Source organism: Pseudomonas fluorescens (genome assembly GCF_005938625.1).
Taxonomy (GTDB): Bacteria; Pseudomonadota; Gammaproteobacteria; order Pseudomonadales; family Pseudomonadaceae; genus Aquipseudomonas; species Aquipseudomonas fluorescens_BD.
In genome coordinates this window covers 1-57483 of record NZ_VCNJ01000019.1, presented here as the reverse complement: position 1 = coordinate 57483, position 57483 = coordinate 1, and the positions used below count along the sequence as shown (strand labels likewise).

The 57483-nt window shown below is 59.5% G+C and carries 55 protein-coding genes (1 of these 55 only partly in view); 32 read left to right on the top strand and 23 right to left on the bottom strand.

What is annotated here, in order from left to right; genetic code table 11:
* The 3 genes from FGA82_RS13190 to FGA82_RS13180 all read right to left on the bottom strand — a co-directional run.
* Window positions 1-464, bottom strand: partial view of a GNAT family N-acetyltransferase gene (locus tag FGA82_RS13190; protein ID WP_141127400.1) — the 5' portion only. Its footprint begins 550 nt before the window's first position; only the first 464 of its 1014 coding nucleotides appear in the window; its start codon is at window positions 462-464; its stop codon lies off the left edge, out of view.
* A gap of 87 nt (window positions 465-551) precedes the next feature.
* Complete coding sequence (locus FGA82_RS13185) at window positions 552-1349, bottom strand: substrate-binding periplasmic protein (RefSeq protein ID WP_141127399.1); 798 nt, start codon at window positions 1347-1349, stop codon at window positions 552-554.
* A gap of 92 nt (window positions 1350-1441) precedes the next feature.
* Entirely contained in the window at window positions 1442-2065 is a 624-nt protein-coding gene (locus tag FGA82_RS13180; protein WP_141127398.1) for a TetR/AcrR family transcriptional regulator, read from the bottom strand.
* A gap of 184 nt (window positions 2066-2249) precedes the next feature.
* Here FGA82_RS13180 and FGA82_RS13175 point away from each other — a divergent pair, with 184 nt between their 5' ends.
* The 8 genes from FGA82_RS13175 to FGA82_RS13140 all read left to right on the top strand — a co-directional run bounded on the left by FGA82_RS13175 (window position 2250) and on the right by FGA82_RS13140 (window position 11593).
* The gene (locus tag FGA82_RS13175) at window positions 2250-4034 is read left to right on the top strand and encodes an acyclic terpene utilization AtuA family protein (protein WP_141127397.1); all 1785 of its coding nucleotides are present in this window, start codon (window positions 2250-2252) and stop codon (window positions 4032-4034) included.
* A gap of 12 nt (window positions 4035-4046) precedes the next feature.
* Window positions 4047-4916, top strand: coding sequence for an SDR family oxidoreductase (locus tag FGA82_RS13170; protein WP_141127396.1), 870 nt, complete (start codon window positions 4047-4049; stop codon window positions 4914-4916).
* 3 nt (window positions 4917-4919) lie between these two features.
* A complete protein-coding gene (gene atuC / locus FGA82_RS13165) occupies window positions 4920-6536 on the top strand; it encodes a geranyl-CoA carboxylase subunit beta (protein ID WP_141127395.1) in 1617 nt (538 codons plus the stop codon).
* 30 nt (window positions 6537-6566) lie between these two features.
* Complete coding sequence (gene atuD / locus FGA82_RS13160) at window positions 6567-7724, top strand: citronellyl-CoA dehydrogenase (RefSeq protein ID WP_141127394.1); 1158 nt, start codon at window positions 6567-6569, stop codon at window positions 7722-7724.
* Window positions 7721-8518 (top strand): enoyl-CoA hydratase/isomerase family protein, encoded by a 798-nt coding sequence (locus tag FGA82_RS13155; RefSeq protein ID WP_141127393.1) that lies wholly within the window; start codon window positions 7721-7723, stop codon window positions 8516-8518. The genes atuD and FGA82_RS13155 overlap by 4 nt, the downstream gene beginning before the upstream one ends.
* Before the next feature lie 110 nt (window positions 8519-8628).
* Window positions 8629-10590, top strand: a complete 1962-nt coding sequence (locus tag FGA82_RS13150; RefSeq protein ID WP_141127392.1) for an acetyl/propionyl/methylcrotonyl-CoA carboxylase subunit alpha — start codon at window positions 8629-8631, stop codon at window positions 10588-10590.
* A 70-nt stretch (window positions 10591-10660) separates the two neighbouring features.
* Window positions 10661-11203 carry an exonuclease domain-containing protein gene (locus FGA82_RS13145; protein WP_141127391.1) on the top strand — a complete coding sequence of 181 codons (543 nt, stop codon included), beginning with the start codon at window positions 10661-10663 and terminating at the stop codon, window positions 11201-11203.
* Window positions 11204-11308: 105 nt separating this feature from the next.
* Window positions 11309-11593 (top strand): pyrimidine/purine nucleoside phosphorylase, encoded by a 285-nt coding sequence (locus FGA82_RS13140; protein ID WP_007940055.1) that lies wholly within the window; start codon window positions 11309-11311, stop codon window positions 11591-11593.
* Window positions 11594-11664: 71 nt separating this feature from the next.
* On the opposite strand, the gene FGA82_RS13135 is transcribed toward FGA82_RS13140, so the two are convergent.
* Together FGA82_RS13135 and FGA82_RS13130 are read right to left on the bottom strand one after the other, a co-directional pair.
* Window positions 11665-12471: an MOSC domain-containing protein gene (locus tag FGA82_RS13135; protein ID WP_141127390.1), complete on the bottom strand. Its 807-nt coding sequence runs from the start codon at window positions 12469-12471 to the stop codon at window positions 11665-11667.
* Window positions 12472-12638: 167 nt separating this feature from the next.
* A complete protein-coding gene (locus tag FGA82_RS13130; protein ID WP_038364198.1) occupies window positions 12639-13574 on the bottom strand; it encodes a chemotaxis protein CheV in 936 nt (311 codons plus the stop codon).
* Window positions 13575-14028: 454 nt separating this feature from the next.
* Here FGA82_RS13130 and FGA82_RS13125 point away from each other — a divergent pair, with 454 nt between their 5' ends.
* The 3 genes from FGA82_RS13125 to FGA82_RS13115 all read left to right on the top strand — a co-directional run bounded on the left by FGA82_RS13125 (window position 14029) and on the right by FGA82_RS13115 (window position 16531).
* Window positions 14029-14496 (top strand): hypothetical protein, encoded by a 468-nt coding sequence (locus tag FGA82_RS13125; RefSeq protein ID WP_141127389.1) that lies wholly within the window; start codon window positions 14029-14031, stop codon window positions 14494-14496.
* Between the two features lie 485 nt (window positions 14497-14981).
* Window positions 14982-15875 carry a sensor histidine kinase gene (locus tag FGA82_RS13120; RefSeq protein WP_141127439.1) on the top strand — a complete coding sequence of 298 codons (894 nt, stop codon included), beginning with the start codon at window positions 14982-14984 and terminating at the stop codon, window positions 15873-15875.
* Complete coding sequence (locus FGA82_RS13115; protein ID WP_141127388.1) at window positions 15872-16531, top strand: response regulator; 660 nt, start codon at window positions 15872-15874, stop codon at window positions 16529-16531. The genes FGA82_RS13120 and FGA82_RS13115 overlap by 4 nt, the downstream gene beginning before the upstream one ends.
* On the opposite strand, the gene yegS is transcribed toward FGA82_RS13115, so the two are convergent.
* On the bottom strand, window positions 16515-17432 hold the full coding sequence (gene yegS, locus FGA82_RS13110; RefSeq protein WP_141127387.1) for a lipid kinase YegS: 918 nt from the start codon (window positions 17430-17432) through the stop codon (window positions 16515-16517). The two genes, FGA82_RS13115 and yegS, sit on opposite strands and share 17 nt — an antisense overlap.
* Before the next feature lie 313 nt (window positions 17433-17745).
* Between yegS and FGA82_RS32095 the strand changes: the two genes are divergently transcribed.
* Window positions 17746-18054, top strand: coding sequence for a hypothetical protein (locus tag FGA82_RS32095; RefSeq protein ID WP_171057279.1), 309 nt, complete (start codon window positions 17746-17748; stop codon window positions 18052-18054).
* Between the two features lie 55 nt (window positions 18055-18109).
* Here FGA82_RS32095 and FGA82_RS13100 read toward each other — a convergent pair whose 3' ends face one another.
* Window positions 18110-19336 (bottom strand): molybdopterin molybdotransferase MoeA, encoded by a 1227-nt coding sequence (locus FGA82_RS13100; RefSeq protein WP_141127386.1) that lies wholly within the window; start codon window positions 19334-19336, stop codon window positions 18110-18112.
* On the bottom strand, window positions 19320-19859 hold the full coding sequence (moaB, locus tag FGA82_RS13095) for a molybdenum cofactor biosynthesis protein B (RefSeq protein WP_141127385.1): 540 nt from the start codon (window positions 19857-19859) through the stop codon (window positions 19320-19322). Before moaB ends, FGA82_RS13100 begins: the two co-directional genes overlap by 17 nt.
* An 81-nt stretch (window positions 19860-19940) precedes the next feature.
* Between moaB and mobA the strand changes: the two genes are divergently transcribed.
* Together mobA and FGA82_RS13085 are read left to right on the top strand one after the other, a co-directional pair.
* A complete protein-coding gene (gene mobA / locus FGA82_RS13090) occupies window positions 19941-20543 on the top strand; it encodes a molybdenum cofactor guanylyltransferase MobA (protein WP_141127384.1) in 603 nt (200 codons plus the stop codon).
* Between the two features lie 77 nt (window positions 20544-20620).
* Window positions 20621-20842, top strand: a complete 222-nt coding sequence (locus tag FGA82_RS13085) for a YgdI/YgdR family lipoprotein (RefSeq protein WP_007908660.1) — start codon at window positions 20621-20623, stop codon at window positions 20840-20842.
* A 79-nt stretch (window positions 20843-20921) separates the two neighbouring features.
* Here FGA82_RS13085 and FGA82_RS13080 read toward each other — a convergent pair whose 3' ends face one another.
* The 3 genes from FGA82_RS13080 to FGA82_RS13070 form a co-directional block, all read right to left on the bottom strand.
* A complete protein-coding gene (locus FGA82_RS13080; RefSeq protein ID WP_141127383.1) occupies window positions 20922-21812 on the bottom strand; it encodes a pseudouridine synthase in 891 nt (296 codons plus the stop codon).
* Between the two features lie 70 nt (window positions 21813-21882).
* Complete coding sequence (locus tag FGA82_RS13075; protein WP_123466484.1) at window positions 21883-22200, bottom strand: transcriptional regulator; 318 nt, start codon at window positions 22198-22200, stop codon at window positions 21883-21885.
* Between the two features lie 112 nt (window positions 22201-22312).
* Window positions 22313-22549: a glutaredoxin family protein gene (locus tag FGA82_RS13070; RefSeq protein ID WP_141127382.1), complete on the bottom strand. Its 237-nt coding sequence runs from the start codon at window positions 22547-22549 to the stop codon at window positions 22313-22315.
* Window positions 22550-22757: 208 nt separating this feature from the next.
* Here FGA82_RS13070 and FGA82_RS13065 point away from each other — a divergent pair, with 208 nt between their 5' ends.
* Complete coding sequence (locus FGA82_RS13065; protein WP_141127381.1) at window positions 22758-24470, top strand: cation:proton antiporter; 1713 nt, start codon at window positions 22758-22760, stop codon at window positions 24468-24470.
* On the opposite strand, the gene FGA82_RS13060 is transcribed toward FGA82_RS13065, so the two are convergent.
* A complete protein-coding gene (locus FGA82_RS13060; RefSeq protein ID WP_141127380.1) occupies window positions 24467-25675 on the bottom strand; it encodes an ammonium transporter in 1209 nt (402 codons plus the stop codon). The genes FGA82_RS13065 and FGA82_RS13060 overlap by 4 nt on opposite strands.
* A gap of 305 nt (window positions 25676-25980) precedes the next feature.
* Here FGA82_RS13060 and FGA82_RS13055 point away from each other — a divergent pair, with 305 nt between their 5' ends.
* The 8 genes from FGA82_RS13055 to FGA82_RS13020 all read left to right on the top strand — a co-directional run bounded on the left by FGA82_RS13055 (window position 25981) and on the right by FGA82_RS13020 (window position 37350).
* Window positions 25981-26295, top strand: a complete 315-nt coding sequence (locus FGA82_RS13055; protein WP_025113166.1) for a DUF883 family protein — start codon at window positions 25981-25983, stop codon at window positions 26293-26295.
* A 2-nt stretch (window positions 26296-26297) separates the two neighbouring features.
* Window positions 26298-26684, top strand: a complete 387-nt coding sequence (locus FGA82_RS13050) for a phage holin family protein (RefSeq protein ID WP_007908652.1) — start codon at window positions 26298-26300, stop codon at window positions 26682-26684.
* Window positions 26681-27019: a hypothetical protein gene (locus FGA82_RS13045; protein WP_141127379.1), complete on the top strand. Its 339-nt coding sequence runs from the start codon at window positions 26681-26683 to the stop codon at window positions 27017-27019. Before FGA82_RS13050 ends, FGA82_RS13045 begins: the two co-directional genes overlap by 4 nt.
* Window positions 27020-27142: 123 nt before the next feature.
* Window positions 27143-28306, top strand: coding sequence for an EAL domain-containing protein (locus FGA82_RS13040; RefSeq protein ID WP_141127378.1), 1164 nt, complete (start codon window positions 27143-27145; stop codon window positions 28304-28306).
* Window positions 28307-28381: 75 nt separating this feature from the next.
* Window positions 28382-29710 carry a deoxyguanosinetriphosphate triphosphohydrolase gene (locus tag FGA82_RS13035; protein WP_141127377.1) on the top strand — a complete coding sequence of 443 codons (1329 nt, stop codon included), beginning with the start codon at window positions 28382-28384 and terminating at the stop codon, window positions 29708-29710.
* Between the two features lie 367 nt (window positions 29711-30077).
* Window positions 30078-30704: a response regulator transcription factor gene (locus FGA82_RS13030; protein WP_007908640.1), complete on the top strand. Its 627-nt coding sequence runs from the start codon at window positions 30078-30080 to the stop codon at window positions 30702-30704.
* 8 nt (window positions 30705-30712) lie between these two features.
* Window positions 30713-34357 (top strand): transporter substrate-binding domain-containing protein, encoded by a 3645-nt coding sequence (locus tag FGA82_RS13025; RefSeq protein ID WP_141127376.1) that lies wholly within the window; start codon window positions 30713-30715, stop codon window positions 34355-34357.
* A gap of 47 nt (window positions 34358-34404) precedes the next feature.
* A complete protein-coding gene (locus tag FGA82_RS13020; protein ID WP_141127375.1) occupies window positions 34405-37350 on the top strand; it encodes an HD domain-containing phosphohydrolase in 2946 nt (981 codons plus the stop codon).
* Here the strand turns inward: FGA82_RS13020 and FGA82_RS13015 are convergent, their stop codons facing one another.
* Together FGA82_RS13015 and FGA82_RS13010 are read right to left on the bottom strand one after the other, a co-directional pair.
* On the bottom strand, window positions 37351-37833 hold the full coding sequence (locus FGA82_RS13015; protein WP_141127374.1) for a GAF domain-containing protein: 483 nt from the start codon (window positions 37831-37833) through the stop codon (window positions 37351-37353).
* The gene (locus tag FGA82_RS13010; protein ID WP_141127373.1) at window positions 37830-38720 is read right to left on the bottom strand and encodes an ATP-binding protein; all 891 of its coding nucleotides are present in this window, start codon (window positions 38718-38720) and stop codon (window positions 37830-37832) included. The genes FGA82_RS13015 and FGA82_RS13010 overlap by 4 nt, the downstream gene beginning before the upstream one ends.
* Window positions 38721-38887: 167 nt before the next feature.
* Between FGA82_RS13010 and FGA82_RS13005 the strand changes: the two genes are divergently transcribed.
* Window positions 38888-41209: a hybrid sensor histidine kinase/response regulator gene (locus FGA82_RS13005; RefSeq protein WP_141127372.1), complete on the top strand. Its 2322-nt coding sequence runs from the start codon at window positions 38888-38890 to the stop codon at window positions 41207-41209.
* On the opposite strand, the gene FGA82_RS13000 is transcribed toward FGA82_RS13005, so the two are convergent.
* The 3 genes from FGA82_RS13000 to msrB all read right to left on the bottom strand — a co-directional run bounded on the left by FGA82_RS13000 (window position 41193) and on the right by msrB (window position 42641).
* Window positions 41193-41654, bottom strand: coding sequence for a MarR family winged helix-turn-helix transcriptional regulator (locus FGA82_RS13000; protein ID WP_141127370.1), 462 nt, complete (start codon window positions 41652-41654; stop codon window positions 41193-41195). The two genes, FGA82_RS13005 and FGA82_RS13000, sit on opposite strands and share 17 nt — an antisense overlap.
* Complete coding sequence (locus tag FGA82_RS12995) at window positions 41651-42136, bottom strand: glutathione peroxidase (RefSeq protein ID WP_034155230.1); 486 nt, start codon at window positions 42134-42136, stop codon at window positions 41651-41653. The genes FGA82_RS13000 and FGA82_RS12995 overlap by 4 nt, the downstream gene beginning before the upstream one ends.
* Before the next feature lie 109 nt (window positions 42137-42245).
* Entirely contained in the window at window positions 42246-42641 is a 396-nt protein-coding gene (gene msrB, locus FGA82_RS12990; RefSeq protein ID WP_141127368.1) for a peptide-methionine (R)-S-oxide reductase MsrB, read from the bottom strand.
* A 224-nt stretch (window positions 42642-42865) separates the two neighbouring features.
* Between msrB and FGA82_RS12985 the strand changes: the two genes are divergently transcribed.
* Both FGA82_RS12985 and htpX read left to right on the top strand, forming a co-directional pair.
* A complete protein-coding gene (locus FGA82_RS12985) occupies window positions 42866-44077 on the top strand; it encodes a pyridoxal phosphate-dependent aminotransferase (protein ID WP_007908620.1) in 1212 nt (403 codons plus the stop codon).
* 303 nt (window positions 44078-44380) lie between these two features.
* A complete protein-coding gene (gene htpX / locus FGA82_RS12980) occupies window positions 44381-45268 on the top strand; it encodes a protease HtpX (protein WP_007908619.1) in 888 nt (295 codons plus the stop codon).
* A 198-nt stretch (window positions 45269-45466) separates the two neighbouring features.
* Here htpX and FGA82_RS12975 read toward each other — a convergent pair whose 3' ends face one another.
* A complete protein-coding gene (locus tag FGA82_RS12975; protein ID WP_141127367.1) occupies window positions 45467-46114 on the bottom strand; it encodes a thiopurine S-methyltransferase in 648 nt (215 codons plus the stop codon).
* Window positions 46115-46217: 103 nt separating this feature from the next.
* Between FGA82_RS12975 and FGA82_RS12970 the strand changes: the two genes are divergently transcribed.
* Window positions 46218-46985 (top strand): DODA-type extradiol aromatic ring-opening family dioxygenase, encoded by a 768-nt coding sequence (locus tag FGA82_RS12970; protein WP_141127365.1) that lies wholly within the window; start codon window positions 46218-46220, stop codon window positions 46983-46985.
* Between the two features lie 159 nt (window positions 46986-47144).
* Here FGA82_RS12970 and FGA82_RS12965 read toward each other — a convergent pair whose 3' ends face one another.
* Window positions 47145-48818, bottom strand: a complete 1674-nt coding sequence (locus FGA82_RS12965) for a DEAD/DEAH box helicase (RefSeq protein WP_008088238.1) — start codon at window positions 48816-48818, stop codon at window positions 47145-47147.
* 423 nt (window positions 48819-49241) lie between these two features.
* Here FGA82_RS12965 and FGA82_RS12955 point away from each other — a divergent pair, with 423 nt between their 5' ends.
* Entirely contained in the window at window positions 49242-50033 is a 792-nt protein-coding gene (locus FGA82_RS12955) for a crotonase/enoyl-CoA hydratase family protein (RefSeq protein WP_141127363.1), read from the top strand.
* Between the two features lie 132 nt (window positions 50034-50165).
* Here FGA82_RS12955 and FGA82_RS12950 read toward each other — a convergent pair whose 3' ends face one another.
* A complete protein-coding gene (locus FGA82_RS12950; RefSeq protein WP_141127361.1) occupies window positions 50166-50921 on the bottom strand; it encodes a spermidine synthase in 756 nt (251 codons plus the stop codon).
* A gap of 153 nt (window positions 50922-51074) precedes the next feature.
* Between FGA82_RS12950 and FGA82_RS12945 the strand changes: the two genes are divergently transcribed.
* On the top strand, window positions 51075-52421 hold the full coding sequence (locus FGA82_RS12945) for a class II 3-deoxy-7-phosphoheptulonate synthase (RefSeq protein ID WP_141127359.1): 1347 nt from the start codon (window positions 51075-51077) through the stop codon (window positions 52419-52421).
* A 98-nt stretch (window positions 52422-52519) separates the two neighbouring features.
* On the opposite strand, the gene FGA82_RS12940 is transcribed toward FGA82_RS12945, so the two are convergent.
* Both FGA82_RS12940 and FGA82_RS12935 read right to left on the bottom strand, forming a co-directional pair.
* Window positions 52520-53746, bottom strand: a complete 1227-nt coding sequence (locus tag FGA82_RS12940; RefSeq protein ID WP_141127358.1) for a winged helix-turn-helix domain-containing protein — start codon at window positions 53744-53746, stop codon at window positions 52520-52522.
* A gap of 80 nt (window positions 53747-53826) precedes the next feature.
* Complete coding sequence (locus FGA82_RS12935; RefSeq protein WP_007908607.1) at window positions 53827-54048, bottom strand: DUF1127 domain-containing protein; 222 nt, start codon at window positions 54046-54048, stop codon at window positions 53827-53829.
* Window positions 54049-54144: 96 nt separating this feature from the next.
* Here FGA82_RS12935 and FGA82_RS12930 point away from each other — a divergent pair, with 96 nt between their 5' ends.
* On the top strand, window positions 54145-54999 hold the full coding sequence (locus FGA82_RS12930; protein WP_171057278.1) for a LysR substrate-binding domain-containing protein: 855 nt from the start codon (window positions 54145-54147) through the stop codon (window positions 54997-54999).
* Here the strand turns inward: FGA82_RS12930 and FGA82_RS12925 are convergent.
* Window positions 54989-55738, bottom strand: coding sequence for a sulfite exporter TauE/SafE family protein (locus tag FGA82_RS12925; protein ID WP_171057275.1), 750 nt, complete (start codon window positions 55736-55738; stop codon window positions 54989-54991). The two genes, FGA82_RS12930 and FGA82_RS12925, sit on opposite strands and share 11 nt — an antisense overlap.
* 110 nt (window positions 55739-55848) lie before the next feature.
* On the opposite strand from FGA82_RS12925, the gene FGA82_RS12920 reads away from it, so the two are divergent.
* Together FGA82_RS12920 and FGA82_RS12915 are read left to right on the top strand one after the other, a co-directional pair.
* Window positions 55849-56805: a LysR family transcriptional regulator gene (locus tag FGA82_RS12920; protein WP_141127355.1), complete on the top strand. Its 957-nt coding sequence runs from the start codon at window positions 55849-55851 to the stop codon at window positions 56803-56805.
* A gap of 72 nt (window positions 56806-56877) precedes the next feature.
* Window positions 56878-57333: a MarR family winged helix-turn-helix transcriptional regulator gene (locus FGA82_RS12915; RefSeq protein ID WP_171057277.1), complete on the top strand. Its 456-nt coding sequence runs from the start codon at window positions 56878-56880 to the stop codon at window positions 57331-57333.
* Window positions 57334-57483 lie beyond the last annotated feature (150 nt).

Genomic DNA, 57483 nt, shown 5'->3' with positions numbered 1-57483 from the left:
CGCCGATACACTTCGCCCCGCGGCTTCACCGGGCGCAGCGGATGACGCTTGCCCTGGCTGATGACCATTTGCTGCGGATAGCTGCCTGCCAGCGAAGTGCCGAGCCACGGTTGCGGTAGTTGCCAGAACAGCGTGCGTTCACAGCGATACTCACCGGCCACGTCGGTGCTCACCAGCAAGCCGCTGAGCAAGGCTTCGGTCGGAAGCTGATCCAGTTGCCAGGTCAATTGCTGGCACGCCGGATCCCGCGCGAACAGCCAGTAACAGGCTGCCCACAGCGCCTGCCCGGGCGGCAGCGCAAAGCGCTCATCGAGCTGGATCGATCCCTTGGCCTCTCGATCGAGGCGCAAGCGAATCAGCGGTTGTCCGTCAAGGCTCAGGCTCAGACGGCTTTCGCTGGCATCAGCGATCAGTTGACTGCCCGTAGGCAAGGCCAGGGCAGTCAGGTCATTCAAATTGGACATGGGTCGGGCTCACGATAATCGTCGACAGTTCAACGATGTGACGTGAGCCGGGAAAGGAAATTTAGGCCCGCAAGGAAAATCGCTGCATCAATGAGCGGGCACCGGCACCACGGCGATCTTGTACGGCTCGAAGATCTTCAGCATTTCGCCATTGTTGCGCAGGCCCTGAAGCAACCTGGCAAATGCGACGCCGGTGATGGGCGCCGTCGGGCGAAGAATCGCGTAGTGGTGATAGACCTGATCGATGCGCTGCGACACCAGCAACTCATCGCGCACCTTTTCGTTACGCAGTAGGTAATCGAACAGATACGAACGCGTCACCAGAGCAATATCCGCCCGCGAACGCAGGACCATCAGCAGATTGCTGTCGTGGGAATAGGTCAGCGTGGCGTTGTAATTCTGAGCCAGATACTTGGGGTCGGCGTTGAAGTTGGCGAACTCGTAGTGATAACCGCTGAACAACGCCAGGCGCTTGCCAGTGAGGTCGGCAAAGTAGTTCTGCTGACGACCGTCTTCGCATTGTGCGACGAAAATCTCGGCGTCCTCAAGGCCCATGTCGACGTCCGTGTGCGGAATATCTTTCCAGCCCCAATCGGGATTCTCGAAAATTGCCATGTCGATCCGCCCCTGCTTGAAATCACCGAAACGCCGCGGAATCGAGGTCGGCACAAGGACGAACTGATAGTCGCTTTGCAGACGATTGAGGGCCTCGACCAACTGCGGCAGGAGACCTGTGTCGGCACCGTTTTCCGGGCGAATGGTGTAAGGCGGAAAATGCGCCGCGCCGACCCGAACCAGTTGCGCTGCCTGAGCGGACAAAACCCAAAATGCAGCCAGCGCTGCGAGCATCAACCCCGCGGCCGTCCGAATTGGCGAAGACTTCAAAACACCCCACTCCCCGAAAAAATACCGATCAATGCATTCAAGCTAGGCGGTTTCGCCCAGTTAGCCAGTTTCCCGGCCGGATAGAAAGTGCTTCAACGCGCTTCGAGGACCAGAATCAACGCCTCATCGGCCAACTGATCGAGGCTCAAACTGCCGCCGGCACGGAACCAGGTGGTCGTCCACGACAGTGCACCGGTGAGGAAACGTCGGGTAATAAATACATCGCCACGAATAAATCCGGCGTCCTTGGCTTCACCCAGCACTTGCAGCCAGATGTCTTCGTAGACATCGCGCAAAGCCAGCACCTTGGCCTGGCCTTCTTCGGAGAGCGAGCGCCACTCGTAGACCAGCACCGCCATGGCTTCACCGCTGCCGCCCATGATCGACTGCAATTCGCAGCGGATCAGCGCCAGCACGCGCTCGCGCACATCTGTCGCGTCGGCCAGCGCCGCTCGCATCAACGCGGTGTTGTAACGGATGGTTTCTTCCATCACTGCGCGGAGGATTTCATCCTTGCTTTTGAAGTGATGAAAAATGCTTCCCGACTGGATGCCGACGGCGCCGGCCAGGTCCCGCACCGTGGTGCGTTCATAGCCTTTGTTACGGAACAGGTGAGCGGCCACTTGCAGCAATTTGCCGCGGGCGCTGTCGGGGTCGGTCAATTGGCCTTCATCAACCAAATCGCGCATGACCCTCAGGGCTTTTTGCTCGTCCACCCGTTCTCTCCTACAGTCGATCAGTCTGTTGCCCCCTGAAACCGCAGGGTTGCGCGCAATTTAAGCCGCCAGCGGAAACCAAGCAAGCGCTTGGGCAGAAGATAGTTTCAACTGTTTACAAACCAAGCGCTTGCTTGGTAGCCTCCAGACACTTCTGTCGCAGGTTGCTGAGTCGGAGATAAAAATGCCCACCACCGTTCGCATCGGATGCGCCAGCGCATTCTGGGGAGATACGTCCACCGCCGCCGCGCAGCTGGTGGAGGGCGGCAAGCTGGACTATCTGGTGTTCGACTACCTCGCCGAGATCACCATGTCGATCATGGCCGGCGCACGCATGAAGGATCCGCAGGCGGGGTTTGCCGGCGACTTCATCGAAGTTCTCACGCCCCTGTTGCCGCAATTGGCCGAGCAGAACATCCGCGTGATCAGCAATGCCGGAGGAGTCAATCCGCAGGCCTGTGCCGCCGCCCTGCAAGCAGCGTGCGACAAGGCCGGCATCGCGCTGAAAATCGCTGTATTGCTCGGCGATGATCTGCAACCCCAGCTAAAACACCTCAGCGGCATCACCGAGATGTTCAGCGGCGCCCCGCTGCCGCCGATGTGCGTGTCGACCAACGCCTATCTCGGCGCGCCGGGCATTGTCGAAGCGCTACGCCTGGGTGCCGATATCGTCATCACCGGCCGGGTGGTCGACAGCGCCGTGGTCAGCGCCGCGCTGGTGCACGAATTCGACTGGTCGTGGCACGACTACGACAAACTCTCCCAGGCCGCGCTGGCCGGGCACATCATCGAATGCGGCGCGCAATGCACTGGCGGCAACTTCACCGATTGGCGCGACGTGCCGGATTACGAACACATCGGTTTCCCCATCGTTGAAGTCAGTGCCGACAGCCAATTCATCGTCAGCAAACCCGAGGGCTCCGGTGGACTGGTCACACCGCTGACCGTCGGCGAGCAGATGCTGTATGAAATCGGCGATCCACAGGCCTATCTGTTGCCCGACGTGGTCTGCGACTTCACTCAGGTCAAACTTCAGCAACAAGGCAAAAACACGGTGCACGTGCACGGCGCCAAAGGTTTGCCACCCAGCGACAAATACAAGGTCAGCGCCACGTATCCGGACGGTTTTCGCTGCACTGCCAGTTGCCTGATCGCCGGTATTGATGCGGTGGACAAGGCGCGACGCGTCAGTCAGGCAATCATCGCCAAAACGGCGGAAATGTTCAGCCAGCGCGGTTGGGCGCCCTACAGCGAAACCGACATCGAACTGCTTGGCAGCGAAGCCACCTACGGCCCCCATGGCCAGCGACACGACAGCCGTGAAGTGGTGATTAAACTCGCCGTGCGCCACCCGAATAAACAGGCACTGGTGCTGTTCTCCCGGGAAATCGCCCAGGCCGCCACTGGCATGGCGCCGGGGCTGACCGGTATTGTCGGTGGGCGGCCAACGGTGTATCCGCTGATTCGTCTGTTCTCTTTTCTGATCGATAAAAGCGCTTGCTCGCTGCACATCGACATGGCCGGTGAACACTATCCATGCACCCTGCCCTCACTGAGCGCCCTCGACAGCGAAGATTTGCCCCTGTCCCATCAGCCACCCAAACCCCAGGGTCGCGCCGATGCCAGCGTGGCGCTGGTGAAACTGGCCGTCGCGCGCTCCGGAGACAAGGGTAATCACAGCAACATCGGCGTCATGCCGCGCAAACCTGAATACCTGCCATGGATTGCCGAAGCGCTGACCCCCGCCGTCATTGTCGACTGGATGAGCCACGTGCTCGACCCGATCCACGGCCGGGTCGAACGCTGGTATCTGCCCGGCACCCACAGCCTGAATTTTCTCCTGGAAAACGCTCTCGGCGGTGGTGGCGTGGCCAGTCTGCGCATCGATCCGCAAGGCAAAGCCTTCGCCCAGCAACTGTTGGAAATCCAGATCCCGGTGCCGCAGAGCATCGCCGAACAGCTCGACTAGAGGATGGTTTGCATGGCTTACGCGTCGATTTTCAACGCCGATCTGTTCAGCGGCCAGACCATCATCGTCACTGGCGGCGGCAGCGGCATCGGTCGCTGCACCGCGCATGAACTGGCAGCGCTCGGCGCCAACGTGGTGCTGGTCGGGCGCAAACCGGAAAAGCTGGAAAAGGTCGCCGCGGAAATTGCCGAGGACGGTTGCCGCGCACACTGGAAGGCCTGCGATATCCGTGATGAAGAAGCGGTGAAACAACTGGTCAAGGCGCTGATCGCCGAGCACGGGCCGATTCATGGTCTGGTCAACAATGCCGGCGGCCAGTACCCGTCGCCATTGGCTTCGATCAATCAGAAAGGTTTCGAAACCGTACTGCGCACCAATCTGGTCGGCGGATTTCTGATGGCACGGGAAGTGTTCAATCAGTCGATGAGCAAACACGGCGGCAACATCGTCAACATGCTCGCCGACATGTGGGGCGGCATGCCCGGCATGGGCCACTCGGGCGCGGCGCGATCGGGTATGGACAACTTCACCAAAACTGCCGCGTTTGAATGGGGTTATGCCGGCGTGCGAGTCAACGCGGTGGCGCCGGGCTGGATTGCCTCCAGCGGCATGGACACTTACGAAGGCGCGTTCAAAGCGGTGATTCCGACCCTGCGTGAACATGTGCCGCTCAAGCGCATCGGCACCGAGTCGGAAGTCAGCGCCGCGATCGTGTTTCTGCTCAGCCCGGCGGCGGCATTCATCAGTGGCAGCACGCTGAAAATCGATGGCGCGGCCAGCCTCGGCAGCCGTGCATGGCCACTGCACAAGGCCACTCACAGTGAGTCGTTCAACGGCTTTCACCGGGCCTACCTGCCCGATGTCCTCAAGGACAAGGAGTAAGCCATGCCGCAGATTCAGTCCCGACTCGACCCGCACAGCGAAGCGTTCGTCCGCAACCGCACGGCCATGCTCGCGGCCATCGAGCAAGTACAGCAGCTCGAACAGAACCTGCTGAACAAAGCCACCGAAGCCAAGGCGAAATTCGACAAACGCGGGCAACTGCTGCCGCGCGAACGCCTGAACCTGCTGCTTGATCCCGGCGCGCCGTTTCTCGAACTGGCCAGCCTCGCTGGCTACAAGTTGCACGACGACAAGGACGGTAGCTCGGCCGGTGGTGGACTGATTGCCGGTATCGGTTATGTCTGCGGCATCCGCGCGATGGTCGTGGCGAACAACAGCGCAATCAAGGGCGGCACCATTTCGCCCAGCGGCCTGAAAAAATCCCTTCGCCTGCAACAGATTGCTCAGGAAAACAAACTGCCGGTGATCACCCTCGCCGAAAGCGGCGGCGCCAATCTCAATTACGCCGCCGAGATTTTCGTCGAAGGCGCACGCAGTTTTGCCAACCAGGCGCGGATGTCAGCCATGGGTTTGCCGCAGATCACCGTGGTGCACGGCTCGGCCACGGCGGGCGGCGCTTATCAGCCGGGGCTGTCGGATTACGTGGTGGTGGTGCGCGGCAAAGCCAAGCTGTTTCTCGCCGGTCCCCCGCTGCTGAAAGCGGCCACCGGTGAAGTCGCCACCGACGAAGAACTGGGCGGTGCCGAGATGCACGCGCAGGTCGCCGGGACGGCTGAATATCTCGCGGAAAACGATGCCGACGGCGTGCGCCAAGTGCGTGAAATCCTCCGTATGCTGCCGTGGAACGAGCAACTGCCGTGGTTGCCGGAGCCGCAGTACAAAGAGCCGCTCTACCCGATCGACGAGTTGCTCGGGCTGATCCCCGACGATCCGAAAAAGCCTTATGACGTGCGCGAAATCATCGCGCGCACTGCCGATGAATCCTGTTTCGTCGAATTCAAGGGCGAGTTCGATCAGCAGACCATTTGCGGCCAATTGAAGATTCAGGGCCGCGCCTGCGGGTTCATCGGCAACAACGGCCCGATCACCCCGAACGGTGCGAGCAAGGCAGCGCAGTTCATCCAGTTGTGCGATCAGAGCCAGACGCCGCTGCTGTTTTTCCACAACACCACCGGCTTCATGGTCGGCACCGAATCCGAGCAGCAAGGCGTGATCAAACACGGCTCGAAACTGATTCAAGCGGTGGCCAATGCGCGGGTGCCGAAACTGACCATCGTGGTCGGCGGTTCCTACGGCGCCGGCAACTATGCGATGTGCGGACGCGGACTCGATCCGCGCTTCATCTTCGCCTGGCCGAACAGCCGCACGGCGGTGATGGGCGGTGCGCAGGCCGGCAAAGTCTTGCGCATCGTTACCGAAGCCAAACAGCTCAAGGACGGCATGACGCCAGACCCGAAAATGCTCGACATGCTCGAACAGGTCACCGCGCAGAAACTCGACAGCCAGTCCACCGCGCTTTATGGCAGCGCCAACCTGTGGGACGACGGGCTGATCGATCCGCGCGACACGCGCACCTTGCTCGGCTATTTGCTGGACATCTGCCACGAAGCCGACATTCGCACGCTGCAACCCAACAGCTTCGGCGTCAGCCGGTTCTGACCGCCACGGACCCTACGGAGAACAATAACAATGATCTTCACCCCGGAACACGAAGCCCTGCGCCGTACCGTCCGCCAATTCGTCGAGCACGACATCAATCCGCACGTTGATGAATGGGAAAAGGCCGGACGCTTCCCGATCCACGAGATTTTCCGCAAGGCTGGCGACCTCGGTTTGCTGGGCATTTCCAAACCGGAAAAATTCGGCGGCATGGGCCTGGATTACAGCTATTCGATTGTCGCTGCCGAAGAATTCGGCACCATCCATTGCGGCGGCATTCCGATGTCGATCGGCGTGCAAACCGACATGTGCACCCCGGCCCTCGCCCGCTTCGGCTCCGATGAACTGCGCGAAGAGTTCCTGAGACCGGCGATCAGCGGTGAGCAGGTCGGTTGCATCGGCGTTTCCGAAGTCGGCGCCGGATCTGATGTGGCCGGCCTGAAAACCACCGCGCGCAAGGACGGTGACGACTACGTGATCAACGGCAGCAAGATGTGGATCACCAACTCGCCGAGCGCTGATTTCATCTGTTTACTGGCCAACACCTCGGACGACAAACCGCACATCAACAAGTCGCTGATCATGGTGGCGATGAACACGCCGGGGATCAGCCTCAGCTCGCACCTGGACAAGCTCGGCATGCGCAGCTCGGAAACCGCGCAAGTGTTTTTCGACAACGTGCGCGTGCCCCAGCGCAATCGCATCGGCCACGAAGGCGCCGGGTTCATGATGCAGATGCTGCAGTTTCAGGAGGAACGCCTGTTCGGCGCGGCGAACATGATCAAAGGCCTGGAGTACTGCGTCGACAGCACTATCGAGTACTGCAAGGAGCGCAAGACCTTCGGCAATGCGCTGATCGACAATCAGGTGATCCACTTTCGCCTCGCCGAGTTGCAGACTGAAATCGAATGCCTGCGCGCATTGGTTTACCAGGCCACCGAGCAATACGTGAAAGGTCAGGATGTGACACGACTGGCGTCGATGGCCAAGCTCAAGGCCGGGCGCCTCGGCCGCGAAGTCAGCGACAGCTGCCTGCAATATTGGGGCGGCATGGGCTTCATGTGGGACAACCCGGTAGCCCGTGCCTATCGAGATGTGCGGCTGGTCTCGATTGGCGGTGGCGCCGACGAAATCATGCTGGGAATTATCTGCAAACTGATGGGCATTCTGCCGGGGAAAAAGAAATGAGCAGCCTGCCGGAATGCCAGACGCTGTTGCTGGAACGGCATGGCGGCGTGCTGCACATCACCCTCAATCGGCCGCACGGCCGTAATGCGATGAGCCTGCAGATGGTCAGCGAACTGCGCGCGGTGCTGGCGGCTGTGCGCGATGACCGTGCGGTTCGGGCGTTGGTGCTCAGCGGTGCCGGCGGGCATTTTTGTGCCGGCGGCGATATCAAGGACATGGCCAGCGCACGCGCTCAGGGCGCTGATGCTTACCGTGATATGAATCGCGCCTTCGGGGCTCTGCTGGAAGAAGCGCAGCACGCACCGCAAGTGCTGATCACTGTGCTGCAAGGCGCGGTGCTCGGCGGTGGTTTCGGGCTGGCGTGTGTCAGTGATATCGCCATTACCGATCATCAGGCGCAATTCGGCCTGCCGGAAACCAGCCTCGGCTTGCTGCCGGCGCAGATCGCACCGTTTGTGGTGCAACGCATCGGTCTGACCGAAACCCGCCGATTGGCGCTGACGGCTGCGCGTTTCGATGGGCATCAGGCGCGGCGTCTGGGGTTGGTGCATTTTGTCGAGCAGGATGCACAAGCGCTGGCCGAGCGGCTCGATGAGGTGTTGCAGCATGTGCTGTGTTGCGCGCCGGAGGCGAATGCCATGACCAAGAAATTGCTGTTGGCGAGTGCCGGGCAGCCTTCGAGTGAATTGCTTGATGAGGCGGCGCAGTGGTTTAGCGATGCCGTGGCGGGAGAAGAAGGGATCGAGGGCACCATGGCCTTTGTGCAAAAACGTAAACCGCGGTGGGCCACCTGAAAGCTTCGCGAGCAAGCTCGCTCCCACATTTGGGAATACGTTCCCCTGTAGGAGTGAGCCTGCTCGCGATGAGGCCTCCACATCCACCGCCAAACCTCAGGAAACCCACCATGCCCGCCATCCACAAAATCCTGATCGCCAACCGCGGTGAAATCGCCTGCCGCATCCAGCGCACCGCCCAGGCCATGGGCTATCGCACCGTCGCCGTTTACAGCGACGCCGACGCCAACGCGCTGCACGTACAAATCGCCGATCAAGCTGTACACATCGGCCCCGCCCCCGTGCAGCAGTCCTACCTGAACATCCAGTCCATCCTCGACGCCGCGCACCGAAGCGGCGCCAATGCCATTCACCCCGGCTACGGCTTTCTCTCGGAGAACGCCGAATTTGCCCGCGCCTGCAAACAGGCCGGACTGATCTTCATCGGCCCGAGCGTCGAAGCCATCGAGTTGATGGGCAGCAAACGCCAGTCAAAAATCGCCATGCTTGAGGCCGGCGTGCCGTGCATCGGCGGCTATCAAGGCGCCGAACAGGACGACGCCACCCTGGTGCGTGAAGCCGAACGCATCGGCTACCCGCTGATGATCAAGGCCAGCGCTGGCGGCGGTGGACGCGGCATGCGCCTGCTGGACAACGGCGCTGATTTGCCCGCGCAACTGCGCACCGCGCGCTCCGAAGCACTGAACGGTTTCGGCAGTGACGAACTGATCCTCGAACAGGCGCTGATCGAGCCACGGCATATCGAGGTGCAGTTGTTCGGCGATCAGCACGGCAACCTGATCTATCTCGGCGAACGCGACTGTTCGATCCAGCGTCGCCACCAGAAAGTCATTGAAGAAGCGCCTTGCCCGGTGATGACTGCCGAGTTGCGTCAGGCCATGGGTGAAGCAGCATTGAAGGCTGGGCGCGCAGTCAACTACGTCGGCGCAGGCACCGTGGAATTTCTGCTCGATGCGCATGGGCAGTTCTACTTTCTTGAAATGAACACGCGTCTGCAAGTCGAGCACCCGGTGACTGAACTGATTACAGGGCTGGATCTGGTCGCGTGGCAATTGCTGGTCGCCGAGGGGCAGCCATTGCCACTGACTCAGAATCAGGTCCAACTCAACGGACACGCAATGGAGGTGCGCCTCTACGCCGAAGATCCTGCACAGGATTTCTTGCCGCAAACAGGCCGTGTCGAGGCGTGGGCACCAGCGCTACAGCACGGCGCGCGAATCGATCATGGTCTGCTTGAAGGGCAATCGGTCAGCGCGTTTTACGACCCGATGCTCGGCAAACTGATCGCCCACGGCGCTACCCGCGAAGAGGCCCGGCGCAAACTGTTGCGCGCGGTGCAAGACACGGTGCTGCTCGGGGTGCAAAGCAATCAGCGCCTGCTCGCCAGCCTGTTGCAACATCCGCAGTTCATCAGCGGTGAATTCAGTACCGCCTTCATTGCGCAGCATTTCAGCGATCACCCCTGCCTGCACCGTTACATTCCCGATGCCGAGCAACTGGCGATTGCAACGGTGCTGTTCTATCAAACCAGCGCCCTCTCCCACCGCGCTCCGCTCACTGGCTGGCGCAACAACGCCAGTGTGCCGCTGCACTATCGCCTCGGCCTAGACGATCAAAACTGGACCGTGCAACTGCTCCCGCAGGCGCAAGGCGCGTTCACGGTGCAGGTGGCCGAACGCACGCTTGAATTGAAACTTATCGCCCACGATACGCAGTCGGTGACACTGGAAGCCGACGGTCTACGCCAGCGCCATGCCTATCGCCTGGATGCCGCACAACTCTGGCTGTTTACCCACCCCGGCAGTCTGCGTCTGGAGGATCGAACTCATGCCGTGATCGACAGTCAGACCAGCGTCAGCTCCGGCACCCTGAAAGCGCCGATGGACGGTGCCATCGTCGACGTACTGGTCAGCGAAGGCAGCACGGTCAGGAAGGGTCAGTTGCTGGTGGTGCTGGAGGCAATGAAAATGGAGCATCCGCTGAAGGCCGGCATCGACGGCGTGCTCAAGCGGGTGCAGGTCAAGGTTGGCGATCAGGTAAAAAATCGTCAGGTTCTGTTGCAGGTCGAGTAGTCGCCCACACACGCATGCGGGTTTTGACTACGCTCTGAGTTATCAGAACGCGGAAATCAGGAACCCTGCGATGCCTCACTGGCTGGTCATAGATCTGGAAGCCACCACCGATGAGGGTGGCTGGCCGGTCACCGAAATGGAAATTATCGAGATCGGCGCCACACTGGTCGATCGCGCCGGGCGCGAGCAGGATCATTTCCAGCGCTTCGTCAAACCGACGCGGCGGCCGTTGCTTACGCCATTTTGTCGTGAACTGACACACATCACCCAGGCCAATATCGACACGGCGCAGCCGTTGACCGAAGTCTGGCCGGCGTTCGAACGCTGGCTCGCGCAGCATCAGTCGCGCCTCGAAGGCTGGGCCAGCTGGGGCGATTACGACCGCAAGCAGTTGTTGCAGGAATGGCGGCGTCTGCAAATCGACAGTGGATTGAGCAAGGTGCCGCACATGAACCTCAAACAACGCTTCGCCAAGGCTCGGCGCCTCGAACGGCCGCTGGGCCTCAACGGCGCACTGCAACTGGCTGGCATGCAGTTCAGCGGTCAACAGCATCGGGCGCTGGAGGATGCGCGCAACACCGCGCGATTGTTACCCTTGGTGTTGCCACTCTAGGGTCAATTCGAGAACTCACTGGACAGACGCCGGGCAGGTGACGGCGTTGAAAGCCTTGTGCATACTGGCCGCCTCCATTTTTCAGCCCTTTTCGAGGAATCGCCCATGTTTAAAGTCAACGAGTACTTCGACGGCACCGTCAAGTCGATCGCCTTTGGCACCGCTGAAGGTCCGGCGACCATCGGCGTCATGGCCCCGGGCGAATACGAATTCGGCACCAGCCAGCGTGAAATCATGCACGTTGTGTCTGGCGCACTGACCGTCAAACTGCCCGACAGCAGCGACTGGGAAACCTTCGCCGCCGGCAGCCAGTTCAACGTTCCGGCCAACAGCAAGTTCCAGCTGAAAGTCGCCGTCGACACCGCTTACCTGTGCGAATACCGCGGCTAAACCCACGGTTGCACCGCGATAAAAAAAATGCCCGTGTCCAAGGACACGGGCATTTTCGTTTCAGGCGTGGGTTACTCGAGGATTTCCACCGGCATGCCGACTTCGAGTCGACCATTACTGTCATTCACCAGATTCTGCCCAAACATCGCGCCATCTGCTTCGGCGCGATATTTCTGCAAGGTGGCCAGCGGCTCGCGATCGGCACTGCGCTCCCCGGTTTGCGGGTCAATCGTGGTGAGAATGCAGCGCGAACATGGCTTGACCACGCGGAACTCGACATCGCCAATGCGAATGCGCTTCCAACTGTCTTCGGCATAGGCCTCACTGCCTTCGATCACCAGGTTTGGCCGAAAACGCAGCATTTCCAAGGGTCGTCCCACTTTTTGCGAAAGATCCTGCAGAGATGCCTCGCCGATCAGCAACAAAGGGAATCCATCGGCGAACGCGACCCGGTCATCATCGTTGCCATAGCCGGCTTGCGTAGTGCGGGCGCGATCCAGCGGCACCTGCACCAGGCGGGTCGGTTTGCCGATGAAATCGCTGACCCAGCACGCAGCCTCATCACCGGCATCCGGCACGCGCAAGGTATCGCGCCAGATCGTCACGCCGCGCAGTTCGGCGTCATTATCCGGCAAGGCGATGTCGATGGAAGACTGTTGCGGCGCACTCAGGGTCAAACCGCCCTGCGCATTCCACAGGGCCGACAACTGACTCATCTTCGCTTCGGCGCGCTGAGTCAGGAAGCGGCCGCTGGCCTCGTCCACGAGCATCCAGCGTCGGTCGCCATCGAGCCCCAGCTTGTCGAGGTCGACGCGCTGCAGCACATCGACTTTGCCGGATTTCAACGGGTAACGATAAAGCGCGCTCAGACGCAGCATGGACAGCTCCCTGGAGAATAAAAACGCCACCCTATACGAGCTTGATCAGGAATCAAAGAGCAATAACTGTAGGAGTGAGCCTGCTCGCGATAGCGGTGTGTCTGGTAATGATTCGGGGCTGACACACCGCTATCGCGAGCAGGCTCACTCCTACAATGGGTGTTTAATCAGGCCGGAACTTCGTCGAGCATCAGACGCTGGCGCACCACGTCGACCAGCTTGTCCGGCTGGAATTTGGAGAGGAAGTTGTCGCAGCCGACCTTCTTCACCATCGAGTCGTTGAAACTGCCGGACAGCGAGGTATGCAGCACCACGTACAAGCCACGCAGACGCGGGTCGTTGCGAATTTCGGTGGTCAGGCGATAGCCGTCCATTTCCGGCATCTCCGCATCGGTGAAAATCATCAGCAGCTTGTCGGTCATGTTCACGCCGGTATCAGCCCAGCCCTTGAGCATGTTCAGCGCCTTCAGGCCATCGCTGGCAATGTGCATTTTCACACCGAGCTGGCCGAGGGTATCGCGCAATTGCGAAAGAGCCACGTTAGAGTCGTCCACCAGCAGCACTTCACGGCCACGGGCGCGCTCCAGCACCGGATCGTCGAGTTTGTCGCGCGAAACCTTGGCGTTGTACGGGACGATTTCAGCGAGAACTTTCTCGACGTCGATGATTTCCACCAGTTGATCGTCGACCTTGCTGATCGCGGTCAGATAGTGCTGACGCCCCGCGCTGGTCGGCGGCGGCAGAATGGCTTCCCAGTTCATGTTGACGATGCGGTCCACACCGCCCACGAGGAAAGCCTGTACCGAGCGGTTGTACTCGGTGACGATGATGGTGCTGTTCGGCCCCGGCACCAATGGACGCATGCCGATCGCCTGCGACAGATCGATCACCGGCAAGGTCTGACCACGCAGATTGACCACCCCACAGACAAACGGGTGACGCTGCGGCATCAAAGTCAGTTTCGGCAGTTGCAGCACTTCCTGGACCTTGAACACGTTGATCGCGAACAACTGGCGCCCGGCCAGTCGAAACATGAGAATTTCCAGGCGATTCTCACCCACCAGTTGCGTGCGTTGGTCTACCGTGTCGAGAATGCCGGCCATCAATGACTCCTGGGCTTGTTCTGATGAATTCACTATGTGAGGTTATCGGCGGCAAATAGCAGTTCTTGATTGCCGTACCCGACCCCGTCAAAAATGCCATGATCAGGCATTGATGTCACATTAACATCATGCTTTACTGGCGCGGTGATTTTCATCTGCTACATTCTCTGCGGCGCGACCTCGGTTTGCACGGTAGGTTCCCGTGCCTAAGGGATTCCCCTAGTAACAATCAGGCCCAACCTGATATTCGCAATATCCAATAGCCATTAATGTGACGCCATTCTCATTGCATGAACGGAGTCAGGCTATTGTGTGCGATCGCAGTTCAGTGGAAACAACCCCTCTGGAACCCCTCAGCCTGTGTACCTGCACGTCTGGGCGCGATCTCCCGACGATTCATGATCGTCGCCACACACGGCATTCCCTCATCAGACATGACGTGGTGGAGATAAGCATGCCAATGGACCGCAAAGAGTGGGTACAACGCTTCCCCGAATTCCTTGTCGAGGCCGAACAACTCCTGGCCAAGTCCGAAGAATGCCTGAGCCATCTGCAACTGATCAGCAATGACAAGGACGCTATCGAGTGCATGCTCGGTACCCTCCTCAAACTCGCACGCAGGGCTGAAGCCCTGGCGCTGGAGGCGATTTCCGAGTTCTCGCTGCACATTTACAGCCTGCTCAACCTCAATCAGGATCACGTCGACCTTCATGAACAGGCCCTGCAAGCATTGCAGGATTGCTTCACGTTGATGGCCTGGCAGCTTGAACTGGTGGATCAGCAGACCGGGCAACTGAGTCTGGATGAAAGCGAACAGACCTCCCTGATCGAAGCCTTCGCCTTCCAGGTCGGCCAAAGCCAGCTTCAGCCGCCACTGGCGGGCAAACGTTTGCCCCAATCGCCCTACTCGGGACAAGCCTGATCAGCATGCTGTATCCGCCCTGGCGTTTGAAACGAATACGTTGCATGTCGTAATTGAATAGTTCATACCTGCCAGCGACAAATCGAAATAAATAATCAGCGACGACAGACAATCATGTTTCTGCCGGCCTCAGGGTTTGCCCGTGTGTTAAGAAGCACAACTTCAGGCAACACCTACATCTATCGAACTCAATAAATCGACTTTTCCATTATGGAACTTGCGTCCAAAACCACGTAATTCCTGACTCATTGGACATATATAGCGAGCGCGACCAACGGTATCTTAAGTGGTATTATGCCGCCCATTAGTTGCTTTCAAATTAATGGCAAAGTGATTTCAGCGACAGCTATCCACTGATAGTTGGCGGTCAACACACTCACTGAACCGCGTTGAAATCAATAACATACTTGACAGCATTTTCAGACAGAGACCCGCCAGCCTCAGGCCGGTCTGCCCGCAGCGAACATCCATTGGCTCCATCCGTTATGTACGCCAGCCTCAAGTCAATCACTACATGGCCACCCTCCCGGGAAAATGCACGCCGGTTCACACTCATACTGTGTGTCGCCGCGACGCTCGGCAGCCTGCTGACCTACGGTCTTGCGACACCACTTAGCCTCGGACTGCTAATGCTCGACATCGCCGCTACCGCGTGTGTCTGGGTGCAATATCGGCTGTCACGCAAATCGATCAAGTTTCAGCCGCAGGAACTCGCCGACCGCTTGCTGGAAGTCCAGGAAAACGAGCGTCATCGACTCAGCCGCGAACTGCACGATGATATCGGCCAGTTATTGACGGCCGCCAAACTGCAGAGCGAGTGGCTCAAGCGACGCCTGCCGGATGACTTGCAGGAGCAATGCACGGTGCTGTGCGCCACCCTGGAAGAAACTCTCGACAAGGTGCGCGACGTTTCGGCCATTCTCAATCCACGGCAGTTGACCAGCCTGGGGCTTGAAGCCAGCCTGCGTGCACATCTGCTTAAGACATTGACCAACACCAGCGTGCACTGGAGCCTCGATTGCCAGCAACGCCTTAATGGCATCCCGGAAGAAATGGCAGTCGCCGCCTTCCGTATTACCCAAGAGGCTGTTACCAATATCCTGCGTCACGCCCAGGCAAAAAATCTGGTGATACGCGTGCAACGTCTGCCCAAAGGGCTGACGCTGCTGATCAGCGATGACGGCCTGGGATTCGCCCCGGCGACCGATCCCGGTCGTGAAGGACAACGAGGCATGGCCGGGATGGCCGAACGAATCGAGCAACTGGGTGGCACCCTGAACGTCATCAGCGAGCCGGGCAAAGGCACTCAAATCGAAGCACTCTTCCCCTGGGCGCCTCGCGCACTCGAGCGGGCCAGTACGAATAAGGTTATGCGTTGACTTGCAACTTACTTCTGGTGGATGACCACTCGCTGATCAGGGCCGGCGTGCGCGCTCTGGTGCTGGATATTCCCGGTTACGCGGTGATTGGCGAAGCCAATGACGGTTCGCAGTTGCTCGAAATGGTCGAGCAACTGAGTCCGGATATCGTGTTGCTGGATATCTCCATGAAAGAAACCGGTGGCCTGGAAGCCCTGCAACGACTCAAGCGAGTGCGTCCGCAGAGCAAGGTATTGATCCTGTCGATGCACACCGATCCGACGCTGATCATGCAGGCACTCGAGTCCGGCGCCCACGGCTACCTGCTCAAGGACACCACGGCCACTGAACTCGAACATGCACTGGAAGCCTTGCGCAACAACGAGCGCTACCTGAGTCCGGCCATCGCCCACACCGTGATCAATCAGGCCCTGACCCGTAATCAGAAGCAGCAGCCGGAGGCCGCCGACTCGCATAATCTGACCGCCCGCCAGCTGGAAATCCTGCGTTTGATCGTGCGGGGCAAATCCACCCGGGAAATCGCCAATGGCCTGGGGCTGAGCATCAAGACGGTCGAGACCCACCGCTCACAGATCATGAAGCGCCTGCAAATCTACGACGTAGCGGGCCTGGTACTGTTCGCCGTGCGCGAACAGATCATCAGTCTGGACGACTGACCGACCGGACGCCGCCCAGCAATGGAGAATGCTCCGGCAGGTGCACACGCAACGCCGCCGGACGCGCTTCAAATCGCATGTTGTCGCCCTCCAGCGGTTCGCCATCAAGGTTGATGCAAAGCCCTTCGGCCACCTTGATTTCGACCCATGGCAAACGGGTTCGAACAAACATGTTATCGATCCCGAAACCATCACTGAGCAGCGTCTTCAACGTGCCCACCAGCTCCTGTGGCGCCGGCAGGATGCTGATATCAAGCAACCCGTCATCAGCCAGCGCTTCCGGGCACAGTACGTGTCCACCGCCGGCCTGTCGGCCATTGCCGATACCCAGTGCCAACAGCTCGCCACGCCAGTGAAAATCCGGCCCCTGTAATTCGCCATAAGCGGCGTGCAGCTCGCTGAATCGTGACAGGCCGGTGAACAGATAGGCCGCGCCGCCGAGTACTTTTTTCAAATCCTCGGACGTATTGGCCGTGACCTGACTGCCGAAACCACCGGTGGCCATATTGAGAAAAATCTGCCCGCCCACTTCGCCCAGATCGATGTCGCGCGGCGGCACATCGAGCAGCTCAAGGGCTTCGGCAGGCTCCAGCGGCACGCCGGCGGCGCGGGAAAAATCATTGGCAGTGCCTAAAGGCAAGAGTACGAGGCTGGCTTTGCCAGGATGCGCGGCGAGCGCTTCGGCGATATCGCGCAAGGTGCCATCGCCGCCCCCGGCAATGATTTTCGTGTAGCCGTCGACCAAGGCTTGTTCTACCCAGCGCTGCGCGTCCCCTGCCTCCCAGGTCAGACGCACGGCCAGCTCCCAACCTTGCTTGCGCTTGTCCTCGACGGCGGTGCGCACCGCCTCGTTGAGTGCCTGCTTGCCATGCAGAATCAACAGCGCCCGGCGTTCACTCATCACATCACTCCCTAATTGAATCGGTTCGAGACATCTTGACCACTGCCGCTCGTAAAAAAGCCGTCAGACCCGTAATTAATTCGGTCTTCTGGTCTCGACGTCCTACACAGCGGTATTTTTTCTTACAAAACATGCGGAATCGGCTTAATTGACCCGGCTTCGACATTGGGTCACCGTGTGCCGGCGGTAGCAATCTTCAATCCAACACACAAGGATGTGCATGTAATGAGTGGATACACCCACAGGGCTCTTGCCAGTTCGAGAGCTGAAAAAGTTTGCAAGCGAACAGTTGAAACAACCGGTGGATGCTTCCATGCCCAGTCATGAAGCCAGAATGCCATTGAACCCGGTTGGCCCTCTCGTCGAAAGTCGCTCGAATCAAAAGTCCGAATTCAAAAACAGCGCCAGAACCACTGGAGAAGTTGATATGGAACCTCGTGTTACCGAGCTGGAAACCCATCTCAAGTACCTTCGGCGGGACATGGACGAAGTTCGCGGTGATGTCAGAACAATCAAACACCGGCTTGCCTACTCGGCGGGTGCGACAGCGGTTGTGCTGGGCCTGCTGGGTTGGGTGGCCAATAGCCGATTCGACCAGCTTGTGGCACTGATCAGCAATTAAATGAATGAGTCACTGCAGGCGCCGACAGCCGACGCCTGCATTTGCGAGACAGCGGTCAGTCCAGCAGATCACTCAGCGGAATGAAGACCACTTCGTCGCCGGCGCTCAGTGTGCTGCCTTCCAGCACTTCGACCAACCCATCTGCCCATGCGGCGCTACGCAGAACGCCTGAGCTCTGGTTGCGGTAAACAGTGGCCCGCCCTTGATCCAGACGGCCTCTAAGGTACTCACGCCGATTGCCTGCCACCGGCCAGTCAAAACCCGCTGGCACGGTGAACTTCAGCGGCTCGACGTCCTGCACGCCCTGACGGCGCAACAGATATGGCCGAGTGAGTAGTGCAAAGGTCACCAGCGTCGATGCCGGATTTCCTGGCAAGCCAATGACCGGCACATTGCGGAAATGGCCAAACGTCAGCGGTTTTCCAGGTTTGATCGCCAGCTTCCAAAGGGCAAGCTCGCCCTCTTCTCGCAAGGCGACACCCAGAAAATCCGCCTCACCTACCGACACGCCACCGGTGGAAAGAATCAGATCGACGTCTTGCAACTCACCCAGACGGGCACGGGTTGTGGCCAGATTATCCGGAAGAATGCCGGCATCGATCACCTCGCAGCCCAGACGTTGCAGCCAACTGCACAGCAACACCCGATTGCTGTTGTATATCTGACCAGGTCCCAATGCCTGGCCCGGCTCGACCAATTCATCGCCAGTGGAAATCACCGCAACGCGAACCTTGCGCACGACCTTCAGCCCGGCGCAACCCAACGATGCGGCCAGCCCCTGCTCTATCGGACCCAAGCGAGTTCCGACGGGCAGGATCAGCTCACCGACTGTGGTTTCCTGACCCTGCGGGCGAATGTTTTGCCCTGCCTTCATCGGTTCAAGGAAACGCACCCTTTCATCGGTTTGAACCTCAGCGTTTTCCTGCATTTCCACGCAATCAGCGCCCGCAGGCACCGGCGCCCCGGTGAAAATCCGTGCACAGGTGCCCGGCGTCAGTGGTTCGGGGGATTGCCCGGCAAACACCTTCTGACTGACCGGCATCGGCTGACCACTCCAATCCGTCAGGTTCAGCGCGTAGCCATCCATGGCACTGTTCGGCCAGGGCGGCAGATCCAGCGTCGAAATCAGATCTTCGCTCAGCACCCGCCCCTGAACCTGAGACAGCGGCAAATATTCATGCTCGACAATGGGCGAGGCTTCGGCCATGTCGAGCAGGCGCGCCAACGCCACCTCGACCGGCATCAATGCCCCGCTCTTGCCCGGCTTACCCACGGGATTCACAAGGTGCCGCCTGCTTTAAATGAGTGACGAAATTGCACGGGCGGTGACGAGCGTCCAATTGCTCGCCCAGGATGCCATCCCAACCGGTGCGCACGGCATTGGTTGAACCCGGCAAGCAGCACACCAGCGTGCCGTTGGCCAGACCTGCCAGCGCACGCGACTGCACCGTCGAGGTGCCGATGTCGGCTACCGAGATCTGCCGGAACAACTCACCAAACCCGTCGACCTGCTTGTCGAGCAGGCATGCAACCGCTTCGGGTGTGCTGTCACGGCCAGTGAATCCGGTGCCGCCAGTGATCAGCACTACCTGCACGACATCGTCGGCAATCCAGTTGGCGACTTGCGCGCGAATTTTGTAGAGATCATCTTTGAGCAAAACCCTCTGCGCCAAAAAATGACCCGCCGCGGTCAAGCGGTCGACGAAGACCTGACCTGAGGTATCGGTTTCCAGAGTTCGGGTGTCACTGACTGTCAGCACCGCAATATTGAGCGGCACGAAAGGTACATCAGCCTTGGCTTTCATAGGCTCGTCCAGTTGTAGGAGAAACAGCCCGGTGTTATATCACAGCGCCTCATTTTTTCGCCGCCCCTCTGGAGAGCTGCCATGCCCCTGAATACGCAATTGCCACCCTGCTCCATTCTGCTCCTGGCAGGCGGACGCGGCCAACGCATGGGCGGTCAGGACAAGGGATTGGTGGAGTGGCTGGGTGAGCCGTTGATTGCACATTTGCAGCGCAAGGTTCGTGCAATGACTGACGACCTGATCATTTCGTGCAACCGCAATCGCGAGCGTTACGCGCCATTCGCCGATCAATTGGTCATCGATGACGAGGGCGATTTCCCAGGGCCATTGGCCGGCATTCGCGCCGGCCTGAAAGCGGCGCGCCACACGCACCTGTTGGTCTTGCCCTGTGATGTCCCGCGAATTGACGCAGCACTGCTGCAAAACATGCGTGAGACCGCCAATCTGAATCCTGAAAAACCTTTAATGTTGCGCCATGACGAGCACTGGGAACCGTTGTTGTGTGTAATTCCGGTGGCTCTTTTATCGGCCTTCGAAGACGCCTGGAACGCCGGTGAACGCAGTCCCGGCCGGGTCATGCGCGGTCTCGGTGCCACTGCCCTGCAATGCCCGGATAACGACCCGCGACTGGCCAACCTCAACACCCCCGAACTGTTAAATTCCCACAACACTGTGTCAGACTGACACTATTCAAGGAACTCTCACGCCTTGTATACGTCTCAAGCTCAGTAACCAAAAGAATTTCCATTCGGAGACACACCATGACTCAACGGACCCTCGCCACTTTCATGCTCGCACTGGGCCTTGCCACCCTCGCCGGTTGCTCCTCGCCTACAGTGATCACCTTGAATGACGGTCGCGAAATCCAGGCCGTCGACACCCCGAAATACGATGACGATTCGGGCTTCTACGAGTTCAAACAGCTGGACGGCAAAGAAACTCGCATCAACAAGGATCAGGTTCGTACCGTTAAAGAGCTGTAAGCTCGGGTTCGACACCGGATACAGAAAAGCCCGCATTAATGCGGGCTTTTTCATGGGCGCTCGGAAAACGGCTTTGAAGTCACCACTGCAGCGTGATCCGGCTCTCGAATTCGCGATCTTCACCGGTCACCGGGTCAATAAACCGTAGACCTTGCGCCAGCAGCTTCAGCGGATTGGCGTAGTCATCCTCGACGTCTTTCAATACATCCGGATAAAACGGATCGTTGCAGATGCTCGCTCCCAATGCAGTCATGTGGACACGCAATTGATGTTTCTTGCCGGTCACCGGAAACAAACCATAGCGCCAAAGATCACCATGCTTTTCCCGAACCTCCACCGCCGTTTCGGTATTGCTGGCACCCGCGCCTTCCTGCATGCGGAAAAACGGTTCGCCATCCACCAGACGGCTTTTGTGCACCAGCGGAAAACTCAGATCCGGCAGCGCCGGGGCGATGGCTTCATAGCGTTTGTCGATCTGCCGCGTCGGGAACAGCGACTGATAGGCCGAACGGGTTTGCGGATTGGCCGAGAAAATCACCAGTCCCGCCGTATGCCGGTCGATGCGGTGCAAGGGCACCAGATGGGGATTGTCCAGGCGACGAATCAGCCTGCGCAACAAGGTCTGCTCAACGTATTCGCCAGCGGGCGTGACCGGAAGAAAATGCGGTTTGTCAGCCACTACCAAATGTTCGTCGGCATAGAGAATCGACTCGACCACCGGGATCGGCTTTTCGTCCGGCACCTCGCGAAAATAATGGATTCGCAAGCCTTCCTTGTATGGCAGGTCCACCGAGATCGGCTGACCATGACCATCCAGCACTCGCCCCCGCGCGATCCGGTCCAGCCATTGCTCGCGGTCAATGGCGCGGAAATGCTCGCACAGACAATCGAGTACGGTCAGCCAGGCACCCGGAGGCAGATAAAGCGTGCTCGCCTGAGTCTGCGCAGCAGAGAATGTAGATGTGGACATACAGAAATCAAACCCTCAATACAGGGCGGCATTATCCAGCACTGAGGGAAACGAACCTAGCGCAGAATGCTCAGGCCGGGATCGTTTTGAGCGCTGCAGCCTCAGTGAATTCCTTGAGCCAGCGCAGCACATCGACCGCCTCCCAGCGGCCCGGGTCGTACAAGGCGTAAAGCAAACCCTGATAACCAACCACATCCAGTTGTTTGTGATAACCGGCACGCTGAAACAAGGCCTCGATCTCGGCAAAACAGGTGTTGAAATGCAGTTTGTTGAAGGGCGTCTTGCCTTCCGTGACCAGCCCGTCCAGGCGCAATTCGAGAACGGCCTCGCGCACCACGTCAACCGACATCCGGTTCACGCTGTTCTTCAACTGTTCGACATTGACCACGGTTCATCCCTCTGAAGCATTTACTGTATGAACATACAGTACCCGAACAATCCGCAAAATGCCAAGGAATGGATGGCAGCGGCGACCGGCGGGATGAATGAGAAAATACGGATTAACGCAGAAATGCCACGACTTGATCAGCGCTGAATGGCCACCCCAGTTCAGCCCCGGTGTCGATGCGACGCAACACCGGAATCCGCAGGCTATACGCCTCAAACCACGTTTCGTCGTCAGCGATATCGACCAGCTCAACCAGCAAACCGCGCTCGACAAACTCCATCAGCATGGCTTCAGCGACTTCACAGAGATGACACCCAAGGGTGCCGAACAGCTGACATTCAGGAAGCATGAGCGCTCAACCAGAAAATGAGTGGGCCTATTCTAGGCCGCAGCTGAAAACCCGTCGAGCCACCACCGCCCAAAGGCTCCTGTCCTCCGACAAAGGCTCACAGGCAAAACCCTGACGCACATCAGTCCGCAGAAAAACCATTTACGCGATCCTCCCGGTCTTTTTGCCTCTACGCTTGAAAAGCCTGAATCTGACATCGGAGTGTCCAGTGTTTGCCAATCTGTTGATCATCCTCGCCTCGTCCCTCGTGGTGATTGCCCTGTTTCGTCGCCTGCGGTTGCCGCCGGTTCTGGGTTATCTGTGCGTCGGACTGCTGGTCGGGCCGAGTGCCTTCGACTGGGTCAACGAAAGCGAACACCTGCCTGACGTAGCCGAACTGGGCGTGGTGTTTCTGTTGTTTTCACTGGGCCTGGAGTTCTCTCTGTCGAAGATGATCGCCTTGCGCCAGGTGGTGTTCCGTCTCGGTAGTCAGCAGGTGCTGATCAGTACCGCGCTGCTCGGTTTGTTGCTGATGCTGCTGGGCATGCCGATGACACCGGCGCTGTTGCTCGGCGCCGGGCTTTCGCTGTCATCGACGGCAATTGTGACCAAAGAGTTGGGCAGCCTCGGCGAGGTGTTCAGCAGTCACGGGCAGAATGCCGTCGGCGTTTTGCTGTTTCAGGACGTTGTCGCTGTATTACTGCTGACGTTAGTGCCTGTGTTCGCCGGCAGCAGCGAGCAAGCCTGGTACTGGGCGCTGCCACTGACGCTGGCGAAGACCGTGGTGCTGTTTGTCGGTCTGCTGCTGGCCAGTCGCTGGTTACTGCCGAGGCTGTTCCACGAAGTGGCCGCGTCACGCTCGGCAGAGTTGTTCGTGTTGCTGGCGCTAGTGATTGTGTTGTTGACCGCGTGGCTGACTCACCTGCTGGGCCTGTCCCCTGCCCTCGGTGCATTTCTGGCCGGCATGTTGCTCGGTGAAAGCCACTATCGGCATCAGATCGAGGCCGACATCCGACCGTTTCGCGACATCCTGCTCGGGGTGTTTTTCGTCAGCATCGGCATGCTCATCGACCTGCAACTGTTCGTCAGTCACAGCCTGCTGATCCTCGGGCTCACCGTCGGTTTGATGGTGATCAAGGGCATCGTCGTCGCCTTGTTGGTGAAGTGGCGCGGCAGCGACAGCGAAACGGCGTGGCGTAGCGGTCTGGCACTGGCTCAGGGCGGCGAGTTCTGCTTTGCACTGATGGCGCAGATGCAGCAACACAGCATGATGCCCGAAGCGTTGGGCGATCTTCTGCTCGCCGCAACGTTCTGTTCGATGCTGCTGACGCCACTGTTGCTGCGCGCCGCGCCACGTATCGCTGCAGTCCTGCACCGCAAACCCAATCAGGAAGCGCAAATCGAAGAGATCAGCGCACTCAACGCCGACCTTAACCAGCACGTGGTGATTTGCGGCTACGGCCGTGTCGGTCAATCCATCGGGCGTTTCCTGCGCAATGCCAAACAGCCTTATATCGCCCTGGACAGCGATCCGGTTCGGGTTCAGGAAGCCGCCAGCGGAGAAAGCGACGTGCATTACGGCGACTCCTCGCGCGGCGACCTGCTGACCGCCGTGGGCCTGCTACGCGCCAGACTGCTGGTGGTTGCCGTGGATCAGAGTGACATTGCCCTGCGCATTCTCAAGGAAGCGCGCCGGCTCAACGCTCATGTGCCGATCCTGGTGCGCACCCGCGACGACAGCCAATGGGCCGAATTGAAAACCGCCGGCGCCACCGAAGTGGTGCCGGAGCTGTTGGAGTCGAGCCTGATGCTCGCCTCTCACGCCTTGATCATGCTCGGCTTGCCGGCGCATCAGGTGCAGGAGCAAGTCGATCAGGTGCGCATCGACCGCTATCGCCTGCTTCACGGTTTTTATCCCGGCAGTGATGATGCAGAGACTTAGTCCTGGCTCACCGCGCCGATCTTGTGCAGCGACAGGTCGGCGCCGTAATACTCTTGTTCCTGACTCAGGCGCAGCCCGTGCAGCGCCTTGATCACGCCGTAAACAGCGAAACCACCGATCAGCGCCACCGCGACGCCCAGCGCGGTGCCGATCAACTGGCTGATCAAACTGACGCCGCCAATACCGCCGAGCGCAGTCTGGCCGAAAATCCCGCAGGCAATCCCGCCCCACACTCCACACAAGCCGTGCAATGGCCAAACACCCAATACGTCATCGATGCGCCATTTCACCTGCGCGGCAGTAAAGCACCAGACAAACAGCGCGCCAGCAATCGCGCCAGTCACCAGGGCACCAACCGGATGCATCAGATCGGACCCGGCACAGATCGCCACCAGACCGGCCAATGGACCATTGTGGAGAAAGCCCGGGTCATTGCGCCCGACGAGCAGCGCCGCCATCGTGCCGCCGACCATCGCCATCAGCGAATTGACCGCCACCAGACCGCTGACGCCCTGCAGTGTTTGCGCACTCATTACGTTGAAACCGAACCAGCCGACAATCAGAATCCACGAGCCCAGCGCCAGAAAGGGAATGCTCGACGGTGCGAACGCGACCAGACGACCGTCGCGATAACGACCATTGCGCGGCCCCAGCAGCAATACCGCCGCCAGCGCCAGCCAGCCGCCCATGGCATGCACCACCACGGAACCGGCGAAATCATGGAAAGCGGCACCAAACTGCGCCGTCAGCCACGCTTGCAGGCCATAGTTGCCGCTCCAGATCATGCCTTCGAAAAACGGATAGATGAACGCGACGATCAACGCTGTCGCGCACAACTGTGGCACAAAACGCGCGCGCTCGGCGATGCCACCGGAAATGATCGCCGGGATCGCGGCGGCAAAGGTCAGCAGGAAGAAAAACTTCACCAGTCCATAACCGTGATCGGCGCTCAGCACCGCCGCCGGCTGCATGAAGGTCACGCCATAAGAGATCCAATAGCCTATAAAGAAATAGGCCAGCGTCGAGACGGCGAAATCGCTGAGAATCTTCGACAGCGCATTGACCTGGTTTTTCTGACGGACTGTGCCGACCTCCAGAAAGGCGAAACCGGCGTGCATCGCCAGCACCATCACCGCACCGATCAGAATGAACAAGGTATTGGAGCTGTGAACCAGGGTGTCCACAGCGCTTTGCAGATTTTCCATAAGCAGGCTGACCTAAAGGCGAAAAAGGCACCAAAGCGGTTCATGCGCACATTTCATGCACCAAGTTGCGACCGCGCAGTCACGAGTCCGATGGTCCGGCGAACTGCTTTGGCGCACAAGGTCGATGTCCTGACACGAACCGGGCTTGTTTGGGATAAGGTTTCTTGATGCGAGCGCCCGGCAACAGCGCACAACCGCCGGGCAACGCACCACGACAAAGCAAAAGTTGTACCAGTCATTTGTACTGAACCTTCGCGCAAGGCTCATACTCGAACGCTTCAGACGTCACTTACGGAGATCTACCCATGGCCAGCATCAAGGCAAAAACTGCTCAAGAAATCCTCATGAACGACTTCCAGACTTTGGTCGCCGACACCGAACGGTTGCTCGAGCACACCGCCACCCTGGCCGGCGATCAGGCTGATGAGCTGCGCGAGCAGATCCACGACAGCCTGCTGCGCGCCCGCGAAACCCTGAAACTGACCGAAGACACCCTTCGCGATCGCGGTCAGGCGGCTGTCACAGCCACTGAAGATTATGTGTCGGCCAACCCTTGGCAGTCAGTCGGCATTGCTGCCGGTGTTGGCTTCCTGATCGGCCTGCTGGCCACTCGGCGCTGATTATGTCGATCGGTGAATCCGGCCCGACTGCGGGCACCGCCTCTTCCACGCGACGCCTGGGCGCCGCCGTTCTAGGTCTGCTGCACAGCCATGTCGAATTGTTCGGCATCGAATTGCAGGAGCAGAAATCACGTACCGTCAGCCTGTTGCTGTTCGCCGGTCTGGCCTTGGTCTTTGCCCTGTTGTTGCTGGTGGGTTTATCGACCTTGGTGATGATCGTGTTCTGGGACACCTACCGTCTCGCCGCGATCATCGGCTTATGCGTCTTCTATACCTTGGCCTCGATCTTCTGCGCGCTGCGCCTCAAGGCGGCGATCTTCGATGAGTCCTCGCCTTTCCACGGCACGCTCGAAGAGCTGGCCAACGACCGGGAGCGCCTGCTGCCATGAGCCTGCCTGAACTGCCACACAACAGCTCGCGTCGGGAAATGCGCAAGGCGTTGATCCGCCTGCGCATGGAAATGCATCGCCAGGAAATTCGTCATGAAGCCGGGCAAGTGCTGCAACCGCTGCAACGCGTGCGCGGCATGACGCAAAACCTGCAAGGTGGCTTCGGCATCAAACACGCGCCATTGTGGGGCGTGGCTGCCGTTACGCTATTGGGCTTTATCACTGGCAAAGGCACGAAAAGTGGCGGCGTCGGTGGGTTAAGCCGTTTGATCCGGCTCGGCACCAGCCTCGGGCCGCTGATCAAACTGGTCATGCAGAGCTCGGCAAAGCGCTAAGCAGATACATCTGGCTACATTCTTGCAATACCGGCGGGATGAACCTCTTTATCCGGAGGTTCAATCCCGTGCGCCTACCCGGTCGGCGGGGTTCACCAGAACAAGAACCACTAAGGAGGCCCCGTGATCGACGGGCAACCGCTCGCCTGCTTTCAGCCCTTCATCGATACCGCCACGGGACGCATTGCCGGCGTTGAAGCGCTGGGTCGCCTGCGCCAGGCTGACGGTCAATTGAATTCGGTCGGGCCATTGTTCGCCGACCCGCGCACACCCGCCATTGCCCTGCGCCGCCTCGACCGGCAAATCCGCGACAACGCCCTGAGCCGCTTGCATGAAGCGCCGGCAGACTGGTTTCTCAGCCTGAACATGTCGCCGCGCTGGATCAGTCGTCTGCGCGCCGATCAAGCCCTGCCCAGCCTCAAGCAATTGGCGCGCTACGACATCGATCCGCAACGCATCGTCTTCGAGATCACCGAACTGGGTGGCAATAGTCAACGCCTGGCCGAAGTCGTCGCGCGCTATCGCGAGGCGGGAGCAAGAATCGCCATCGACGACTTTGGCGCCGGCTACTCGCAACTGGATCGGGTGCTGGCGCTGCAACCGGACATTCTCAAACTCGACATGCGTTTGTTCCAGGCCGCGGCACTGGGCGGCCCGAGCAGCGACGTGGTCAAGGCACTCGCGCAGATGGCCGAGAAGACCGGTTGCTGGATCATTGCCGAAGGCGTCGAGACCGAAGCGCAGTTGAATTTCGCCCTGGAATGCGGATCGCGCTATGTGCAGGGTTTCCTGTTCGCGCGGGCGCAGGAGGCGTTTTTCCCCACTGACGCGTTCGTGCAACGCTTCGCCGAGCTGCGCCAGCGCTATGTCCGGCAGAAGCTCGCCGAGCGTGGGCGGTTGATGCAAATGCGCCAGCAACTCGCCGAACTGATGTCGATCCTGCAAGCCTGGGCTCAGGCCCATGCGCCGTTGAGCGCATTGCCACAACTGGACGCCTTCCCCTGGCTGCTGCGGTTTTATCAATGCGATCGCCACGGCACCCAACTGACGCCCAACCTCGAATGGCGGCAGCATGGCTGGGTCGCCGACAATCGCTATCTGGGGCACAACTGGTCGTGGCGCCCGTATTTCTATCATTTGCTCGCCGAAGGTTGGGAGGAGCGGCGTTTGACGCTCTCCAATACCTACCGCGATGCCACCAGCAATCAGTATTGCCTGACGGCCGGGCAGTTTTTTGACAACGGTGAGCGTTTGCTGTTGATCGACATCGACGCGGCAGGGTTGTAGTTACGCTTGCAGGGGCGTGCGCGAACCGGGAAGCTAGGGGCCAACGCCCCAGTCACCTGACGGAGAGAATCAGCCTTGGATTGGCAAACCCTGCTCAACCGCGAACGTCTTGGCAAGCCGCTGCACAGCCCGCAAGAACTTGGCCGCAGCCCTTTCCACAAAGACCATGACCGCATTATTTTCTCCGGTGCCTTCCGCCGCCTCGGACGCAAGACCCAGGTGCACCCGGTCACCAGCAACGATCACATTCACACACGCCTGACCCACTCGCTGGAAGTCAGTTGCGTCGGCCGCTCACTGGGCATGCGGGTGGGCGAAACCCTGCGCAGTGCGTTGCCCGAATGGTGTGACCCGGCCGACCTCGGCATGGTCGTGCAGTCGGCGTGTCTGGCCCACGACATCGGTAATCCGCCGTTCGGCCATTCCGGTGAAGATGCCATTCGCCACTGGTTCCAGCAGGCGGCCGGACGTGGTTGGCTCGACGGCATGAGTGAAGCCGAACGCGGCGACTTCCTCAACTTTGAAGGTAACGCCCAGGGCTTTCGCGTCCTGACTCAGCTGGAGTACCACCAGTTCGACGGCGGTACGCGGCTGACCTATGCCACGCTCGGCACCTATCTGAAGTACCCGTGGACTGCGCGTCACGCCGATTCTCTGGGCTACAAGAAACATAAATTCGGTTGTTATCAGAGCGAGCTGCCGCTGCTCGAACAGATCGCGCACAAACTGGGCCTGCCGCAAATCGAAGACCAGCGCTGGGCGCGTCACCCGCTGGTGTACCTGATGGAGGCCGCCGACGACATCTGCTACGCGCTGATCGATCTCGAAGACGGCCTCGAAATGGAGCTACTGGAATACGCCGAAGTCGAATCCCTGCTGCTCGGGCTGGTGGGTGATGATCTGCCGGAAACCTATCGTCAGCTCGGCCCGCAGGATTCGCGCCGACGCAAACTGGCGATCCTGCGCGGCAAGGCCATCGAGCATTTGACCAACGCCGCGGCGCGGGCCTTTGTCGAGCAACAGGACGCACTGCTAGCCGGCACGCTGCACGGCGATCTGGTCGAGCACATGCATGGCCCGGCCAAGCGTTGCGTCCTGAACGCCAAGGACATCGCCCGCAAGAAAATCTTCCAGGACAAACGCAAAACCCTGCATGAAATCGGCGCCTATACGACGCTGGAGATCTTGCTCAATTCGTTCTGCGGTGCCGCGCTGGAACAACACAACGGTCGTACGCCGTCGTTCAAAAGCCGACGCATTCTCGATCTGCTGGGCAGTAACGCACCGGATCCTCAGGGTTCGTTGCACACGTCGTTTCTGCGCATGATCGACTTCATCGCCGGCATGACCGACAGTTACGCCAGCGATATGGCGCTGGAAATGACCGGCCGCTCCAGCCACTGACCCTCTCGCCTGCGGGTGGCCATAACAATGGCCGCCCTCTGCATACACCCTGTCATCGTCGACCCGCGAAAGTTTAACGAACCGCTGATATCGCTGGAAACGCCGCGCTTCCCCGCAGGCCATTCAGCAACTTTTAAACATCTACAAAAACCCAGTTACAGCCAGTACTTGCAAATCAATCAAGGCAAACTATAAGCCCATTCAATTCCTGCACTTCCTTACGTCAAACCTAGTTTGGCCGTAGTCCGTTTCCTCATTAATTGTAGGAATAATCCGATAGCGTGACTGGAGCCACGTCACTTCATGCGAGTGCTCATTCATCTGAGCTAAGGTGCGCGCTTTATTCGTGCTTGCATGGGATTTGATTATGAACTCCGTTTTTATTGTCGACGATCACCCGGTCATCCGTCTCGCCGTTCGAATGTTGCTGGAGCATGAAGGTTACAAGGTCGTCGGCGAAACCGATAACGGGGTCGATGCCATGCAGATGGTGCGCGAATGCATGCCCGATCTGGTCATTCTCGATGTAAGCATCCCCAAGCTGGACGGCCTGGAAGTGCTGGCCCGCTTCAATGCCATGGGGTCCCCGCTGAAAATCCTGATTCTGACGGCACAGTGTCCGACACTGTTCGGCATTCGCTGCATGCAATCCGGCGCATCGGGTTATGTCTGCAAACAGGAAGACTTGAGCGAACTGGTCAGTGCCATCAAAGCGGTACTTTCCGGTTACAACTATTTCCCCAGTCAAGCATTGAATCCGGTGCGCAGTGACGACATCCGTTTTGCCGAACTGGAACTGTTCAAATCCGTCAATGATCGCGAATTAATGGTCCTGCAATTGTTCGCTCAAGGTCGCACTAACAAGGAAATCGCCAAGGGCATGTTTCTCAGTAATAAAACCGTCAGCACTTATAAAAAACGTCTGATGCAGAAACTCAAGGCCAAATCCCTTGTAGAACTTATCGAGATGGCCAAACGAAACGCACTCGTGTGAGAGCCCGCATGCCCAGCCGTTTAAAGGACTATCTAATTGCGTTGAGCGCAGGTCTTTACCTGAGCACCAGCGTGTACGCCATGCCCGGCACATCACCGGACTATGCCTTGCTCAGCCGATCGGTTAACGAACCGGTGCCGGTCACGCTCGAACACTCCCAACGGCAGTGGCTGCTTGAACGCAACGAACTGGTTCTGGGCACATCCGCGCCCGACTACCCGCCCTTTGACATGACGGTCAGTGGCAAGGATTACGAAGGTCTGACGGCCGACTACGCCGGACTCCTCGGCCAGGCCACCGGTTTGCCGATCCGCGTGCAGCGCTTCCCCTCTCGCAATGAGGCCATTCGCGCACTGGTCGACGGCCAGATCGACCTGCTCGGTACCGCGAACGGCTTCGAAGCGAGCAACGCCAATCTGGCGCTATCGACACCCTATGCCATTGACCTGCCAGTGCTGGTCACCCGCGAAGGCGAAACCCGCTCACTCACCGAAGGCTTGGCCGGGTTACGGCTGAGCATGGTCTATCACTATTTGCCGTTGCCCGAAGTCAAGGCGCTGTATCCCAAAGCGCTCATTACCTGTTATCCCTCCTACCAGAATGCGATCAACGCCGTGGCGTTCGATCAGGCCGACGTGTTCCTCGGCGACACCCTTTCAACTCACTACATGATCAACAAGGGTTACCTGAACAACGTGCGCATGGCCAATTTCGGCAAGCAGGAAGCCCAGGGATTCAGCTTCGCCGTGCGCCGCAACAACCCGCAACTGCTGGCCATCGTCGACAGCGTGCTCAAGGCCGTGCCGGCCAGTGAACGCGACAACATTGCCAAGCGCTGGAGCGCGGGCAGCGATCTGCTGTTCACCGACCAGAAACTGCAACTGACCCAGCGCGAAGAAGCGTGGCTCAAGCAGCATCCGGTGGTCAGTGTGGTGGTGAATGAAGCGTTCGCGCCCCTGACATTCTTTGACAACGACGGCAATTTTCGCGGTATCAGTGCCGACCTGCTCGAGCTGGTCCGCCTGCGCACCGGTCTGCGTTTCGAGATCCGTCGCAGCCGCAACGACGCGGAAATGATCCAGCAGATAGACCGTCATCAAGCTGATCTGATCGCAGCGCTTCTACCTTCAACAGAGCGCGAAAAAACCCTCAACTTCAGCCGTCCCTACCTGGAAAACTCCTACGTTCTGCTGACCCGTAAAAGTGCCGACAGCCCGACCAATCTGGGCCAGCTCAAAGGCAAACAACTGGCGATAGCCCAAGGCAATCCGATGGTCGAATACCTGCGCCGAGAATACCCGCGCATCCAGTTGATCGAAACGGCGGACACCTTCAGCGCAGTGTCGCTGCTCGCCGAAGGCCATGTCGACGGCGCGGTGAACTCACTGGTGATTGCCAACTACTTCATTTCTTCGCGGATCTTTAATCAGGCGCTGCAGATCACCACCACCATCGGCACCGGCCAGGCGGCATTTTCACTGGCGACCGCGCGGGACAACACGGAACTGACGTCGATCATCAACAAGGCGTTATTGAGCATCGCCCCCGATGAGCTGGGCGTGATCAATGGTCGCTGGCGCGGTTATTCCACGTCATCGCAGAACATCTGGCACAACTACCAGCGCCTGTTCTACCAAGTGATCATCGGTGCTTGTCTGCTATTGCTGCTGCTATTGGCCTGGAACGCCTACATGCGCCACCAGATCAAACAACGCCAGGCCGCCGAGCGCGCGCTGAACGACCAGTTCGAATTCATGCGTTCTTTGGTCGACGGCACACCGCATCCGATCTACGTTCGCGACCGCCAGGGTCTCTTGCAAAGTTGCAATGAAAGCTATCTCGAAGCCTTCAATGCCAAGCGTGAAGACGTCATCGGCAAAAGCGTCATTGAGGGCACCCTGAGCAACGCTTTCGAGGCTCAGGCTTTTCAGGCCGATTACCAGCGAGTCGTCGCAGAAGGCACACCGATGGTCGTCGACCGGCCTTTGCACATCGGCAACCGACGCCTGACGATCTACCACTGGATACTGCCGTACCGCGACTCCAGCGGTGACGTAAAAGGCATCATTGGCGGCTGGATCGACATCAGTGAACGCCGTCAGCTGTTCGAGGAACTGCGCACGGCCAAAGAACAGGCCGATGAGGCCAATCGGGCGAAAAGCACGTTTCTGGCGACCATGAGTCACGAGATTCGCACGCCGATGAATGCCGTGATCGGCATGCTCGAACTGACGCTCAAACGCATGGATCAACAGCATCCGGATCGTTCATCGATCGACACGGCCTATCATTCGGCCAAAGACCTGCTGGGTCTGATCGGCGATATTCTCGACATTGCGCGGATCGAATCCGGGCGCCTCAGTCTGTGCCCCGAACGGGTCAATCTGGTCGATACCGTAGCGTCTGTGGCAAGAATCTTCGATGGCCTTGCCCGGCAGAAAAACCTCACCCTGCAAGTCATCTTCAATCCGCCGGATCTAGCACTCGATGTGCATCTGGACCCACTGCGGTTCAAACAGGTGCTGTCGAATCTGGTCAGCAATGCGATCAAATTCACCGAGCAAGGGCATGTACGGATTAGCCTGGATCTCATGAACACCGATGTGCCCGCTCGCGCACTGATGCAACTCACCGTACAAGACAGTGGCATCGGTATCAGTGCCGAGGATCAGCAACGCCTGTTCGAACCGTTTGCCCAGGCAGAAAACAGCAGTCAGCAAGGCAGACGCGGTGCAGGCCTGGGACTGGTGATCAGTCGCAACCTCTGCGAAATGATGGGCGGACAACTGCAATTGAGCAGCCAGCCCGGCATCGGCACCCAGGTCTGCGTTTCCCTGGCGCTGGAAACCCTGCCGATACAGCCGGGCACGGCCAAAAGTGAACCGGCGATCAAGACATCGCAAACACCCCTGCGTGTACTGGTGGTAGATGACCATCCGGCCAATCGCTTGTTGATGTGTCAGCAGTTGGAGTTCCTCGGTCATCACTTCAGCATTGCCGAGAACGGCTGCAGTGGCCTGGAATTGTGGAAGGCTGATCGCTTCGACCTGGTGATTGTCGACTGCAACATGCCCTTGATGAACGGCTATGAACTGACCCGTGCCATACGCCAGCATGAACTGCAGGCGCGCTGCCCGCCCTGCACCGTGTTGGGCTTCACGGCCAATGCACAGCCGGAAGAAATCCAGCGTTGCAAACAGGCCGGCATGGACGATTGCCTGTTCAAACCCCTGAGCCTGAGCCTGCTCAGCCAGTGGGTCGACGGCATTTCACCGACGTCTGCACCGCCAGCCTTCAACCTGCAAAACATGAACATGCTGACCGGCGGCAATCCTGCACAGGCCCGCCGTCTGCTGACCGAACTGCTCAAAAGCAGCCGTCTCGACCGCCAGGAACTGCTTGCACTGTCGCCCGAACATGATCGCGGAGCGCTGGCGGTGGTCGCTCACAAGATCAAGGGAGCCGCGCGTATCGCTCAGGCATCACGGGTGATCGAGTGTTGCGACGCCCTTGAACAGGCCTGCGCCGAAGCCACGTCGACAGACGAGATCGCTCGCCGTTGCGAGGCGAGCAACCGGGCGATGCTCGATCTGGAGCAAGCGTTGCAGCAACAATTGGCGGTGTCGGACCTAAGCACAATGAGCTTGCCTTAACTATGCTTGGCGCTGAGCAGTGAGTTAACCATCATGGAGAGCCAGAAATGCCCAGCCCACTGCGCCCGGAGCAACGCCGGTTTCCGCTGCATGTGCACATCAGCGTCATGTTCACCTTTCTGTTGCTGCTCACCGGGGTCGTGCTGGGGCTGTTCAATTACCATCAGACGACACAGATTATCCTCTCGGGCAGCGAAAAGCTGTTCGAGCGGATCGAGCAGGACGTGCGGCTGGACATGTCTGCCACCTATCAGCCGATCCGCCACCTGCTGAGTTTGCTGGCGGATGACCCTGCCACTCAGGCTGCGCGCCTTGAACAACGCTTGCCCTTGCTCCGACCGTTCAGCCAGTCGCTCAGCGACAATCCCAATCTGGCGTCGCTATATCTGGGTTATGCCAATGGCGATTTCTTCATGGTGCGCCCACTACGCAGTGCTGCGCTGAAGACGCTGCTCAAGGCCCCTGAAGCGGCGGCTTATCAGATCTGGAGTATCGAACATGACCCACAGGGCGCGGTGCACTCGCAATCGCTGTTTTTCGATCAGGCACTGACGCCAATCAGCCGTCAGGACAACCCCGATGACCGCTACGATCCGCGTAGCCGCGCGTGGTTCAACGATGCTCGCCAGCAAAACCAACAAATCACCACCGAACCCTACGTGTTTTTCTCCACGCGCAATGTCGGCACGACGCTGGCCCGCCGCAGCGGCGAGAACGCCGTGATCGGCGCTGACCTGACGCTGGTCGCCCTGTCGGCTGCGCTGAGCAAACATGTTGTCACACCCGCCACCGAGATTGCCCTGTTCGATGCCGACGGCAACGCCGTGGCCTATCCCGACAGCGAGCGCCTGATCGTCGACAGTAGCAGTGCGCATCTGGCCAAAGCGGCGGATCTGAGTCCGGGCTTGCATGCGCTGTTGTCCGGAGCAGCCAAGGGCAATCGCCTGGAAGCCGATGGTCGTCAGTGGATCGTCGCCCGCAGCAGCATTCAGGAGGGCGGCCCGAAAGGTTTGCAGTTGGCGCTGCTGGTGCCGGAAGACGAGTTATTGATCGATGCCTACCGTTTACGCTGGCAAGGCGCGCTGATCACCCTCGCGACCCTGCTGTTGTGCCTGCCGCTGGGCTGGGTGATTTCGCGGATACTGGTCAAGCCCCTGCATGCGCTGGTCAAGGAAGCGGACGCGATCCGCAGTTTCGATTTCAATTTTCCGCTGGCCCGGCGCTCGCCAGTGCTTGAAGTCGATCAGTTGAGTGTGTCGATGGCGCGGATGAAGGACACCCTGTCGAGCTTCTTCCGGATCACCGACACCCTCGGCGCCGAAACCCGCTTCGCCCCGCTGCTGCAACGGGTGCTGTTCGAAACAGTGCAGATCGCCCAGGCGCAGGCAGGGCTGATCTATCTGCGTGAAAGCGACAGCAGTCGCATGGAGCCTTACGGGCTGGTGATCGATGGCACTTCCCAGGCCTTGGAAGCGTTCGACATTCAGGGCCACGACCTGCAACAGAACAAAGGGCCGGCGTGGTTCGAACAATTGGTCAGCGCCAACAACGTGGTCAGCAACTTCGGCGTCGATCAGGCCGGGGATCTGCAGAAGGTTCTGCTGGCGATGCAATCGCCACGCATCCATCTCATCGGTATCCGCCTGCACAATCGCCACGACGAAACCATCGGTCTGCTGATTCTGCTGGTGAACGACAGCGGCGCCGCCGCCGACCTGGAGAAACTTCGCCCCGACCGTATCGCTTTCCTCCAGGCTGTGTCCGGCGCTGCGGCGGTGAGCATCGAGAGTCAGCGCCTGCAAGCCCGCCAGAAACAACTGCTCGATGCTTTCATTCAATTACTCGCCGGCGCCATCGACGCCAAAAGCCCTTACACCGGCGGGCATTGTCAGCGTGTGCCAGAGCTGACGCTGATGCTCGCCCAGGCTGCGGCAGCCAGTCAGGCGCCCGCCTTCCGCGCCTACCAGCCGAACGAGGATGAATGGGAAGCCTTGCACATTGCCGCGTGGCTACACGATTGCGGCAAGGTCACGACGCCGGAATACGTGGTCGACAAAGCCACCAAACTGGAAACCATCAACGACCGTATTCATGAAATCCGCACCCGTTTCGAAGTGCTCAAGCGTGATGCCTGGATCAGTTACTGGCAGGCGCGGGCCTTGGGCGGCGACGAGGGTGCACTGGCCGAGCTGCGCGACGCTACGCTGACCGCGCTGGACGATGATTTTGCGTTTGTCGCCCGCTGCAATCTGGGCAGTGAAGCGATGGCCGAAGCAGATCTGCAACGCCTCGATGATCTGGCCCGGCGCACCTGGCTGCGCACCCTTGATGATCGACTGGGTGTGTCATGGGAGGAAAATCGGCGTCAGTCGCGCACGCCGGCACCGGGTTTACCGGTCAGTGAAAAGCTTCTGGCAGACAAGCCTGAGCATTTGCTCGAACGGGACCCGAACGAGTTGATCCCCGAAGACAATCCGTGGGGCTTCAAACTGGATGTGCCGCACTACAAATACAATCGCGGCGAGCTGTACAACCTGAGTATCAGTCGTGGCACCCTGACCCGCGAAGAGCGCTATGTGATCAATCATCACATGGTGCAGACGATCATGATGCTCAGCCACCTGCCCTTCCCCGGCCACCTCGACAGCATTGCCGAAATCGCCGGCGGTCACCATGAAAAAATGGACGGCACCGGTTACCCGAAACGCCTGAAGCGTGAGGACATGAGCCTGCCGGCGCGGATGATGGCGATTGCCGATATCTTTGAGGCGCTGACTGCAGCCGACCGCCCGTACAAGAAAGCCAAAACCTTGAATGAAGCGTTGGCCATCATGGCGACCATGTCCCGCGAGGCGCACATCGATGCACAACTGTTTGGCTTGTTCATCAATGAGGGCGTGTACATGCAGTACGCCGTGCGCTTTCTCGATCCAGAGCAGATCGACAGCGTGGATCCGGCCAGCCTGTTGCACAAGGCTGGCCTCACCGCGTGATCAGCAGTCGGTCAGACGCAGGAAAATCGCCGCCAGTTGCTCGATACCGGCCTGATCCTGCGCACCGAAACGCGACAGTTTCGGGCTGTCGAGGTCGAGTACACCGATCAGACGACCCTCCTTGACCAGCGGCACGACCAGCTCACTGTTCGAAGCGCTGTCGCAGGCGATATGCCCCGGGAACGCGTGCACGTCTTCAACGCGCTGGGTTTGCCGAGTCGCTGCCGCCGCGCCACACACGCCACGGCCGAACGGAATGCGCACGCAGGCGATCTGCCCCTGGAACGGACCGAGCACCAGTTCTTCATTGCGATTGAGGTAAAAACCCGCCCAGTTCAAGTCATCGAGCTGGTTGAACAGAAACGCCGAAAACTGCGCGGCGTTGGCGATGAAATCGCGCTCGTCCGCCAGCAGCGATTCCAGCTGTGCGGCCAACATGCCATAGCCTTCGAGGCCCTGGCCGCTTTGTTGCAAATCAATCATGCCTTGTGCTCCAACAATTTCAGTCCCACCCAGTAACGGGCGAATTGGTACGCGCAACGTCCGTTGCGATTACCGCGGCCGGTGGCCCAACGCACGGCAAGGATGTCCAGTTCTTCGTCGCGCTGCCAGCTCAGGCCGGCCTTGGCTGACAACTGGCCGATCCAGTGCTCGACGACGTTGAGGAAGTGCTCTTGGGTAAACGGGTAGAACGACAGCCACAGACCGAAACGGTCCGACAGCGCGATCTTGTCTTCAACGGCTTCGCTGGGATGCAGTTCGCCGTCGACGCGTTTCCAGTTTTCGTTGTCGCTTTCTTTCTCCGGCACCAGGTGGCGACGGTTAGAAGTGGCGTACAGCAAGACGTTGTCCGGGGCCTGTTCAAGCGAGCCGTCGAGCACGCTTTTGAGCACGCGGTAATCGCCCTCACCGGATTCGAACGACAAGTCATCGCAAAACAGCACGAAACGTTGTGGCAGTTTGCCGATCTGCTCGACCACTCGTGGCAGATCCGCCAGATGGTCGCGCTCGATCTCGATCAGGCGCAGGCCTGCGGCGGCGTGTTCCGCCAGCAAGGCCCGCACCAGCGACGACTTGCCGGTACCGCGCGAGCCCCAGAGCAATGCATGGTTGGCTGGCATGCCATCGAGAAATTGCTGGGTGTTACGCCCCAGTTGTTCGAGCTGACGGTCGACACCGATCAGGTCGGACAGGCGCATGTCGAGGCTGACTTCCAGCGGCAACAGATAGCCGCTGCGCCCGTCGCGCTGCCAACGCGCCGCCAGACAAGTGCCCCAGTCGATCACCGGCCGTGGTGCCGGCAACAACGGTTCGATCCGCGCCAGAACCGACTCGGCGCGTTCAAGAAAAGCATTCAATCGGGAATCCACGTCTTCTCCTCGGGCACGTTCACAGTGATGATGGCGATTGCTGCGACGACACACAGATAAAATTCACCCTACCAAGCCTTGTTACAAGGCGATTCGGGAACCTCGGTATCCATACATGATCGACTATGCTTGAGCAGCGAAGGGAAACGGAAGTGGTTCAACACCCCATGGATATCAAATTCACCCACCGGCTGTCTTACAAGCAAGCCAGGCTTACTGTGCTGGTCGGGTTCATTCTGGGCACGCTGCTCAGCCTGCTGCAAATCGGCATCGATTATGCCAGTGAAGACGCCTCCATCAACCGTGAAATCCTGTCTTTGCTGGAAATCAGCCATAACCCGGCCTCACGGATCGCCTACAACATCGACGCCGAACTGGCACAGGAACTGACCCTGGGCCTGTTGCGCTCACCGGCAATCATCTCTGCGCAACTGATCGACAACAACAGCACGGTGCTGGCCAGCGTCAAACGCCCGGAACTGCAAAGCGGTTATCGGGTGATCAGCGACTTCCTGTTTGGCGCCAAGCGCCAGTTCGAGGATCGTCTGTATCTGGATCATCTGCCCAACGAATCGCTCGGGGTGTTGAGCCTGGAGGTCGACACCTATGCCTTCGGCAGCCGCTTTCTGCGCCGGGCCGAGGTCACCTTGCTCAATGGTTTCGCCCGCAGCCTGATTCTCACCGGCATCCTGTTGGCGCTGTTCTACGTGATGCTGACCAAACCGTTGGTACGGGTGATCCGCGAACTCAGCGGGCGCGACCCGCGCAGTGCCGAACCGACCACACTGGAGTGCCCGTCCGGCCACGGTAACGATGAAATCGGCGTGCTGGTCAAAGTCGCCAACCAGCAATTCGAGAACATTGCCACCGAGATCCAGCAGCGGCGCAACGCCGAAAACCGCCTTACCGACTACCTCGGGCAACTGGAAAACATCGTTTCGGCGCGCACCGCCGAACTCAAGGCAATCAACGCGCGGCTCAGCCAGTCCAATCAGGAACTCGAAGTCGCCCGCAGCACCGCTCTGGAAATGGCCGAGGCCCGCTCGGCATTCCTTGCCAACATGAGCCATGAAATCCGCACGCCGCTCAACGGCCTGCTGGGGATGATCGCACTGTCACTCGACGGCCCGTTGAACGCCGAACAACAGCAACAGCTGTCGATCGCCCACGATTCGGGCAAGGTGCTGGTCGAGTTGCTCAACGATATCCTCGACCTGTCGAAATTCGATGCCGGGCAACTGGAGCTCGAGCACATCCCTTTCGATCTTGGCTCGTTGATCGAAGACACCGCCAACCTGCTGTCGCAGAATGCCGCGCCGAGCGTCGAGCTGACCTGCCTGATCGATCCGCACTTCCCGGCACTGGTGCTGGGCGATCCGACCCGGGTCCGGCAGATCGTCAGCAACCTGCTGTCCAACGCGCTGAAATTCACCCGCTTCGGCCGGGTGGATGTGCGCTTGTCGACCTACAGGGATGGCGTGCGCATCGAGGTCTGCGACACCGGCATCGGTATCGCCCAGGACGCACAGCTGAAAATCTTCCAGCCGTTCACTCAAGCGGGTGCCGGCATCACTCGACAGTACGGCGGCACCGGGCTGGGACTGGCGCTGACGTATAACCTTTGCGAAGCGATGCAGGGGCGCCTGACCATCAGTTCCGAGACCGGGTTTGGCAGTCAGTTCTGTGCCGAGTTGCCACTGCCCTGTCATACCCGCGCGCTGGCACCTGCGCCGCTGCACGGGAAAATCCTCGCCATCACCGCCGCCAGCAGTGGCTTGGCGGAGCTGCTTCAAAGCCTGCTACCGGTGTGGGGACTTACATACGAGCAACGCACCATCGATGACTCACTGCTGGGCCTGACCCCAGATGTGGTGATCACCGATTGCCCTGAGTGCCTGTTCGGCCTGCGCCCGACGCTCGTTGCGCCGATTTTGCTGGTGACCGCCTACGGCAGCTTTCTGCCGAGCGAAGAAGCAGCTGCGCTCGCCCCTCTGCAACAACAGGCACGACCGTTGGCGCGTAACGCGCTCTACCAGAACCTGCGGCGCACCCTGCAACCGGACGTCGTTGCCATTAACGACGCGCAGCTCGAAACCGCTCCCTCGATACGGCGTGGGCGGGTGCTGCTGGTCGAGGACAACCCGGTCAATCAACTGGTGGCCAAAGGCATGCTCGGCAAACTGGGCTGCGAGGTCATCGTCGCCGCCCATGGTGCCGAAGCGCTGGATCAACTGGAATATCACGAATTCGATCTGGTGCTGATGGACTGCAACATGCCGGTCATGGACGGTTACGAAGCCAGCCGGCAGATTCGCCAGAGCGGGCGCTGGCCGCATCTGCCGATCGTTGCCCTGACCGCCAACGCCATGTCCGAAGAACGCGAACGCTGCCGCGCCGCCGGCATGAGCGACTATCTGGCCAAGCCGTTCCGCCGTGAGGAACTGGCGGCACTGCTCGATCAATGGATCCCGACTACGACAGCGCTCTGATCTGCCCCAACAAGTGATCGAGGCCGTCACGCAAGTCGTTGAGGCGATCCAGATCCACCCCGCTGTCGCACAGCAACCGGGCCTTGAGCGGCCCGACCTGCTCGCGCAAGGCTTGCCCTGCGGGCGTCAGGCTCAGATGGACTTCCCGCTCGTCGCGCGTCGAACGCTGGCGCTGCACCCATTGCAACTGCTCCAGACGCTTGAGCAACGGCGTCAGCGTGCCCGAGTCCAGCGCCAGGCGTTCGCCCAAGGCCTTGACGGTCGGTTGCTCCGGCGCGGCGTCCTGCCATTCCCACAACACCAGCATCGCCAGATATTGCGGATACGTCAGGCCGAGCTGATCGAGCATCGGTTTGTAGGCGCGAATCACCGCCCGGGACGCCGCGTACAATTTGAAGCACAACTGGCTGTCGAGCTTCAGCGAATCAACCGGCAAGCTGTTCATTTGAGCAGGGCTTCGATCTCGCGGCTCAGATCCTGCGGCTTGGTGGCCGGGGCGAAGCGCTTGACCAACTGGCCGTCCTTGCCGATGAGGAACTTGGTGAAGTTCCACTTGATGCCTTGCGAACCGAGTACGCCCGGGGCGCGTTTCTTCAACTGCACGAACAATGGATGAGCGCCGGCGCCGTTGACTTCGATCTTCTTGAACAGCGGGAAGCTGACGCCGAAGTTCAGCTCGCAGAACTCGCTGATTGCGCCTTCGTTACCCGGTTCCTGCTTGCCGAACTGATTGCACGGAAAGCCCAGCACGACCAAGCCTTGATCCTTGTAGGTCTGCCACAGTTCTTCGAGGCCTTTGTATTGCGGGGTGAAGCCGCACTTGCTCGCGGTGTTGACCACCAGAACCGCTTTGCCGGCGAAATCAGCCAGGGTCTTTTGCTCACCTTTGATCGTGGTGCAAGGAATGTTCAGCAGGTTGTCGCTCATGGCACTGGGCTCCGCAGACAGTCAGGAAAGGCCAAACATAGCGAGCAATTAAATTGCGTGCAATTTAATTATCGAATAACAAGGCGACCCGAAGGTCGCCTTCAATCGTTTATGCGCGCGGCTCGAGGTTCAGGCACACCGAGTTTATGCAATAACGCAGGCCGGTCGGCGGCGGGCCGTCGGGGAATACGTGGCCCAGATGCGCATCACAGCACGCGCACTTCACTTCCGTGCGAATCATGCCGTGAGTGGTATCACGGATTTCGGTCATGGCGCTTTCGCCGATCGGCGCGTAGAAGCTCGGCCAGCCGCAGCCGGAATCGAATTTGGTCTTGGAGTCGAACAGCGCTTCGTTGCAGCAAACACAGTGGTAGACACCGTCGGTCTTGGTGTCGTTATATTTGCCGGAGAACGGCCGCTCGGTCGCACTCAGACGACAAACGTTGTATTGCTCGGGGTCGAGCATCGCCCGCCATTCTTCCAGGGTTTTTTCCAACTTTTCCATCATCACACCTCAGCGGCTGAAAAAGCCCGATCTGTACCTTTTCCACGGATCGGGCGGCACGTATGATTGCGCCTCGTCACGCACCAGTCTGGCAGCCAGACCGGGCGCATTCAAACGGATTATGGGAGCCACGGCTCAAGACGTCCGCCTGCGTGAAGACGCAGGAATCCCAGTACGGTTGTCCACCCGCCGCCTGGATCGTTCATTTTCGGGATCACATCGCCATGCAGTTCAGCAAATCGAACAAGCTCGCCAACGTCTGCTATGACATTCGCGGCCCGGTGCTCAAGCACGCCAAACGACTGGAAGAGGAAGGCCAGCGCATCCTCAAGCTGAATATCGGCAACCCGGCGCCGTTTGGTTTCGAAGCGCCGGACGAAATCCTCCAGGATGTGATCCGCAACCTGCCGACCGCGCAAGGCTACAGTGACTCCAAAGGCCTGTTCAGCGCGCGCAAAGCGGTGATGCAGTACTACCAGCAGAAGAATGTTGAAGGTGTCGGCATCGAAGACATCTATCTGGGCAACGGCGTGTCCGAGCTGATCGTGATGTCGCTGCAAGCGCTGCTCAACAACGGCGACGAAGTGCTGGTGCCAGCCCCGGACTATCCGCTGTGGACCGCCGCCGTCAGCCTCGCCGGTGGCAATGCCGTGCATTACCTGTGCGACGAGGGCGCCGACTGGTTCCCGGATCTGGCCGACATCAAGGCCAAGATCACCCCGAACACCAAAGCCATGGTGATCATCAACCCGAACAACCCGACCGGCGCGGTGTATTCGAAGGAAGTGTTGCTGGGCATGCTGGAAATCGCCCGCGCGCACAACCTGGTGGTGTTCTCCGACGAGATCTACGACAAGATTCTGTATGACGATGCCGTGCACATTTGCACCGCGTCGCTGGCTCCGGACCTGCTGTGCCTGACCTTCAACGGCCTGTCGAAGTCCTACCGCGTAGCGGGTTTCCGCTCCGGCTGGATCGCCATCTCCGGGCCGAAACACAACGCCCAGAGCTACATCGAAGGCATCGACATGCTGGCCAACATGCGCCTGTGCGCCAACGTGCCGAGCCAGCATGCAATCCAGACCGCGCTCGGCGGCTACCAGAGCATCAATGATCTGGTGCTGCCGCAGGGTCGCCTGCTGGAGCAGCGTAACCGCACCTGGGAATTGCTCAACGACATTCCGGGCGTGAGCTGCGTCAAGCCGATGGGCGCACTGTATGCGTTCCCGAAAATCGACCCGAAGGTCTGCCCGATCCACAACGACGAAAAATTCGTCCTCGACCTGCTGCTCTCCGAGAAGCTGCTGGTGGTGCAAGGCACGGCGTTCAACTGGCCGTGGCCGGATCACTTCCGCGTCGTCACCCTGCCGCGCGTCGACGATCTGGAAATGGCCATCGGCCGTATCGGCAACTTCCTCAAGTCCTACCGCCAGTAACTGGCCAGCAGTGCGCAACGGCGAAACGTTGCGCACTGTCTGATTCAGCAACACTTCTGCGTTCCGCGTCTGCACACGCCTTCTACACTTGCGATTCATACCGCTTACCAGCGCCCAAGGTAATGGCGACGGGTCGCGGCTGGCCGTCATCCCTATCGTTATCTGTCGTGGGAAATGTGCCGAGCACCGAAGAATCCGCTGCAGGACACAGTTTGAAATAGTCACTCAGTTGAATAGCCCGGTGCGGCACCTTATATACCCCGCAGTACGCTACATCTTTAGCTTGAGGAGATTTCTACAACCATGATGCGCATCCTGCTGTTTTTGGCCACTAACCTGGCGGTCGTGCTGATAGCCAGCATCACCCTGAGCCTGTTCGGCTTCAACGGGTTCATGGCGGCCAACGGGGTTGATCTCGACCTTAGTCAGCTGCTGGTTTTCTGTGCGGTCTTTGGTTTCGCCGGCTCGCTGTTTTCGCTATTCATCTCCAAGTGGATGGCGAAAATGAGCACCGGTACCCAGATCATCAGCCAGCCACGTACCCGGCATGAGCAATGGCTGCTGCAAACCGTCGAGCAACTGTCCCGCGAAGCCGGGATCAAGATGCCCGAAGTCGGTATTTTCCCGGCCTATGAAGCGAACGCGTTCGCCACCGGCTGGAACAAGAACGACGCGCTGGTCGCGGTCAGCCAAGGCCTGCTCGAGCGTTTCTCGCCCGATGAAGTGAAAGCCGTACTGGCCCACGAAATCGGTCACGTTGCCAATGGCGACATGGTCACCCTGGCGCTGATCCAGGGCGTGGTGAACACCTTCGTAATGTTCTTTGCGCGGATCATCGGCAACTTCGTCGACAAAGTGATCTTCAAGAACGAAGAAGGCCAGGGCATCGCCTACTACGTGGCGACCATCTTCGCCGAACTGGTACTGGGCATTCTCGCCAGTGCGATCGTCATGTGGTTCTCGCGCAAGCGCGAATTCCGTGCCGACGAAGCCGGCGCCCGTCTGGCCGGCACCAGCGCAATGATCGGTGCACTGCAACGCCTGCGCGCCGAGCAGGGCCTGCCGGTGCACATGCCGGACACCCTGAACGCCTTTGGCATCAACGGTGGCATCAAACAGGGCTTTGCCCGCATGTTCATGAGCCACCCGCCGCTGGAAGAGCGTATCGACGCGCTGCGTCGTCGCGGTTGATCCAACCGGTAACAATGCAAAGGCCCGCAGTGATGCGGGCCTTTTTTATACCTCTGGATTATGCGGCGACAGTGCCGGCCCTTTCGCGAGCAAGCTCGCTCCCACAGAGATAGTTGGTGCTTATGTAATCTGCGCAACAGCACAAATCACTGTGGGAGCGAGCTTGCTCGCGAAGAGGCCCGTAAGGGCGCCAACAAACTATCGGGAAGAAACGCGGTAAGCCCGCTCCTCCAGCCGCGTCACGCCTGCCTGCAGGAACTTCCAGCTCTCAGCCAGCACATCCTGCGCCTCCAGCACTTGCACCTGCCAGGCATCCCCCAGCAACCGCTGCACCTCATCATCCCCCACCGCAAACGGCGGCCCCGGCATCTGCGCCTGATCGTAATCCAGCGTGATCAGCAACCCTTGTACACCTTGCGGGAGAATCCGCTGAAGATGCGCCGCATAACGCTCACGCATCGGCGCTGGCAAGGCAATCAGCGCGGCGCGGTCGTACAACGCTGTGCAATCGGTCACATCGCTCGCCGTCAGCGCGAAGAAGTCCCCGCACCACAACTCGATGGCATCGCTGCGATAGACCTTGAATGCGCCTCTCTCGCTGATCTGTGGCTGTACCTGATGCTCACTGAAAAAGTCTTCGATAGCCTTTCCCGACAGTTCAATCCCGAGCACCCTGTGACCGCGCCCTGCCAGCCACGCCAGATCCAGACTTTTCCCACACAAAGGCACAAGCACCCGCGCCGATGCCGGGGCCGCCCAGTGCCGCTGCAGATACGGGTTCACCTCGGGCAGATGAAAACCAATCTGCCCCGAAGCCCACTTCTTGTGCCAAAACTCAGGTTGCATGCATCACTCCCAATAATTCGATCAAAAAGCGTTAAAACTTATATTAGATTTAGATCAATGATCTGAATGAAGATGAGGCCATCTTAACGCTCAGGAACCCATCATGTTTCCCAGCCTGTTTATTTCCCATGGTTCGCCCATGCTGGCGCTGGAACCAGGCGCCAGTGGCCCGGCGCTGGCGCGTCTGGCCGCCGAACTACCGAAGCCCAAAGCCATCGTGATTGTTTCTGCGCATTGGGAAAGCCACGAGTTGCTGGTCAGCAGCAATACGCAACCGGAAACCTGGCACGACTTCGGCGGCTTTCCGCGTGCGTTGTTTGAAGTGCAGTACCCGGCGCCGGGCAATCCGCAACTGGCTGCCCAAGTGGCTGATTTGCTGACTGCCAATAACCTGCCTGCCCGCCTCGATCCGCAACGTCCTTTCGATCATGGGGTTTGGGTGCCGTTGTCGCTGATGTACCCACAGGCGGATATTCCAGTGGTGCAGGTATCGCTGCCGAGTCGCGCTGGCCCGGCGCTGCAAACCCGGGTCGGCCGCGCGCTGGCGAGTCTGCGTGATCAAGACATTTTGCTGATCGGCTCTGGCAGCATCACCCACAACCTGCGTGAACTCGACTGGCACGCCGGCCCGGAAAGTGTCGAGCCATGGGCGCGGGATTTCCGTGACTGGGTGATCGAGAAGTTGGCGGCCGACGATGAGGCGGCGCTGCATGATTATCGCCAGCAGGCGCCGCATGCGGTGCGCAGCCATCCGAGCGATGAGCATTTGTTGCCGTTGTATTTTGCCCGGGGCGCGGGGGGAGAGTTCAGCGTGGCGCACAAGGGTTTCACGATGGGTGCGTTAGGGATGGACATCTATCGCTTCGGTTAAAAGCAAAAGATCGCAGCCTTCGGCAGCTCCTACATTTGGAATGCGTTCCCTCTGCAGGAGCTGCCGAAGGCTGCGATCTTTTGATCTTTCAGGCAGGCAAAAAAAATCCCCGAACCAGTCGGGGATTTTTTATGCTCGATCAATCAGCCCAAAGGCGGATCAATCTTCGCGGTAGCGACGCAGTTTCAGCTGCTTACCGGCAACGCGAGTGTCCTTCAGTTTGGTCAGGAGTTTGTCCAGACCATCTTCCGGCAGCTCGACGAGGCTGAAGCTGTCACGCACCTGGATGCGACCGATCGCTTCACGGGCCAGACCGCCTTCGTTGAGGATGGCGCCCAGCAGGTTCTTGGCAGCGATACCGTCACGCGCACCCAGCGCGGTACGGCAACGAGCACGGCCTTCGCCCAAAGGCATTGGCGCGCGACGCTCGCGGTCACCACGATCAGGACGATCACCGGTGCGCTCAGGACGGTCGCCACGCGGTGCGTTGTTCGGCACCAGTGGACGTTCCTTCTCGATAGCAGCCAGGTTCAGCGCTTGACCGTTGGTGGCTTTGCGCAGCAGCGCAGCAGCCAGAGCACGCGGAGTGCAGCCGATGTCTGCAGTCAGACGATCCAGCAGCTCACCGTGAGTCGATTCGGCATCAGCGACCAGCGGCGACAGGCTGTTGGTCAGTTTCTTGATGCGCGCATCGAGAACAGCTTGAGCGTCCGGCAGGCGTACTTCGGCAACTTTCTGACCGGTTACACGCTCGATCACTTGCAGCATGCGGCGCTCACGTGGAGTCACCAGCAACAGTGCACGACCTTCGCGACCGGCACGGCCAGTACGGCCGATACGGTGAACGTAGGACTCTGGGTCGTACGGCATGTCAACGTTGAACACGTGAGTGATGCGCGGAACGTCCAGACCACGGGCAGCAACGTCGGTCGCAACAACGATGTCCAGACGGCCATCTTTCAGCGAGTCGATGACGCGCTCACGCTGGTTCTGGGCGATGTCACCGTTCAGCGCCGCGGCTTTGTAGCCTTTGGCGTCGAGGGCGCTGGCCAGATCCAGGGTCGCTTGCTTGGTGCGCACGAACATGATCAGCGCGTCGAAATCTTCCACTTCCAGCAAGCTGAGAACGGCCGAAGTCTTCTGGTCAGCGTGAACCAACAGGTGAGCCTGTTCGATCGCGGTAACGGTCTGGGTCTTGGTCTGGATCTTCACGTGTTGCGGATCGCGCAGATGGCGTTCGGCAATGGCGCGGATCGACTGCGGCAGGGTAGCCGAGAACAAAACGGTCTGACGGGTCGCTGGCAGAGCCTTGAAGATGACTTCCAGGTCATCCATGAAGCCCAGCTTCAACATTTCGTCAGCTTCGTCGAGAACCAGGTGGTTCACGGTCGACAGCACTTTTTCGTCACGACGCAGGTGGTCGCACAGACGGCCCGGAGTGGCGACAACGATCTGTGCGCCATTACGGATTGCTTTCAGTTGCGGGCCCATCGGCGCGCCGCCGTAAACGGCCACAACGGTAACGCCCGGCATTTGCTTGGCGTAGGTTTCGAAAGCGGTTGCTACTTGCAGCGCCAACTCACGAGTTGGCGCCAGGATCAGGGCTTGCGGTTCGCGCTTGGCAGGATCGATGCGGTGCAGGATAGGCAGTGCGAACGCGGCGGTTTTACCGGTACCGGTTTGCGCCTGGCCAATCATGTCCTGGCCGGCCATGATGATCGGGATCGATTGCTGCTGAATCGCCGAAGGCTCTTCGTAGCCGGTCGCTGCGACGGCTGCAAGAATATTCGGGTTAAGATTAAAAGCGGCGAATCCGCCGGTTTCCTGGGTCATGGGTCTGCCTCTAAGTGCATCCGCAAAGACCCATGCTCCAAAGCTGCGCATGCCGTGTTGAGACTCAAGAGTCGCCCTGGCAGCTTTGTCGGCGGGGATTTGCGAAAACGAATGAATGAAAAAAAGAATCGTCCGGGAAGAGCCCGCAATGCGGACGTGCAGCCGAAGCTGACTTCGGGAAATTGCGCTACCTAAACGCGGCCCGGTTAAAGGCCGGCGCGCACTATACCGGATTTTGCCAAAAAAGGGAGCTTTTTTTATTGCCAAAATACCTGTGTCACCGCTGTGTAACGGGGTTTTGCGGATAATCGCGCCAAGGTCTATTTTTCAAAGGCCCGGCCCTGCGGGCGATGACGCTTAAACGATTCATCGACATGCGGCATTCCGTCGCCGCACCCGCCCTTCCTGCCCGAGGATTTCGCCATGAATCAGCCCTGCCCCGGCGGCGTCAGCCGTGAACGCCGTGGTCACGTCCACCTGATCGGCCTTGATCGAGCGGCCAAGCGCAATGCATTCGACCTCAACCTGCTGAATGACCTGAGCCTGGCCTATGGCGAGTTCGAGGCGGACAGTGAAGCGCGGGTGGCGATAGTGTTCGGCCACGGCGAACACTTTACCGCCGGTCTGGATCTGGTCAATGCCAGCTCCGCCCTCGCCCAAGGCTGGCAGGTTCCGACCGGCGGCTGCGATCCGTGGGGTGTTTTCGTCGGACCACGGGTGAGCAAACCGGTGATTGTCGCCGCGCAAGGTTATTGCCTGACCATTGGCATCGAGTTGATGCTGGCCGCCGACATTAACCTGTGCGCGAGCAATACCCGCTTTGCACAAATGGAAGTGCAGCGTGGGATTTTTCCTTTTGGTGGCGCGACTTTACGTTTTCATCAAGTCGCCGGATGGGGCAATGCCATGCGCTGGTTGCTGACCGGGGATGAGTTTGATGCGCACGATGCCTTGCATCTGGGGTTGGTGCAGGAAGTCATGGCCAGTGAAGACCTGTTGCCGAGGGCGATTGAGTTGGCTGAGCGGATTGCCCGGCAGGCGCCGTTGGGCGTGCAGGCCACGTTGATGTCGGCGCGGCAGGCGCGGTATGAGGGTGAGACGGCGGCGGCGCAAGGGTTGCCGGCGCTGGTGAAGAAGTTGTTGGCCAGTGAGGATGCCAAGGAGGGGGTCAGGTCGTTGGTGGAGCGGCGGCCTGGAGTCTTCAGGGGGATCTGAAAATTATGGCGTCTGTCGTGGCGCCATCGCTGGCAAGCCAGCTCCCACATTGACCGAGTCGTTCACACATTTTGCGTACGGCGCGAACCCTGTGGGAGCTGGCTTGCCAGCGATGGGGCCAGCACCGACGCCTCAGGTGGCCGGGCGAATACTGTTGATCAACGACTGCAACGAGTACCCCAACCGCGGCGCCAGCGCTTCAGCCCGGGCCGTCAGCGCCTGCATGTCCAGCACCTGATCGAGATCCGCCGGCACAATCAGAATCACGTTGCCCTCCTTCACCGGCAATTCCCAATAGTGCCGGTGATAGAGCCCGCGCAACAACGCCGCGCCCAACGGCTTGCCATCATCGGTGGCCCACTGATTGATCACCAGCCAACCGCCCGGATTCAGCCGTTTCTGACAGTCACCGAGGAAACTCCACGCCAGATGGCCGACACCCGGGCCGACATCGGTATACAGGTCGACGAAAATCAGATCCGCCGGTTCAGCGCTCGGCAGCAACTCCAGCGCATCGCCGACGCGAATGTACAGCCGTGGATCATCGTCCAGCCCAAGGTATTCGATGGCCAGACGCGGCACATCCGGACGCAGTTCAATGGCTTCGACATCGTCCAGCGGCAGGAACTTGAGACAGGCCTGCGTCAGCGTGCCGGCACCCAGCCCAAGAAACAGCGCACTCTCCGGTTGCTCATGGCACAACGCACCGATCAGCATCGCCCGGGTGTAATCGTATTCGAGCCAGCTCGGATCAGCCGTGAACACGCAGCTCTGCTCAATCGCATCGCCGAACTCGAGAAAGCGGTAATCAGCCACTTCCAGCACGCGAATCACGCCGAACTCATCCTGTACTTCGGCGAGCAGATGCTCGACGCGCTCCTCAGTCATTTCGTCTCCTGATGGTCACCGGGCGCGGTGACGCGATGGCACCGCTGTGGCGCCGTGGCAAAGCGGCGATTGTCGGTGATGGGGCGGGAGCAGGTCACGCACTAATTGCTGCTACCATGGGCTTCCCGTGCGTAGAACCAATTAGAGACCGTGATGAGCCAACCGTGGAGCCCTGACAGCTGGCGCGCCCTGCCGATCCAGCAACAACCGCAATACCCCGACGCCGCGCACCTGCGCCAGGTCGAGCAAACCCTGGCCAGTTACCCGCCACTGGTGTTTGCCGGCGAAGCGCGTGAGCTGCGCCGGCAGTTTGCCGAGGTCACTCAGGGCCGGGCATTCCTGTTGCAGGGCGGCGATTGCGCCGAAAGCTTTGCCGAGTTCTCGGCAGCGAAGATTCGCGACACGTTCAAAGTGTTGCTGCAAATGGCGATCGTCATGACCTTCGCCGCCGGTTGCCCGGTGGTCAAGATCGGGCGCATGGCCGGTCAGTTCGCCAAACCGCGCTCGGCCAATGACGAGACCATCGACGGCGTGACGCTGCCGGCTTATCGCGGCGACATCGTCAACGGCATCGGCTTCGACGAAAAGAGCCGCGTGCCGGATCCGGAACGTCTGCTGCAGTCCTATCACCAGTCCACCGCAACACTGAACCTGCTGCGGGCGTTCGCTCAGGGCGGCTTTGCCGATCTGCATCAGGTGCACAAGTGGAATCTCGATTTCATCGCCAACTCGGCGCTGGCCGAGAAGTACAGCCACCTCGCCGACCGCATCGATGAAACCCTGGCCTTCATGCGCGCCTGCGGCATGGACAGCTCGCCACAACTGCGCGAAACCAGTTTCTTCACCGCCCACGAAGCGTTGCTGCTCAATTACGAAGAAGCCTTCGTGCGCCGCGACAGCCTGACCAACGATTACTACGATTGCTCGGCGCACATGCTGTGGATCGGCGACCGCACCCGTCAGCTCGACGGCGCGCATGTCGAATTCCTGCGCGGGGTGAACAACCCGATCGGCGTCAAGGTCGGCCCAAGCATGAACCCCGACGACCTGATCCGCCTGATCGATGTGCTCAACCCGGACAACGATCCGGGCCGTCTGAACCTGATTGCGCGGATGGGCGCCAACAAGGTCGGTGATCACCTGCCAGCGCTGATCCGCGCGGTGCAGCGTGAAGGCAAGCAGGTGCTGTGGAGTTCCGATCCGATGCACGGCAACACCATCAAGGCCAGCAGCGGCTACAAGACCCGCGACTTTGCGCAGATCCTCGGTGAAGTTAAACAGTTCTTCCAGGTGCACGAAGCCGAAGGCAGCTACGCCGGCGGCATTCATATCGAGATGACCGGGCAGAATGTCACCGAGTGCATCGGTGGCGCGCGGCCGATTACCGAAGATGGCTTGTCGGACCGCTATCACACGCACTGTGATCCACGGATGAATGCCGATCAGTCGCTGGAGTTGGCGTTTTTGATTGCCGAAACCCTCAAACAGGTTCGCCGCTAGACCGCGTCGCCACTTTCGCGAGCAAGCTCGCTCCCACACTGGACCTGTGTCGTACACACAACCCATGTGGGAGCGAGCTTGCTCGCGAAGAGACCGGCTCAGACACCGCCAATCTCTGCCAATGCCACCCGCAACCGCGCCGCACTCTCGCGCTGACAATTCACCTGCATCCGCGCAAGCCCCAGCCAATCCGCCATCTGCCGCAAGTTCAGCGCCAGCGCCAACATCCCATCATCATCCAGGCCCTTTTCCTCTTCGTGCACCGCATGCACCGCCAACTGCCCCGCCGCCCGCTCGGCGCGCAAATCGACCCGCGCAGCAATCCGCTCGTTGTGCAAAAACGGCAACACGTAATAGCCGTAAACCCGCTTGTCCTGCGGCGTATAAATCTCCAGTCGATAGCGAAAGTCGAACAAGCGCTCAGTCCGGCTGCGTTCCCAGATCAACGAATCAAACGGCGATAACAACGCACTGGCCAACACCTTGCGTGGGACTTTCGGCTCCGGCAGGCAATAAGCGATCTGGCGCCAACCGGCGACTTCGCACATCTGCAGTTGCTTGGCCTCGACCAACTCCGCCAGACGCGGACGCGCATCCGCCGGATTCAGACGAAAGTAATCGCGCAAGTCTTTTTCAGTACCGACGCCCAAGGCCTGCGTCGCGTGCAGCAACAGACCACGCTGTGCCTCGGCCTCATCAGGCAACGCCTGTTGCAGAATCGAAGATGGAATCACCCGCTCCGGCAAATCATACAAACGCTCAAAACCACGCCGCCCCGCCACCGTCACTTCACCGGCCGCAAACAACCACTCCAGCGCATGCTTTTCCGCGCTCCAGTCCCACCACGGTCCGGCCTTGTCTTCGCGAGTCGACAGGCTGCCGGCACCCAACGCGCCCTGCTCTTCAACCGAACTCAACACCCGGCGAACCACGTCCTGCTGCTCGCGACCGAATTTCGCCAGTTGCTGATAGATATCTTCGCCGCGCCTGGCTCGCTGCATCCGCCAAGCCATCAACGGATACATCGACAGCGGTAGCAATGACGCTTCATGTCCCCAGTATTCAAACAGCGTACGACGTCGCCCCGAACTCCAGGCAGCCTGGTCGAGCAAGTCGGAAGAATAGGAACCGAGACGGGAAAACAGCGGCAGGTAGTGCGAGCGCACCACGGCGTTGACGGAGTCGATTTGCAGCACGCCCAGCCGTTCGATCAGCCGGTTGACGTGAGCGGCTTTGACAGTCGGCGGCTGGCGCCCGTTGAACCCTTGGGCTGCCAGCGCCAGTCGTCGCGCCTGTTTGAGGGAAAAGGCCAGAGTCGCGGGCATGAACATCTCCTTGTCTGCTCGCAACCTACCTCACTTGAAGTTGGTTTGTGTAGCGCTCTGCTGATCATTTATGCAGCGGGTCATTTATGCATCGGGTCATCCCAGAACGGCCGCACGGCTTCGTGTTCAACGTCGGCACGACTGACCCCGATGTCTTTCAACGCTTCGTCGCTCAGACTGGCGAGCAACTCGCGTTCACGGTGCAGTTCGTACCAGCGGCTAAACTTGTGCAGCAGGTCGGAAACGATATGGCCGTGGCCGGAAAATTTTGATTCGTCTACGTACTCTCTTTGACCTTTCATCGTGTTGCCTCCTTTGTGGATGGCTCAAGTCTCGCGCCGGCGCTAAGATCAATCCAACGAATGTTTCTGATGGCATGCATCACGGAGATTCATCAATTGTCGGCCTACCCCAGTATCGATACCGATGTTCTGCGCACCTTTGTCGCCATTGCTGATCAGGGTGGGTTCACCCGCGCCGGCGAAATGGTCAACCGCACGCAATCAGCGGTGAGCATGCAGATGAAGCGTCTGGAAGAAGACGTGTTGCAGCGTCAGTTGTTCGAGCGCGATGGGCGCCAAGTGCGACTGACCGCTGAAGGCCAGGTGCTGCTCGGTTACGCGCGGCGCATCCTCAAGCTGCACAGTGAAGTGTTCAACACCTTGCGCGAGCCGCACATGGTCGGCACGGTGCGCATCGGTACGCCGGACGATTACGTGATGCGTTTTCTGCCGGGGATTCTGTCGCGGTTTGCGCAGTTCTATCCGTTGATCCAGATCGAAGTGCACTGCGAGTCGACCAAACAACTGTTGCAGCGCACTGACCTGGACCTGTCGATCGTTACCCGCGAACCGGGCAACGAGATCGGCCAGTTGCTGCGCAAGGAGCGTTTCGTCTGGGCCGAAGCGCAAAACTTCAGCGCCCACGAACAAACGCCGTTGCCCTTGGCGATGTTCAACAGTGATTGTTTCTGCCGCTTGTGGGCGTGCAATGCGCTGGATGCGATGGGCCGCGAATACCGCATCGCTTACAACAGCACCAGCCTGTCGGCGCTGATGGCGGTGGTGAGCGCAGGTCTGGCGATCACCGCGCAACTGGAAAGCCTGATCACCCCGGACATGCGCATCCTTGGCGCCGCCGAAGATCTGCCGCTGTTGCCCGAAGCCAGCATCATGCTGATCCGCAATTTGAACAATCCGTCGCCGATCACCGAGTGCCTGGCCGAGCACATCGTCGAAGGTTTTAAACCTTAAACGCGAGCATCACCGCACACAGCACCAGGAAACCGCAGAACAGCCCACGCAGGAGTTTTTCCGGCATGGCGTGGGCGACTTTGACTCCCCAACTGATGCTGGCCAGACCACCGATGGCCAGCGGCAGGCCGATCATCCAGTCCACTTCGTGGTGCGCCGCATAAGTCACCAGGGTCACGCCGGTGCTTGGCAAGGCCAGCGCCAGCGACAAGCCTTGAGCAACCACTTGCGTGGTGCCGAACAGGCTGGTCAGCACCGGCGTTGCCACCACCGCGCCGCCGACACCGAATAAACCGCCCATGGTCCCGGACGCCGCGCCAAGCACGCCAAGCCACGGCCAGGAATAGCGCATTTCGGAAGTCGCACCGGGTTGCTTGCCGAACATCTTCAGCAGGTTGTACGCCGACAGCGCCACCAGGAACGCGACAAAGCCGATGCGCATGGTTTGCGCATCGATACCCACCGCCCAGATCGAACCGATCCACGCAAAGCAGAAGCCCATCACCGCCAAGGGCAACGCGTGCCGCAGTTCGATGCGATTGCGCTGGTGATAACGCCACAGCGCCAGCATCACGTTCGGTACCACCATGACCAGCGCCGTGCCTTGGGCGATTTGCTGATCGAGACCAAACCACACGCCGAGCAACGGAATGGCGATCAAGCCGCCGCCGATGCCGAAGATGCCGCCAAGTGTGCCAAGGGCAGCGCCAAACAACAGGTACAACAAAAACTCCATCACAGCTGAGTTCCTCCTACGTCAGGCGATTAATCCTACGCAGTCATGGCTGGCGGGGAAACGCACAGCAACGCACAATGGCTATGCCGATTCCGCACAAGCGTTGAGCCGATATGAATCCCAATCAATTGACCGATCAACTCGGGCTGTTTCTCGATGTGTTGGAAAGCGGCAGCTTTTCAGCCGCCTCGCGCCGTCATCCGCTGACACCCTCGGCCGTCGCCCGGCGGATCGACAGCCTGGAAAGCGCCGTCGGCAGCCAGTTATTTGTTCGCAGCACCCATGCCGTACGCGCAACGCCAGCCGGTCTGGCGTTTGCCGAACGTGCGCGACGGATCGTTGCCGAATTGCAACTGGCCCGGGCCGAAGCCGTATCGCTGAGCAGTGCACCAGAAGGCCTGATCCGCATCGATGCACCCGCAGCGTTTGGACGACGGCATCTGGCGCCGGTGATTGCTGACTTTCTCGTCCTCTACCCGGGGCTCGATGTGCAACTGCATCTGATCGACAGTTTCGTCGACATGGGCGGCTCAAACCTGGGCAAGGTTGATCTGGTGCTGCGTGCCGGACAGATGGCAGATACCCGGCTGGTGGCCACGCCCTTAGCGAGTATGGTGCGCATTGCTTGCGCCAGTCCTGACTATCTCAAACGCCGGGGCGTGCCCGGCAGTCCGGCGCAACTCGGTGAGCATGATGGTCTGGATTGGGAGGGCCTTGCCCCACCCTTCGCTTGGCGTTTCGAACAGGACGGGCAGATGCAATTGCACCGCCCGGCGCGCATCCGCATGAGCGCCAACAATGCCGAAGCGCTGGTGTGTGGCGCCCTCGCCGGGTTGGGCATCGCGCATCTGCCGACGTGGCTGGCCAGCGAATATTTGTTGCGCGGTGAATTGCTGCCGCTGTTCTGCGAAAGCGGTCTACCGAAGCCGGAGTCCACCGGCATCTACGCGCTGCGCATGGAGCAACAAACCAACTCGCGCAGCCGCCTGCTTCTGGAATACCTCAAGACCCGCTTCAGTCCTGTACCGCCCTGGGATCTGGCGTTGCAGCGAGATCTGGGACGGCACTAACGCCGGAAAATTATCTGGCGCATTAAAGATTCGAGCGCTAGATTCATGACCATCACCGAACAAGGCTTTGACATGACTTCCGAACGCGACACCTGCGACGACCTGCTGCTGGATAATCAGGCCTGCTTCGCCCTGCACTCCACCTCATTGATGATGACCAAGGTCTACAAGCCGCTGCTGCAAGCCTTGAACCTGACCTATCCGCAGTACCTGGCGATGATGGTGCTGTGGGAGAAGGATGGCTTGACCGTCGGAGAAATCAGCACGCGCCTGTTGACCGATCCCGGCTCGCTGACACCGCTGCTCAAACGACTGGAAGGCGAAGGCTTGCTCAGCCGCACACGCAGTCGTGAGGATGAGCGGGTGGTGATTGTCGAGCTGACCGAGCAAGGCCGAGTGTTGAAAGAAAAAGCCCAGACCGTTCCACAATGTATCCTTGGCGCCAGCGGTTTTTCTCTGGAACGCCTGCAAAACCTGCAAGCGGAGTTGCAGGCGCTGCGTAGCCATCTGCAAGAGAGCCTTATCTAAGGCCCACCAATCCCTGTAGGAGTGAGCCTGCTCGCGATAGCGGTGGTTCAGTCAACTCGAAGTCGACTGAACCACCGCTATCGCGAGCAGGTTCACTCCTACATATGATCTTGTCGTCTGAAGAATATTTTTCAACGCCTGATCTCCCCG

Coding starts and splice junctions, on each gene's coding strand:
- FGA82_RS13175 (WP_141127397.1), top strand. CDS start 2,250: ATGCCCACCACCGTTCGCATCGGATGCGCCAGCGCATTCTGGGGAGAT.
- FGA82_RS13170 (WP_141127396.1), top strand. CDS start 4,047: ATGGCTTACGCGTCGATTTTCAACGCCGATCTGTTCAGCGGCCAGACC.
- atuC (WP_141127395.1), top strand. CDS start 4,920: ATGCCGCAGATTCAGTCCCGACTCGACCCGCACAGCGAAGCGTTCGTC.
- atuD (WP_141127394.1), top strand. CDS start 6,567: ATGATCTTCACCCCGGAACACGAAGCCCTGCGCCGTACCGTCCGCCAA.
- FGA82_RS13155 (WP_141127393.1), top strand. CDS start 7,721: ATGAGCAGCCTGCCGGAATGCCAGACGCTGTTGCTGGAACGGCATGGC.
- FGA82_RS13150 (WP_141127392.1), top strand. CDS start 8,629: ATGCCCGCCATCCACAAAATCCTGATCGCCAACCGCGGTGAAATCGCC.
- FGA82_RS13145 (WP_141127391.1), top strand. CDS start 10,661: ATGCCTCACTGGCTGGTCATAGATCTGGAAGCCACCACCGATGAGGGT.
- FGA82_RS13140 (WP_007940055.1), top strand. CDS start 11,309: ATGTTTAAAGTCAACGAGTACTTCGACGGCACCGTCAAGTCGATCGCC.
- FGA82_RS13135 (WP_141127390.1), bottom strand. CDS start 12,471: ATGCTGCGTCTGAGCGCGCTTTATCGTTACCCGTTGAAATCCGGCAAA.
- FGA82_RS13130 (WP_038364198.1), bottom strand. CDS start 13,574: ATGGCCGGCATTCTCGACACGGTAGACCAACGCACGCAACTGGTGGGT.
- FGA82_RS13125 (WP_141127389.1), top strand. CDS start 14,029: ATGCCAATGGACCGCAAAGAGTGGGTACAACGCTTCCCCGAATTCCTT.
- FGA82_RS13120 (WP_141127439.1), top strand. CDS start 14,982: ATGTACGCCAGCCTCAAGTCAATCACTACATGGCCACCCTCCCGGGAA.
- yegS (WP_141127387.1), bottom strand. CDS start 17,432: ATGAGTGAACGCCGGGCGCTGTTGATTCTGCATGGCAAGCAGGCACTC.
- FGA82_RS32095 (WP_171057279.1), top strand. CDS start 17,746: ATGCCCAGTCATGAAGCCAGAATGCCATTGAACCCGGTTGGCCCTCTC.
- moaB (WP_141127385.1), bottom strand. CDS start 19,859: ATGAAAGCCAAGGCTGATGTACCTTTCGTGCCGCTCAATATTGCGGTG.
- mobA (WP_141127384.1), top strand. CDS start 19,941: ATGCCCCTGAATACGCAATTGCCACCCTGCTCCATTCTGCTCCTGGCA.
- FGA82_RS13085 (WP_007908660.1), top strand. CDS start 20,621: ATGACTCAACGGACCCTCGCCACTTTCATGCTCGCACTGGGCCTTGCC.
- FGA82_RS13080 (WP_141127383.1), bottom strand. CDS start 21,812: ATGTCCACATCTACATTCTCTGCTGCGCAGACTCAGGCGAGCACGCTT.
- FGA82_RS13070 (WP_141127382.1), bottom strand. CDS start 22,549: ATGCTTCCTGAATGTCAGCTGTTCGGCACCCTTGGGTGTCATCTCTGT.
- FGA82_RS13060 (WP_141127380.1), bottom strand. CDS start 25,675: ATGGAAAATCTGCAAAGCGCTGTGGACACCCTGGTTCACAGCTCCAAT.
- FGA82_RS13055 (WP_025113166.1), top strand. CDS start 25,981: ATGGCCAGCATCAAGGCAAAAACTGCTCAAGAAATCCTCATGAACGAC.
- FGA82_RS13050 (WP_007908652.1), top strand. CDS start 26,298: ATGTCGATCGGTGAATCCGGCCCGACTGCGGGCACCGCCTCTTCCACG.
- FGA82_RS13045 (WP_141127379.1), top strand. CDS start 26,681: ATGAGCCTGCCTGAACTGCCACACAACAGCTCGCGTCGGGAAATGCGC.
- FGA82_RS13030 (WP_007908640.1), top strand. CDS start 30,078: ATGAACTCCGTTTTTATTGTCGACGATCACCCGGTCATCCGTCTCGCC.
- FGA82_RS13025 (WP_141127376.1), top strand. CDS start 30,713: ATGCCCAGCCGTTTAAAGGACTATCTAATTGCGTTGAGCGCAGGTCTT.
- FGA82_RS13020 (WP_141127375.1), top strand. CDS start 34,405: ATGCCCAGCCCACTGCGCCCGGAGCAACGCCGGTTTCCGCTGCATGTG.
- FGA82_RS13015 (WP_141127374.1), bottom strand. CDS start 37,833: ATGATTGATTTGCAACAAAGCGGCCAGGGCCTCGAAGGCTATGGCATG.
- FGA82_RS13005 (WP_141127372.1), top strand. CDS start 38,888: ATGGATATCAAATTCACCCACCGGCTGTCTTACAAGCAAGCCAGGCTT.
- FGA82_RS13000 (WP_141127370.1), bottom strand. CDS start 41,654: ATGAACAGCTTGCCGGTTGATTCGCTGAAGCTCGACAGCCAGTTGTGC.
- FGA82_RS12995 (WP_034155230.1), bottom strand. CDS start 42,136: ATGAGCGACAACCTGCTGAACATTCCTTGCACCACGATCAAAGGTGAG.
- msrB (WP_141127368.1), bottom strand. CDS start 42,641: ATGGAAAAGTTGGAAAAAACCCTGGAAGAATGGCGGGCGATGCTCGAC.
- FGA82_RS12985 (WP_007908620.1), top strand. CDS start 42,866: ATGCAGTTCAGCAAATCGAACAAGCTCGCCAACGTCTGCTATGACATT.
- htpX (WP_007908619.1), top strand. CDS start 44,381: ATGATGCGCATCCTGCTGTTTTTGGCCACTAACCTGGCGGTCGTGCTG.
- FGA82_RS12975 (WP_141127367.1), bottom strand. CDS start 46,114: ATGCAACCTGAGTTTTGGCACAAGAAGTGGGCTTCGGGGCAGATTGGT.
- FGA82_RS12970 (WP_141127365.1), top strand. CDS start 46,218: ATGTTTCCCAGCCTGTTTATTTCCCATGGTTCGCCCATGCTGGCGCTG.
- FGA82_RS12965 (WP_008088238.1), bottom strand. CDS start 48,818: ATGACCCAGGAAACCGGCGGATTCGCCGCTTTTAATCTTAACCCGAAT.
- FGA82_RS12955 (WP_141127363.1), top strand. CDS start 49,242: ATGAATCAGCCCTGCCCCGGCGGCGTCAGCCGTGAACGCCGTGGTCAC.
- FGA82_RS12950 (WP_141127361.1), bottom strand. CDS start 50,921: ATGACTGAGGAGCGCGTCGAGCATCTGCTCGCCGAAGTACAGGATGAG.
- FGA82_RS12945 (WP_141127359.1), top strand. CDS start 51,075: ATGAGCCAACCGTGGAGCCCTGACAGCTGGCGCGCCCTGCCGATCCAG.
- FGA82_RS12940 (WP_141127358.1), bottom strand. CDS start 53,746: ATGCCCGCGACTCTGGCCTTTTCCCTCAAACAGGCGCGACGACTGGCG.
- FGA82_RS12935 (WP_007908607.1), bottom strand. CDS start 54,048: ATGAAAGGTCAAAGAGAGTACGTAGACGAATCAAAATTTTCCGGCCAC.
- FGA82_RS12920 (WP_141127355.1), top strand. CDS start 55,849: ATGAATCCCAATCAATTGACCGATCAACTCGGGCTGTTTCTCGATGTG.
- FGA82_RS12915 (WP_171057277.1), top strand. CDS start 56,878: ATGACTTCCGAACGCGACACCTGCGACGACCTGCTGCTGGATAATCAG.